The sequence below is a fragment of the Mycolicibacterium neworleansense genome (genome assembly GCF_001245615.1).
Taxonomy (GTDB): Bacteria; Actinomycetota; Actinomycetes; order Mycobacteriales; family Mycobacteriaceae; genus Mycobacterium; species Mycobacterium neworleansense.
The window spans coordinates 1,717,005-1,774,675 of the sequence record NZ_CWKH01000001.1; the positions used below are offsets into that span (position 1 = coordinate 1,717,005).

Here is a 57,671-nt window from a genome sequence, read left to right on the forward strand (position 1 = left end):
GCGGCAAGTCCCCGCAGATCGTCTTCGCCGATGCCGACCTGCCCCGCGCGGCCGACTTCATCACCAAGGCGATCCTGCAGAACGCCGGCCAGACCTGCTCGGCCGGATCACGATTACTCGTCGAGGCGGTCGTCCACGACGAACTGCTGGACCTCGTTCTCGAGCGGTTCCGGCGGGTCAGCATCGGCCCCGGGATCGCCGATCGCGAACTGGGTCCGCTGATCTCCCGCAAGCAGCAGCAGCGCGTGACCGGCCTGGTGTCGGGCAACGCCACCGGTGAGATCCTGTGCGGTGGTGGGCCACCGGAGGACGACGAGCTCGGCGACGGCGCCTACTTCTCGCCCACCGTGATCGACGCCGTCGACCCGGCCTCGGAGATCGCCCAACAGGAGATCTTCGGACCGGTATTGACCGTCAACAGCTTTCACGACGAGCAGGAGGCGGTCGAGCTGGCCAACGGAACGGAATACGCACTGCTGGCAGCACTGTGGACGCGGGACCTGTCCCGGGCGCACCGGCTGGCCGCCGACGTCCTCGCCGGTCAGGTGTACGTCAACACCTACGGCGCCGGAGGCGGGGTCGAGCTGCCGTTCGGCGGATTCAAGAAGTCCGGGTACGGCCGCGAGAAAGGTTATGAGGCATTGGATGCCGTGACGGCCACCAAAACCGTCGTGGTCGCCCTGTGATCGACGAAAAACCGAGAGGACGAGATGGATCAGGACACGTACGACAAGGGATTGGCGATCCGCACCGCGGTACTCGGAGAGGAGTATGTCCGCAAGGCCGCCGGCAACGTCGACGCATTCTCCAAGCCGCTGCAGGATCTGGTCACCGAATACTGCTGGGGCGCAGTGTGGGGTCGTGACGGCCTGGAGCTGAAGACCCGCAGCATGTTGAATCTGGCGATGATCGCGGTGCTCAACCGTCCGACCGAGTTGGGCACACACATCCGCGGCGCGCTGACCAATGGCGTCACCCGCGAGGAGATCTGCGAGATCTTCCTGCAGGTCGGCATCTACGCGGGCATCCCGGCCGCGGTCGACAGCAACCGGGCGGCCCGCGCCGTATTCACCGAAATCGACGAGGAGCGTCAGTGAACCCCGGGATCGGCTTCATCGGGCTGGGCAACATGGGGTGGCCGATGATGGATCGGCTGCTGACGGCGGGATTTCCGGTGGTGGCGTTCGACGTCCGCGATGACGTGCTGGCAAAGGCGACGGCATTGGGAGCTCAACCGGCCGGGTCGGTGCGTGACGTGGCCGACCGCGCCGAGACGATACTGGCCAGTCTGCCCACGCCACAGATCTCCGAGTCCGTCGTCGCCGACGTCGCGGCCGGATCCCGGGTCCGGCGATACGTCGACGTCTCGACGGTGGGCGGGCAGGCCGCACAGCGCAATCACGCGGCTCTCGGCGCCCGTGGCATCGCCGCGCTGGACGCCCCGGTAAGCGGCGGAATGCACGGTGCGCAGGCCGGCACCCTGGCGATCATGGTGTCGGGCCCGCGCGCTGAATTCGATTCGCTGGCCCCGATTTTCGAGGTGCTCGGCCGGGCGATCTTCGTCTCCGAACGGCCCGGCGCCGCACAGACCATGAAGCTGATCAACAACCTGATGGCCGCCACCACACTGGCCGCGACCGCCGAGGTGATGGTGATGGGCGTCAAGGCCGGGTTGAGCGCCGACGTGATGATCGACGTGCTCAACGCCGGGTCCGGTGGCACGCATGCCAGCCGCGACAAGTTCCCGCGGGCGGTACTCCCCCGCACCTTCGACTACGGCTTCGCCACCGGGCTGATGGCCAAAGACGTGCGGCTCTACCTGGAGGAGGCGAGCAGCCTGGGCCTGCCGGTGCAGATAGCCGAGACCGTGCAACGGATCTGGGAGGAGACGCTGCGTGTGGAGGGCCCCGAATCCGACTTCACCTCCGTGGTCAAGCCGATGGAGAAGGCCGCGGGCGTGGTCGTCGATGGAGAACACCGATGAGCATGCGGGGCAAGACCGCTGTGATCACCGGAGCCTCGTCAGGTTTGGGCCGCGAATCGGCCAGGGCGCTGGCGGCGATGGATGCTCACGTGGTGTTGGCGGCCCGCAATGCCGACGCCCTCGGACAGACCCGCGACTGGATACGTGCCGAGGTGCCAGGGGCACAGGTGTCCAGCGTGATCATCGATCTCGCCAGCCTGGCCAGTGTCCGCGCGGCCGCGCCGCAGATCGCCGCCCTGGCTCCGGCGATCGACGTGTTGCTCAACAATGCCGGGGTGATGTTCACCCCGTTCGGCCACACCCAGGACGGCTTCGAAACACAGTTCGGGACAAACCATCTGGGCCACTTCGCGCTGACCGAGCTGCTGGGACCGCAGTTCGGCGAGGGCACCCGCATCGTGAACCTGTCCTCGGACGGGCACCGTCTCGGTGACATCGACCTCGACGACCCCAACTGGCAGCGGCGCGACTATGACAAGTTCGCCGCGTACGGCGCGGCCAAGACCGCCAACATCCTCCACGTCGTCGCGCTCGATCGGCGGTTGCGCGACCGGGGTGTCCGTGCGTTCGCCGTGCATCCCGGCATGGTGGCCACCAACCTCGCCCGGCACATGTCGCGCGAGGACGTGATCGCCGTCAGCGGGCAGGCGCGCGCGCGTTCCGTCGAGGTGCTGACCCCCGAGCAGGGCGCGGCCACCCAGGTATGGGCGGCGGTCAGCACCGAACTCGACGGCAGCGGTGGTCTGTACCTGGCGGACTGCGCGGTGCGCACGGACGTCGCGCCCTATGCCACAGATCCATACAGAGCCGAAAGGCTTTGGGAGATCTCACGATCCCTGTGTTTGGCGTTCATCTCCTGAGTGGCGCGCGCAGGTCGTACACCGTGTCCGGGCCCACCTTGGTCGAGGCGAAGTTCGCTTTCACCCAGTCGGTGATGTCGGTGTGGGAATTCCTGAAGAAGTCGCCGTGGGCGCCTCCTTTGGACTCCGGGAGGATGTAGTAGGTGATCTGGCGGTCGGCGACATAATTCTGGAACTGCTCCAGCGTCGGGGCCGGATCGGTTCCGGTGAAGCCGCCGATCGCCATTACCGCCGTGTCGGTGGACAATTCGAGGCCGGATGCCGCCCCGGACCGATTGATGGCGGCCGACCAGGTGGTGTCGGCCGCCCGCAGCATGGCATCCACTTCGGGGTTGTCGGAGTTCCAGCCGTGCCCGTGGTCGTCGTCGGGATCGGCCGGTCCGACCGTGGGGCCGCCCCCGGTGTGCGGCTGCCCCAACGTGGCCACGGTGTAGGCCGTCGTTCCGGCCAGGCCCCCGATCAGCGCGAGCGCCAGCGCGACCGTCGCCGTTGCGCGGTGTCCGTTCCGCAGCGCCCACAGCAGGGCGACGGCGGCCGCGACGGCCACCACCAGGATCGCCCAACGTAGCGGCGGAAACCACGACGCGTTGCGACCCAGGATCCAGAAGCTCCACCCCGCGGTGCCCACAAGCATGGTGGTCAAACCGATCTGGCCCAGCCGGTCGTCGCGCCGGCGCCACATCTCGGCGACACCGATCGCGAACATCGCCGCCAGCGCCGGCGCCAGCGACAGGCAGTAGTACGGGTGGACCATGCTCTTCATGAAACTGAGCACCAGCCCGTCGATCAGCAGCCAACTGCCGAACAGGATGGCGCCGGCGCGGACGAGGTCGGTCCGCCGCCTGCGGCCGCGCGACACCAACACCAGCACCATGGCGAGCAGACCCGCCGGCAGCAGCCAGCCGATCTCGAAGCCGAACTCACCGGTGAACAACCGCGGCAGGCCGTGGGACTGGTTGCCGAACACGCCGCCGTGCGGCGCGGACCCCGGAAGCCCGGCCACCTCGGCCGCGGTGACCGGACCCCGGTTCATCTGGTTGTGCCCGAGAACCCGGCCGAATCCGTTGTAGCCCAACACCAGATTCATGAAGTTGTTGTCGGTGGACCCGGCGAGATAGGGCCGCGAGGAGGCGGGCCACACCATGGTGAGGACCACGAACCACCCGGCCGAGACGACAAATGCCGCCAGCGAGCCGGCCAGGTGCAGCAGGCGCCGGCCCATCGGGACGGCCGCGGCGATGAGATACACCAGGGCGATGGCCGGCATGGCCATCAGGCCTTCGAGCATCTTGGCCAGGAACGCGAAGCCCAGTGCCACCCCGGTCAGCATCAGCCAGCGGGCACCGGATCCCTGCAGGGCACGGACCGTGCAGTAGGCCGCGGCCGTCATGAGCAGCACCATCGCGGCGTCGGGATTGTTGAACCGGAACATCAACGCCGCCACCGGAGTCAGGGCCAGGACGGCGCCGGAGAGCAGGGCCGCCCGCGGACCGCTGATGCGGCGGACCGCACCGTAGAGCAGCGCGACCGAACCGACGGCCATCAGCGCTTCGGGAATGAGCATGCTGGCGCTGCTGAACCCGAACAGCTGACCGGACAGGCCCATCACCCATTGCGACACCGGCGGCTTGTCCACCGTGATGAAGTTGGCCGGATCCAGCGATCCGAAGAGCAACGCCTTCCAGTTCAGCGACCCGGACTGCACGGACGCCGCGTAGAACTGGTTGCCCATGCCGTTGGTGGTGATGTTCCACAGGTAGGCCACGGCGGTGGCAGCCAGCAGAGTGGGCAGCGCCAGGCGCTCACGAGGGATCCGCGGAGTGCTTCCCGGGCCTTCGATGGCGGGCTCGGCGGAGGCGTCCTCCAACGTCGTCGTCACACGACCATTAAGTCGGCGCCGCCTTTGTCTGAGCTATGTATCCGCCGTGGGTTCGCTGGACTCAGAGCGATTCGACGAACAACTTGTGGATGCGGCGGTCCCCGGTCATCTCCGGATGGAAGGACGTTGCCAGCATCGAGCCCTGGCGCACCGCGACGATGTGATCGGCGGCGCGGGCCAACACCTTGACACCGGCACCGACCCGCTCGACCCACGGTGCCCGGATGAACACGGCATGCACCGGGGTATTGAGGCCCTCGAAGTCGATGTCCCCCTCGAAGGAATCGACCTGGCGACCAAAGGCATTGCGCCGCACGGTCATATCGATGCCTTTCAACGGGACCGCCGCGCGCCCCTCAACGCCGGCATCTACGATCTCGCCGGCCAGCAGGATCATGCCGGCGCACGAGCCGTAACACGGCAACCCCGCGGCGATGCGTGCCCGCAGCGGTTCGAGCAGGTCGAATTCGCGCAGCAGGTGACTCATCGCCGTGGATTCCCCGCCGGGGATCACCAGGGCATCGACCGCGTCGAGTTCGGACAGGCGCCGCACGGTGCCTGCCTCTGCCCCTGCCTCTCGCAGCGCAGCCAGATGCTCGCGGGTGTCGCCCTGCAGTGCGAGCACCCCGACCCGGGGACTCACGAGCCCTCGGGCGGAGTGAAGTTGCGCTGATAGCGCGTCAGGCCCTCCTGCATCACCGCGGCCACCATCTCGCCATAGCGGTTGAAGATCTTGCCCTGGGTCAGCGAACGCCCGCCGCAGGCCGAAGGCGAAGACTGGTCGTAGAGCAGCCATTCGTCGGCGCGGAACGGCCGCATGAACCACATCGCGTGGTCCAGCGACGCCACCATCAGATGCTTGCGCACGTCGAGGTGGTTGACCTGGGCCGAGCCGAGCAGGGTCAGATCGCTCATGTAGGCCAGCGCGCAGATGTGCAGCACGTGATCGTCGGGCAGCGGGTCCCGGTGGCGGAACCACACCTGTTGCTGAGAGGCCTTGCCGGGCAGCCGAGCCACCTTGCTCCGCGGCACGATCCGGACGTCCCACTCGTCGAACTGGGCGAACCCGGCGTCGTCGAACGCTCCCCCGGACCGGAACCCGGGCAGATCGTCGGGCCCGGGGGCGTCGGGCATGGCGTCCTGATGTTCGATGCCGGTCTGGTCGCTCTGGAAGGACGCCGACATCGTGAAGATCGTTTCGCCGTGCTGGATCGCGCTCACCCGGCGGGTGCAGAACGAGCCGCCGTCCCGGATGCGCTCGACGGTGTACACCGACGGCGCCCGGGCATCGCCCGGTCGCAGGAAGTAGCCGTGCAGCGAGTGCACCTGAAACGCCGGCTCCACGGTGCGCACCGCCGACACCAGCGACTGACCGGCCACGTGGCCGCCGAAGGTCCGCTGCAGGAAACCCGACTCCGGGCTGAACACCCCACCGCGATAGATGTTGACCTCGAGCTGTTCCAGATCGAGGATCTCTTCAATCGCCATTCGAGATGTTTACCAGCCGCGCTCGGCGAGCCGGTGCGGCTGGGCGATCTCCTCGACGTTGATGCCGACCATGGCCTCACCCAGACCGCGCGACACCTTGGCCAACACGTCGGGATCGTCGTAGAACGTGGTGGCCTTGACGATGGCCGCGGCACGCTGCGCCGGGTTACCCGACTTGAAGATGCCCGAGCCCACGAACACACCCTCGGCGCCGAGCTGCATCATCATCGCCGCATCGGCCGGGGTGGCGATGCCGCCCGCGGTGAACAGCGTGACCGGCAGCTTGCCGGCCCGGGCCACCTCGACCACCAGGTCATACGGTGCCTGCAGCTCCTTGGCCGCGACGTACAACTCGTCCTCGCTCATCGAGGTGAGCCGGCGGATCTCGCCGCCGATCTTGCGCATGTGGGTGGTGGCGTTGGAGACGTCCCCGGTGCCGGCCTCACCCTTGGAGCGGATCATCGCCGCGCCCTCGGTGATGCGACGCAGGGCCTCGCCCAGGTTGGTGGCACCACAGACGAAGGGCACCGTGAAGCGCCACTTGTCGATGTGGTTGGTGTAGTCGGCCGGGGTGAGCACCTCGGACTCGTCGATGTAGTCCACGCCCAGGGACTGCAGGATCTGCGCCTCGACGAAGTGCCCGATGCGCGCCTTGGCCATGACCGGGATGGTGACCGCTTCGATGATGCCCTCGATCATGTCGGGATCGCTCATCCGCGACACCCCGCCCTGGGCGCGGATGTCGGCCGGGACCCGCTCCAGGGCCATCACAGCAACCGCACCCGCACCTTCGGCGATCTTCGCCTGTTCGGGGGTGACGACGTCCATGATCACGCCGCCCTTGAGCATCTCGGCCATCCCGCGCTTCACGCGCGCGGTACCGGTCTGGTTGCTAGAGCCGTTCTGCGCCGCGGTATCCACTGCTATCTCCTCCAAATTGCTACTGATTCAGTGTAGTGGAGCCGCCAAATCCATTAAATCCGCAGTCAACGGATGGCTTGCAGCTCGCGATTCGCGGATCCCCGCGTATTCGCCAGCGTCGCTGACGGCTGTTCGGCCAGTTCATTGGCCTGAGCCAGCAGCTCACCCAGTTGAAGCGGATACACGGCCTCCCCGCCGGCAACCAACTCGGCGATCATTGTCGCATCGCACCAACGATGCCCGTGAATGTAGTGCCGCTCCAGGGTGGTGCGCCCCGTCGCCGACGGCTCGAACCGGGCGGTGCGGTGGATGAAGAAGAACTCCTCGCTGCGAATCACCGAGGCGTTGAAGTCGATGACGGCGTCGCGCCGCCACACCGGCCCGACCAGCTCCGCCGGCGACGCCTGCAGTCCGGTCTCCTCGGCGAGTTCGCGGGCCGCGGCATCCGCCAGGTTCTCGCCGGGCTGGACCGCGCCTCCGACCGTGAACCACCATCGCGGCGCGGGCCTGTCCGGATCGTCGATCGCCGGGTCACTGCCGCGCAGCAGCAGCACCGCTCCGGTTTCGTCGAGCAGCACCACCCGCGCCGAGGTCCGACGGCTCACCGGGTTGGCCTCGGCCTGTGAGTCCGGGCGTTCGACGATCTCGAAATAGGTGGGCAGTGCGGCGGTCCCGCCGAGCCGCAGCGCCCGCACCGCTCGGCGTTCCCGCAGGGCCAGGGTGTCGCGCACGGCGTCGTTGTGGAAGCGCCGGGCCAGCAGCACGCGGGCCTCGGCGTCGGCCAGCTCGGCGACGAGCGCCACCGGCAACCCGGACGGGTCGACCGCGGCCAGCGCGGCCGACAGATCGTTCTCGGCGGCTTCGCGCGCCGGACGCGGGGCCCGTTCGGCGGCATCGGCCAGCGCCGCGAGCCGCCTGCCCTCCGGAGCGCCGGCATAGGCGTCGACGGCGACGGCACGGGCCACCACGGCCCGGCGGGCCAATGCACCGTCGAGCGCCTGCCACGACAGGTCGTAGCGGACGTGGAGCCGGTCGAGCCGGTTTGCCGTCTGGTAGGCCCATCCTGCGACGAGCAGCAGGACCATCAGCAGGCCCAGCGATGTGATCACCAACCAGGTCGGCATGCCTAGTCACCCACCTGAACTTTGACCCCGGTGCTGGCCACGGTCTCGTACACCCGCATGATCTGGCCGGCCACGACCGACCAGTCGTAGCGGACCACCCGCTCGGTCGCCTTGTCGATGTACCGCGCGCGCAAGTCGTCGTCGTCCAGCACCTCGATCAACGCATCGGCCAGCGCCTCGGCGTCACCGATCGGAACCAACCGCCCGGCCTGTCCCCCGTCGAGCACCCGATTGAAGGCGTCCAGTTCACTGGCCACCACGGGTGTCCCGGCCGCCATCGCCTCGACCAGCACGATGCCGAAGCTCTCGCCGCCGAGGTTGGGTGCGCAGTAGACGTCGGCGCTGCGCATGGCCGCGGCCTTGGCCTCGTCGTCGACCTGCCCCAGGAAACGCAGGTGCCCGGCGAGCTCGCCGGCCTCCTCCCGCAGCGCGTCCTCGTCGCCGCGGCCCACGATCAGGATCTCGATGTCGGCGAACCGCCGCACGAGTTTCGGGAGCGCACCCAGCAGCACCGGCATGCCCTTACGCGGCTCGTCGAACCGTCCGAGGAACAGGACGCTGCGACCGGGCCGCGGATACCCGTCGAGGCGGGGCGCATTCGCGAACGACGGCACGTCGACCCCGTTCGGGATCTCGACCGCATCCGAGCCGAGCGCCTCCATCTGCCAGCGCCGGGCCAGGTCGGAGACCGCGATCCGGCCGACGATCTTCTCGTGGTACGGGCGCAGGATTCCCTGAAAGACGCTCAGCGTCAACGACTTTGTGGTCGAGGTGTGGAACGTCGCCACGATCGGCCCCTCGGCGGCCTGCAGCGCCAGCATGGACAGGCTGGGCGCGTTGGGCTCGTGCAGATGCAGTACGTCGAACTCGCCCTCGGCGATCCACTTCTTGACTTTGCGATGGGTGGCCGGCCCGAACCGAAGGCGCGCCACCGAGCCGTTGTAGGGAATCGGAACCGCCTTGCCACCCGAAACCACGTAATCGGGCAGTTTCACATGCGGCGACGATGGCGCCAGGACGCTGACGTGGTGCCCGCCGGCGCGCATCACCTCGGCCAGTTGCAGCACATGGGATTGCACACCGCCCGGCACATCGAACGAATACGGACAGACCATCCCGATACGCATGGCTAGCTCCGTCGCCTCTTCGCGCAAGCACTCATCAGGTGGTACCCAGTCGGGCGCGACGTTCGTCGGACAGATCGGCCAGCCACTGCGGCTGCAGCATGTGCCAATCAGCCGGATGCGCGGCGATGTTCTCGGCGAACCGGTCGGCCAACTGCTGGATCACCACGGACACATCCCCCGACGAGGTGTCGAGCGCGTCGAAGATCTCGACCACGCAGTCCTCCCCGTCGTAGTGGACATGCGTCGGATGCAACGGGGCGCCGGTCTCGATCGCCAGCTTGGCCGGGCCGGCAGGCATCCGGGTGGCCTCACCGAAGAACTGGACCTCCACGCCGTTGCGGGTGAGGTCCCGGTCGGCCATCAGGCAGACGAACTTGTTGTCGCGCAACCGTTCCGAGAGCACCTCGAAGGGCGGACGCTCCCCACCCGACAGCGGGAACACCTCGAACCCCAGGCTCTCCCGGTAGTCGATGAAGCGCCGGTACAGCGATTCGGGTTTGAGCCGCTCGGCCACGGTGGCGAAGGTTCCGAACTGCTGGGCCAGCCACACCCCGGCCATGTCCCAGTTACCGCTGTGCGGCAGCGCCAGCACCGCGCCACGGCCCGCCTCACGTGCGGCCCGCAGGTGGTCCGCGCCGACGAACACCTCGTCCAGGCGCTTGGCCACAGCGGTCAGATCCATCGACGGCAACCGGAACGCCTCCCGCCAGTACCGGGCGTAGGAGGCCAGTGAAGCACGCATGAGGGCGTCGGGCACCTCGACCGGGGCCACCCCGGTCACCCGGGCCAGGTTCTTACGCAGCTGCTGCGGCCCACCGCCGCGCGACGCGTAGAACGCACCCGCGTCGAAAAGGTTGCGCGCCATGAGCTCCGGCATCGCACGAACCAGCTGCCAGCCTGCCGCATAACCCAGGTCGGTCACCTGCCCGGACAGCGGAATGTTCACGAGGCTCCCGGGGGTTGGATCGGGTCCATGGCTCCCGGCGATGTGCGCACCGCGTGGATCCGCTGCGCCACGGTCACCACGCTGGCCACCGCCAGCAGCCAGGCCGCCAGATGCAGCAGCCACGGGATGTGCAGGAACGGCACACCCGAGAGCCCCGCGCCGACCAGCACGATCACCAGTCGTTCCGGGCGCTCGATGATGCCGCCGTCACCGCGCAGCCCGCTGGCCTCGGCGCGGGCCTTGATGTAGGAGATGACCTGTGAGGTGACCAGACAGATCAGGATCGCGACCACGAGCGTCGGATCATGCAGGCCGAACGCCGCCCACCACAGCAGGCCGGCGAAGATCGCGCCGTCGGCGATCCGGTCGCATGCGGCGTCGAGCACGGCTCCGAAGCGGGTACCGCCGCCGCGTTCCCGGGCCATCGCCCCGTCGAGCATGTCGGCGAGCACGAAGACGAACACCGCGAACGCGCCCCACCACAACTGACCGATCGGGAAGAGGGTCAACGCGGCGGTGACTGTCCCGGCGGTGCCGACGATCGTGACGATGTCGGGAGTCAGGCCCGCGCGCAGCGCCGCCTTGGCCACCGGCCGCGACAACTTGGCGTAGGCCGCCCGGCTCATCAGGAAGAGGTTGCTCACGGCTGGCGGGCCCATTCCGCGGCCAGCAGCTCCCGGGTCTCGCTCAGCAGCTGAGGAATGACCTTGGCGCCACCGATGATGGTGATGAAGTTCGCGTCACCGCCCCAGCGCGGCACCACGTGCATGTGCAGGTGCTCGGCGAGCGACCCCCCGGCCGAGGTGCCCAGATTCAGACCCACGTTGAAGCCGTGGGGACGAGAGACGGCCTTGATGACGCGGATCGCCTTCTGCGTGAACGCCATCAGCTCGGCACTCTCGGCCACGGTCAGGTCCTCCAGCTCGGACACCCGCCGGTAGGGCACGACCATGAGATGGCCCGGGTTGTACGGGTAGAGGTTGAGCACGGCGTACACCAGTTCGCCGCGGGCCACCATGAGCCCGTCCTCGTCGGACATCTCGGGGATGTCGGTGAACGGCTGTGACGAACCGGCCGAGCCGATCTTGTTGTCGCTCTTGACCGCATCGACGATGTAGCTCATGCGGTGCGGTGTCCACAGCCGCTGCAGGTGGTCCGGCTCGCCCACCCCGTGGTCGACGATCGACCGCTCGTCCCCGGTCACGGCGCAGTGCCCACCTTGACCAGATCGGCCGTCGGGACCGCGTTGTTGCGGTCGGCGATCCACTTCACGATCGCCTCCACGGCCTCGTCGAGCGGCACGCCGTTGATCTGGGTGCGGTCACCGAAGCGGAAGGAAATGGCCGATGCCTCAACATCGCGGTCCCCCGCCAGCAGCATGAACGGCACCTTCAGGTTGGTGTGGTTGACGATCTTCTTCGCCATCCGGTCGTCGCTGCCGTCGACCTCGACCCGGACACCGCGCGACTTCAGTTTGGCGGCAACGTCATACAAGTAGTCCAGGTGGGCGTCGGCGACCGGGATACCGACCACCTGCACCGGGGCCAGCCAGGCCGGGAACGCGCCCGCGTAATGCTCGGTGAGCACCCCGAAGAACCGCTCGATCGAGCCGAACAGGGCGCGGTGGATCAACACTGGCCGTTGACGCGATCCGTCGGCGGCGGTGTACTCCAGCTCGAAGCGGTCGGGCATGTTGAAGTCCAGCTGGATCGTCGACATCTGCCAGTTGCGGCCCAGCGCGTCCTTGACCTGGACGGAGATCTTGGGTCCGTAGAACGCCGCGCCGCCCGGATCAGGCACCAGATCCAGACCCGAGGCTTCGGCGACCGACCGCAGGGTCTCGGTGGCCTCATCCCACATCTCGTCGGAGCCCACGTACTTGTCGGGATCCTTGGTGGACAACTCCAGGTAGTAGTCGTCCAGGCCGTAGTCGGAGAGCAGGTCGAGCACGAACTGCAGCAGCGACGTCAGCTCGTCGCGCATCTGCTCCCGCGTGGTGTAGATGTGCGCGTCGTCCTGCGTCATGCCGCGCACCCGGGTCAGCCCGTGCACCACACCGGACTTCTCGTAGCGGTACACCGAGCCGAATTCGAAGAGCCGCAACGGAAGTTCGCGGTACGAGCGGCCCCGGGCCCGGTAGATCAGGTGATGCATCGGGCAGTTCATCGGCTTGAGGTAGTAGTCCTGGCCCGGCTTGCGCACCGTGCCGTCCTCGTTGTACTCGGCGTCGATGTGCATCGGCGGGTACATGCCGTCGGCGTACCACTCCAGGTGGCCCGAGGTGATGTAGAGGTGTTCCTTGGTGATGTGCGGGGTGTTGACGAACTCGTAGCCGGCTTCGGAGTGCTTGCGCCGCGAGTAGTCCTCGAGCTCTTTGCGGATGACACCGCCCTTGGGGTGGAACACCGGCAGGCCGGAGCCGAGCTCGTCGGGGAAGCTGAACAGGTCCAGCTCGACGCCGAGCTTGCGGTGGTCGCGGCGCTGCGCCTCCTCGATCAGCTCGAGGTGGCGGTCCAGGGCCTCCTGCGACTCCCAGGCGGTGCCATAGACGCGCTGCAGGCTGGCGTTGTTCTGGTCGCCGCGCCAGTAGGCCGCACTGCTTCGGGTCAGCTTGAACGCCGGGATGTACTTGGTGGTCGGGATGTGCGGACCGCGGCACAGGTCGCCCCAGACCCGCTCCTTGGTGCGGGCGTTGAGGTTGTCGTACGCGGTCAGTTCGTCGCCGCCAACCTCCATCACGTCGGGGTCACCGGATTTGTCGTCGACGAGCTCCAGCTTGTAGGGCTCGCCGGCCAGTTCCTCGCGGGCCTGGTCCTTGGAGTCGTAGACGCGCCGGGAGAACAGCTGCCCGTCCTTGACGATCTTCTGCATGCGCTTTTCGAGCTTCTCCAGGTCCTCTGGAGTGAACGGCTCGGCGACATCGAAGTCGTAGTAGAAGCCATCGGTGATCGGCGGGCCGATACCCAGCTTGGCCTGCGGGAACAGGTCCTGCACGGCTTGGGCCAGCACGTGGGCACAGGAGTGCCGGATCACGCTACGGCCGTCCTCGGTGTTGGCCGCCACCGGAGTCACCTCGACGTCGGTGTCCGGGGTCCACGACAGGTCGCGCAACCGGCCGTCGGCGTCGCGCACCACCACGATCGCGTCGGGGGTCCCGCGACTGGGTAGATCCGCCTCGCGCACCGCCGCGCCGGCGGTAGTCCCGGCCGCGACCCGGATCGGGGCAGCAGGGGCTGGACTGGGGGCGGCACTCATCGGGGAGTCTCCTACCATGCGAGGGCTAATGCGAACGCGACCATGCTATCGGTGGGCCTGATCAGGACCCCATCCCGATGGGGCTCTTGAGCCAAGACTGCTCCAGCCCGACCAGGCCCGCACTCCAGCCGATCACGCCGAACAGCCACAGCGTGCCGACCACCACCAGTCCGGTGAACACCGCGCTGAGCCCTTTGACCGCGATGTGCTGGCGGTCAAACCAGGCCATCACGGCGTCATAGCGGGCCCGGACGTACCGCAACGCCCGCTTGGCGAAGTCGAACTCGCTGGCCAGGATCGCCAACCCGAGGAACACGATCGCCCAGCCCGGACCCGGATACGGGATGGCCACGATCCCGACCGCCAGCACGATCGTGCCGACGACGCCGATGGCGATCCGGTAGGCGAAGTCCGCCGCCGGGCGCGAGCGCAGCCGCTCCCGAGCGCTCGTCCAGCGCTGTTTCACCTCGGCGAGGTTGGCCGCCAGACTCATGGCTGCCCCGGCTTGAGCCGGACGAACAACGCCTCGGCCTCGGTGAGCACGTCGTCGCCGTCGAGCAGCCGCCCTTCGACGAAGATCTTGCGGCCCTCGATGCGGTCGATGCCGGCCTGGACCTGCAGATCCTTCTCGATCGGGGCGATCTTGCGGTAGTTGACATGCAGATACGCGGTGCGCTGATACATGCTGCCGGTCAGTTTGGCCGCGGTGTAGCCGAGCAGCGAGTCGAACAGCAGGGCCAGCGAGCCGCCGTGCACCGCGCCGTTGCGGCCGAGGTGAAAGCGGCGAAAGCAGGCGGTCCCGGCGATCCGGTTGTCGGCAGTCCGTTCCAGGTGCACCGGCACGTTGTTGACGTTGCCACGGTTGGGCAGGTCCATGCGCCGACCGGACGGTGAATTCCATTCGTCGGCTTCGTACGGCGCCAGCAATGCCGACACCTTCTCGATCAGGTCGGCGGCCTCGGTGATCACCTCGTCCGGGGCGTCGGCGCTGCGGGCATGGTCCTGCAGGGTGCGCACCGCCTCGATGAACCGGCCGTAATCGGGGCCGCCGCGATCGGTGGGATCGGGCGGGTTGAACCCTCCGCCGGGGTGCGTTGTTTCTGGGGCCACGAAGCCACCGTATTAGTGCCATGGTGGTGAGGTGAAACTGCACGACCTGGAGCGGCTCTCGTTGACCTATCCCGAGGTGGGCGCCACGGCCGGCGAGCTGCCCGCCGGGTACCGCCACACCCGGGCCTCCGCGGTGATCGGCACGGGGCGCGACCGATTCGAACAGGCGGCTGCGGATGTGCTGCGCTGGGGTATGCAGCGCGGCGCCGGTCTGCGGGTGCAGGCCGGCACCGAGGCCGCAGCGGTGGGCACCCAACTGGTGGTCCGACTCGGCCCCGTTCCGGCGCCGTGCCGGGTGGTCTACGTGCTCGACGAGGCCGACCGCCGGGGCTTCGCGTACGGCACGCTGGCCGGCCATCCCGAGTCGGGCGAGGAGTTGTTCTCGGTCCGCTACGACCCGGCCACCGACGAGGTGCACGCCGAGGTGGTCGCGTTCTCCCGGCCGGCCACCTGGTGGAGCCGGCTGGGCGGGCCGGTGACACGACTGCTGCAGAAGGTGGTGACACGCCGGTATCTCAGCGGCATCTGAGATTCAATACCGCTATGGCATATCGGGTGATTCAGTGGGGCACCGGCGCGGTCGGTGTCGAGACACTGGCGGCGACGCTGGACGACCGGCCGGACCTTGAGCTCGTCGGGGTGCGGGTGTACTCGGACGCCAAGAATGGCGTCGACGTCGGTGAACTGCTGGGCCGGGCGCCGATCGGCGTGCGGGCCACCACCGATGTGCAGGCCATCCTCGATCTGCAGGCCGACTGCGTCGTCTACACCCCGCGGGTCACGAACCTGGATGACGTGTGTGCACTGCTGGCCGGCGGCAAGAACGTGGTGACGACCGCGTTCCTGTTCCACCCGCAACGGATGCCGGAGCACGACCGAGACCGGCTGCTGGCCGCGTGCGCGGCGGGTGGGACGTCGGTGCACGGCAGCGGCCTGAACCCCGGGAACCTGTCCGGCGCGCTGCCGTTGGCGTTGTCGGGCATGAGCAGGCGGATCGACAAGATCACGCTGCAGGAGCGTGCCGACTGGTCGGACTACGACAGCACCCACATCACCTTCGACAACATGTCGTTCGGCCGGCCCGTGAATGAGATCGGCGTGGGCACAACCGAATTCCTGGCGTTCAACAACGAATTGTTCACCGAGCAGGTGTGGCTGCTGGCCGATGCTCTGGGCGCCGACATCGACGAGGTCACCTCATCGGTGGAAGCGGTCGCCGCCCGGCACGACCACCAGATCTTCGACCATGTCCTGGAAGCCGGCACCACCGCCGGGCAGCGGTGGAACTGGGTCGGGGTGCGCGACGGCGAGCCGCTCGTCGAGATCGAGACCTTATGGACCGTCGGCAACGAGTACCCGGACCACTGGCCGCGGCCCAAGCACGGCTGGACGCTGACCATCGAGGGCGATCCGTCGATGCAGACTCACTTCTTCGCCCTGGCCAGCTTCACCCGCGAGGCCACCATGGCCGAGCATGTCCGGGCAGCGAACGTCGCCACGGCGATGCAGGTCCTCAACGCGGTGCCCGCGGTGTGCGAGGCCGAACCCGGGTTCGCCACGCTCGCGACGCTCCCGCTGATCCGCAGCCACACCGGGTTCCGGCGGCGGTGACTACCTGACGACGGCCGAACTGGGTTCCCGCGGTGCCCCCAGCATGTCCCGATGCGACGGCGGCACCCGTCCGCCTTCGTCGGTGATGCCGTAGCGGGTCGCGAGTTCGGCACCGATGACCGTCTTTCCGGACAGCTGCGCCAAGTCCGGATCGCGATACAGTGCGTCGATGAGATGACCGGTGAATTCCGGAGTTTCGGCATGCTCGGCGGTCTTGGCGAGAGCCTCGGGGTGGCCGGCGAACGCGGCCTTGAACTTCTCGGTGAGCAGGATGCCCATCCAGATCGACACCGTCGACACCCCGGTATCGGCGAAGTCCACCGCCATGTCGGCGGCCAGCTTGTCCACGCCCGCCTTCTGGGCTCCGTAGGCGGGGCCGTGCATGTAGCAGACCGATCCGGGCGACGAGGTGAACGCGATCAGCCCACGGCCGGCGGCCAGCAGCAACGGCGCGGCGTGCCAGGACGCCACGTAGGCCGAGCGCAGCCCGACGTCGAGCACGTCGGCCAACTCGATCGGCTTCTCCCAGAACGGTTTCGGGTTGACCAGATCGTCGTGGATCGCGGCGGCATTGTTGACCAGTAGGTCCAGCCGGCCCTCCTGCTCGCCGATCCGCTTGAACAGCGCAGCCACGGCCGCGTCGTCGGAATGGTCCAGCGGCACGGCGATGCCGCCGTCGGCCGGATCGGTCACCGTCCGCCCGGTGACATACACCCGCCAACCCGAGGCGAGCAGGGCCGCGGCGATCCCGCGGCCCGCACCGCGGCTCGCCCCGGTGACGACAGCAATCGGGGTGTCCACAGGTATCAACCTACGGGGCGGATTTCCCCGTGTGCGTGAAGGTCGTCATGTCGGTGCCGCGCTCGTATTCGGCCATCCAGGTACCGGCCCACGCCGGCAGCGGCTGCTCGGCTGGATCGTGGTTGGGCAGCTGGGACAGCGCCAGCCGCCACACCATCTTGGCCAGGTCGCCCGTGGGCACCGTGTCGAACAGTGTCGCAGGCCCGCCCCGCAGTGCCTTGCGCCGACGACCGCCCGGACCCCGGTACTTGAATTCGTCGACCAGCAGGCGCATCGACATCAGCTGTTCGGCCGATACGCCGCGCTGTTCGAATGGGACCACTTCGTCGACGACACGAGCGATCGCCGCCGCCACCTCACCGATGTGGCCGAACGTGGGGCGCACCTGGCGGACGCGGTACCACGGGTCGTCGCTGAGGTGGCGGTACAGCATGAGCCCGGAGCTGCGGTGCTCGATCTCCTCGACGAAATGCCACGTCATCAACGCGGCCACGCGGCCGTCCGCTCCGTCGAACAGCGAATCACGGTTGTCCAGAATGACTTTGAACAGCGGGGTGAAGGTGGCCTCTAGGTTGGCGATGTAGGCGGCGTGGAACTCGACGGGGTGGGCAGCAATGAGATCGTCGAACGACTGCGTCGCCGCGTCGTAGGCACGCTGCAGTCCCGGGTACTGCTCGATCAGTGCAGCCATGTGCTTGCGATGCGCCGCAGCGTGCTGTCCCTCCTGGCGCAGGAATGCGTCAGCCTCCGTGGCGATCCCGGGCGACTCGTCGAACCTGTCCTGCGCAGTGCGCAGTGCCTTGATCAGGTACCGCTCGAACGGGACCGCGATGAACGTGAAGACATTGCAGAACATGCCGAAACTCGGGCTGGACGGTTGCCACAGGAACGGCACCGTCGCATCGAACTCCCAGCGGAGCTTGCGCACTACCAGGTCGGTCATCGCTAGTCACGGTAGCGTGACAAATCCGAGCCTGGGCGTAAACCGACAATTATGCGAGCCGGGCCCTGACCAGGGTCGGCACACCGCTGGAATGAGCACGGCCGGTGAATCTCTCACGCAACGTCGATTCGGCATACTCGGTGCGGAACAGGCCGCGCTCCTGCAGCAATGGCACCACCTCGTCGACGAAGATCTCCAGGCCGTCGGGGAACACATCGGGCATCAGGTTGAATCCGTCCGCGGCGCCGGCCAGGAACCACCGCTCGATGGTGTCGGCCACATCGACCGGTGATCCGACGATGACTCGGTGTCCGGCGCCACTGAACTCTCGCACGGCCTGTCTGAGCGTGAGTTCACGGCTTTCGATCAACCGCACCACCGACTCCCGGAATCCAAGAGAGGCACCGAATTTCGCCGGATCGGCGACCTCTCCGAGCAGGTGGGCAGGCACCGGATCGTCGAGGGGATGATCGGACAGATCCTCGCCGAGTACCTGCGACAAGCGCTCGAGGTCGTGGCCCGGCGGCAGTAGGGCGTTCTGTTCGGAGAACCGGCGCTCGGCCTCGGCCTTGGTGCTGCCGATCGTGGTGATCAGCCCCGGCAGGATCTTGACGTCGCCCCGCCGGCGGCCGAACGCCACCGCCACGTCCTTCACGTAGCGGTAGTGGTCGATGCCGGCACCCAGGTCGAGTTCGGCGCTGAACACCGCATCGGCAACCCGGCCCGCCAGCTCGCGCCCCTGCGGTGATCCACCGGCCTGCACCAGCAGCGGATAGCCCTGCCGCGAGGGCCCCTGCGGGAGTCCGCCGACCACCGTGAAGAACTCGCCGTGGTGATCGATCCCGCGCCCGCTGAGGTCGGCGGCATCGCGCCACAGCGCACGGACCACGTCGACGAATTCGGCAGCCCGCCGGTACCTGACATGTCGATCCGGATAATCGGCGAGGCCGAAGTTCGCGCCGGCAGGAACCGAGTACGTGGTGACGATGTTCCAGGCCAGACGCCCCCCGGAGAGGCGGTCGAGGGTGAGCAGACGATGAGCCAGCTCGACCGGGTCGTTGAAGGTGGAGGACAACGTTCCGATCAGGCCGAGGTGCTCGGTCTCGGCGGCCACCGATGCCAGGATGACGGTCGGCTCCAGCGCCTGCGACGGGCGCAGCGCGGGGTGCTCACGCAGCGCCGGTCCGTCGGCCAGGAACAACGCGTCCAGCTTTCCCCGCTCGGCGAGCTTCGCCATCCGCACGTAGTAACCGGGATCGGCGAACGCGGTCGGCGGCTCGCTGGTGCGCCGCCATGCACCGGTGTGGATGCCGAGGTTGAGCACGTTCACGTTCAGGATCAGTTGGCCTGCTTGGGTCACAGTCGTCCTCCTGGGTTGGGCACGGTCTCGAACACCGTCGGATTGCGGCTCAGGTCGGGCGCCGCGGGTGCGGGTACGCCGAGTTGGTCACGTAATGTGCCGGTCCCCCAGTCGCCCAGCAGGCCCCGTGCCCGCGCAGCGGGTAGGACCTCGCGCAATACGCGATCCAGCTCGGACGGGTGCATCCTCAGCAGCACCCCGGAAACCCTGGGGTGCCCGGCAATCCGCTCGAGTGCGGCGTCGAAAGAGACGGCGGATCTCAGCCGCACCACCACCTTGCCCGCCAACGGGACCGGATCATCACCGTCCTCCACGATGAGATGGTCGGCGGCACCTGCGGCGCCGCCGCGACCGAATCCGGCCTGCCGCCACACCGGGAGATCACCCTGCACCGATCCGGGCACATTGAGCGGACCGGCGATGTCATATGCGTTGTGCACGTCGGCCCGCCGGATTCTCGACACATCGGAGAACACCCCGGTGTCCAGGTCGCCGACCACGGAATCCAGCGGCCAGGTACGCCACAGCGCCCGCACCGCGTCGACGGCGTCGTCGGTATGCGCCGCGTCGAGGTCGGCACCGGTCCAGGTGTCGGTACTGGCGTTGAGCGCGATGCTGTGGTCGAAGTCCAGCGCCAGCCAACCGACCCGGCCGTGCGCGGCATGATCCACCGAAACCAGCCTTCGGGCCAGGTTGTACGGATGATCGCGGTGCGCGGCAGCCGCGACAACCAGCCCCAGTCGGCTGGTATGTCGCGCGGCGATCGTGGCGAGCAGGGACGGATCGAGGCCCTCCACCGTGACGTCGTTGGTCTCACCACGGTCGGCACCGATCACCCAGTACGACACCCCGGCCGTCTCGAGGCTTCCGGCCAATCCGGCGATACCGGCTACCCCAGCATCGAGCCGACCGAGACCGTCGCCGGTCAGCTCAACTCCAACAGTGAGTGATGCCCCCATGAGCACCACGGTGATGCACCGTTCCGCGCAGGACAACGGTTGCGATCACGGATACTCCAATTGCCCACGGAGGCAACAGTTAAGCTGAACTGAACGGTCGGCTTAATGTTCCTAAAGGTACGAATGATTGCCGCGCCCGCGCCGCCGCCCTAGCGTTCCAACGGTGTTGAACTTCACCCTGCGGCGGATTGGCCAGTCGATCATCGTGATCGTATTGGCCTACACTGCAGTGTTTTTCGTGCTCAACGTCTTGCCGGGCGACCCGATCGAGACGCAGATCTCCAATCCGGAGAACCCGATCTCCGATAAAGATGCGCAGGTCCTGCGCGACTATTACCGGCTCAGCGAACCGGCGATCGTCCAGTTCGGGGTATCGGTGCAGCGGTTGTTCACCGGGGATCTCGGATACTCGCTCAACAGCGGACAATCCGTGGCCCGACTGATGGAGCACGCCCTGCCCTCGACGCTGGCGTTGGCCGGTGTGGCCTTCGTGCTGGCCGCACTGCTGGGCTTCGTCATCGCCTTGGCCGCGGTTTTCGCGCCATGGTCACCGGTGCGCGAGTTCGCGCGGGTTCTGCCGCCGGTGTTCCTTTCCATTCCGGTGTTCGTCACCGGACTCGTGGCGCTGCAATGGTTGTCGTTCAGCCTCGGATGGGTATCGGCTGTCCGTGACGAGGGGCTGCGCTCGACGGTGCTGGCCGCCCTGCCGCTGGCACTGCCGGTCGCCGCGCCGATCGCCCAGGTGCTGATCCAAGGCCTGAGCAACGCGGCCGCCGAGCCCTACGTCGAAGTACTACGGGCCAAAGGGCTCGACGACAGGCGCATCGTCTTCGGCCATCTGATCAAGAACGGCTCGATTCCCACGGTCACCATCGTTGCCATCACGGTCGGTGAGCTGCTGGCCGGATCGGTCATCACCGAAACAATCTTCAACCGCACCGGGATCGGATATCTCACCGAAACGGCGGTCCGCAACCAGGACACGCCCATCATCCAGGCAGTGGTGATCACGGTGTCGGTCACGTTCGTCCTGGTCAATCTCGTGGTGGATGTCGTCTACCCGCTGATCGACCCACGCATCGACAGATCCACCACTCCGAGAGGCGCGCTGGTGCCCGCATGATCCCGACCGATGCACTGTCCGCGGTGCCCCTGCCCAGACTGCCCCGGCGGGTCAGCGTCAACCCGTGGGATGTCCCACCGGTTCTGTTGCTGCTGCTGGTCGCGGCGATGATCGTCGCGCCCACCGCGATCGCTCCCTACGATCCACTTCAGGAGAATCCAGATCTGCCGCTGGCGGGGCCGAGTTACTCGCACCCGTTCGGTACCGACTACATCGGCCGCGACCTGCTCAGCCGGGTGATCGCCGGCACCGGCGCCACCATCGCCGGGTCGTTCATCGCCGTGGTGATCGGACTGCTGGTGGGAACGATCCTCGGGTTGCTGGCGGCCTACTTCGGGCGGATCACTGACAGCATCATCGGCCGGATCATCGACGTGCTGCTGTCGATCCCCACTCTGCTGCTGTCGATCACCATCATCATGGCCCTCGGCTTCGGCACGGTGAATGCGGCCATCGCCGTGGGAATCTCGTCCATCGCCGTATTCGCCCGCCTGGCGCGATCCGAGGTGCTGGCTGTGCGGAACCTGCCCTTCGTGGAAGCCAGTGCGCACCTGGGCGCCGGCCATCTCACCCTGTTGTTCCGGCACATCCTGCCGAATTCCTATTCCTCCGTGCTGGCGCTGGCGGCCCTGCAGTTCGGTGCGGCGATCCTGGCGATCGCGTCGCTGAGCTTCCTGGGCTACGGAGCACAGCCGCCCGAACCGGAGTGGGGGCTGCTCATCTCGGAGGGACGCAACTACATCAACTCCGCGCCCGGCCTGGTGTTCTTCCCGGCATTGGCGATCGTGTTGACCGTGATGAGCCTGTCACGGCTCGCCCATATCATCCGAGAGAAGGTCGGCTGAAATGAATTCCCCTGCACTGCTGTCACTTTCCGGTCTGACCATCGAGTACGCGAGCCGTGGTGAGGTCATCCGCGATGTCTCGTTCGATATCGGGGCAGGCGAGGTGGTTGCCCTGGTCGGTCAGTCCGGATCGGGCAAGTCAACCATCGCACGCGCGGTGCAGGGCCTGCTGCCCGGCAACGGGCGGGTAACCGCGGGAGACATCCTCGTGAACGGTCACGTGGTCACGCAGCTGCCGCAACGCCGGTGGCGCACGCTTCGCGGCAGCACCGTCGGTTTCGTTCCACAGGACCCGCTGGGTTCACTTGATCCCCTCAAACCGGTCGGTGACCAGATCGCCGAAGTGCTACGGGTGCACCGGATCACCGATCGGGCCGGTGCCCGACGCCGGGCCGTCGAGCTGCTCGAGCACGTCGGGATCGCCGACGCGAGCCGCCGGTCCGGTGACTACCCGCACCAGCTTTCCGGCGGGCAGTTACAGCGCGTGCTCATCGCGATCGCCATAGCGGGCGAACCCCGGCTGCTGATCGCCGACGAGCCCACCTCCGCACTCGATGTCACCGTGCAGCGGCGAATCCTCGAGCTGCTCGACGAGTTGCGCGTCGAGCATGGTCTCGGCGTCTTGTTCATCACCCACGACCTCGCGCTGGCCGAGCAGCACAGTGACACCGTGGTGGTGTTGTGCGACGGCGAGGTACGCGAGACCGGCCCCACCGCAAGCGTGCTCAGCACACCAAAGGACGAGTACACCCGGCAGCTGATCGCGGCGGCACCGGCGCTGGCGCCGGACAAGTACGCACACCGGCCGACAGCGGCGGCGACCGCCGAACCGATCCTGCGCGTGGATCGGCTGGTGAAACGCTACGGCGAGACCCGCGCACTGGACACCGTGTCGTTCGATGTCAGGACCGGGTCGATCCATGCCCTGGTGGGTGAATCCGGCTCGGGCAAGACCACCGCGGCCAGGGTGCTGGCGGGGCTCACCGATTTCGATTCGGGCGAGGTCCGGGTGAACGGATCCCTGCGCGCCGCGCAATCACCGCTGGGAGCCGCGCAGCAGCGCGCGCAGGCGCGGATACTGCAGCTGGTACACCAGAATCCGCTGGCCGCCCTCGATCCCCGGTTCACCATCGGCGAGGCGATCGCAGAGCCGTTGCGGATCAACCGCATCGGGTCCCCTGCTCAGCGCCGCCATGAGGTCGGTGAGGTACTCGACCGCGTCGGGTTGCCTGCCGGTTTGGCCGACCGTAAGCCGCGAGAGATCTCCGGGGGTCAACGCCAGCGGGTCGGGTTGGCCCGCGCCTTGGTGCTGCACCCGGCCATCCTCGTGCTCGACGAGCCGACCTCCGCACTGGATGTCCACGTGCAGGCGCAGGTGGTGGATCTGCTGATCGATCTGCAACAGGAACTCGAACTGACGTACCTGTTCATCTCCCACGACCTCAGCCTGGTCCGCCAGATCGCCGACCACGTGAGCGTGCTCGAACATGGACGTCTGGTCGAGACCGGCGCCACGGCAGATATTTTCGCCGCGCCCTCGGCGGCCTACACCCGTCGCCTGCTCGATGCGGTCCCCGGCGTCCCGGCGCGTGCGGCGTGATGCTCCGACGTGTGGTCGCCGCGGTGACCGCCGCACTGATCGCCTCTGGCGGCGTGAGCGCCTGTGGCGACACCGAACATCCGCCGACCGGGTCACCCGGTGCTCGCGGTGGTGACCTGACCTACCTGGACGCCGAGGCACCGGCCTCGCTGCAGATCCAGGTCAGCTACTGGCAGAACAGTCTGCTCAAGGACCAGATGCTGGACCGCCTGGTCTACCAGGACCCCAAGACCTTCGATTTCGTGCCGTGGATCGCACAGAAGTGGACCGTCGACCCGTCCAAACGCATCTATGAATTCACCATCCGCGACGGAGCCAGCTACAGCAACGGCCAACCGGTCGACGCCGAGTCGGTACGCCGCAACCTGGAATGGGAAGCGAACGGAGACAAGGACAAAGGCATCACCCGCAACAGCTATTTCCCGGAGGTCGACTCCATCACGGCCGACCCCGCGCGCCGCACCGTCCGCGTCACCCTCCGAAAGCCGTATGCGCCGTTCATCGCGGTGCTGTCGTTGAACACTTCCGGCCTCGTCGCCGACGCCACGATCGATGCCAGCAAGGAACAGCAGTCCGTGGTCACCAACCTGATCGGGTCCGGGCCGTTCGTCGCCACCTCGGAGGTCCCGGACAAGCAGATCGTGCTGTCCAAACGCCGGGGCTACGACTGGGCACCGGCGACCGCACCGCACCAGGGTGAGGCGTATCTCGACACGGTCACCGTCATCCCGGTGACCGAGGACAGCGTCCGGGTGGGGGCACTGCGGGCCGGCCAAGCCGACGCCATCCGCTATTCCCAGCCACCGGATGAGGGCCTGCTGACCAGGGAAGGCTTCGATGTGCGCGGACTGCGCACTCCAGGTCTGGCCAACACGCTAGACGTCCGCCAGTCGGCTCCATTCATGCGGGACATCAACGTGCGCAAGGCGATCGGCTTCGGAATCGACCGCAACGAGATCCTGCACACCCTCTACACCGACAACTGGAAACCCGCTCAGAACATCGTCACCAGGAACTTCCCCGGTTTCACCGACCGCAGCGACGCCGTCCGCCACGACCCGGACGAGGCGATCCGGCGGTTGGAAGCCTCCGGCTGGACCCACCTCAACGCGGACGGCTACCGGGTCAAGGACGGGCACGAGTTGGCCGTGAAGATCTATGTGGACGTCTACGACCACACAGCCAAGCCGATGTACGAACTGATCCAGCGGCAGTTGCGCCGCATCGGTATCCGGTTGGTCATCCGCCAGACCGACTTCGCCAACTACCCCACCGCCAGCATCGAGGATTCGGTGGGCCTGCGCCGCAATGGCTGGCCCACTGCCGATCCGGTGCGGTTGTGGCAGAACTACGACAGCAAGGGCGGTGACCTGTACGCCCTGGACGGCGCCGATCCCGCTATCGACCGCATGCTGCATGCCCAGATCGAAGCGACCGATCAAGCCCAACGGCTGAAAGTGCTTGAGGGATACAACAACTACGTGATCGACAACGCGTATTCCATCCCGTTGCTCGAAGACACCCAGATTTTCGCCGTCGCCCCACGGGTGCGGGGATTCGCAAACGCGGCCAATTCGGTGCCCTGGTTCTACGACACCTGGATCGACGACAGCTCGGCCGCAACCACCGGAAAGGATTGACACCGATGACCACCGACTCGGTACTGACGGCGCGGGCCGTTCCGCGGGGACAACAGCTCCAGGAGGTGCTGGAAACGATCGCCGCCGACTACCGCCGGCGCCTGGACGAGGGCGGGCACGAACCTCCCGGGCGCGCGCTGAGCCTGGTGCGTGAGCATCGGCTGGGCGCGGCGCGATTGGCCGGTGACCTCGGCGGCGGTGATTTCACCGTGCCCGAGTTCTTCGAACTGGCGATCCGGCTGGCTCAGGCCGACCCGGACCTGACCCATATCCTGCGCGTGCACTACGCGACAGTCGAGGAGCTGCAGCGTGTTCCGGGCAGCCGGGCCAAGGATCGGTGGCTGTCGGTGGTGGCCGAAGGTCACCTGATCGGCGGGGTGAGCTCGGAGCTGACCAGCGCCCGAGTGGGTGGGCAGGCTTATGACACGAAGCTGGTGCGCACGGCGGGCGGGCTGCGGCTGACCGGGCGCAAGTTCTACAGCACGGGCGCTCAGTTCTCCGACTACGTGCGGGCCACCGCCGAGGACGAGGCTGGGGCGCCGGTCGCCGCGGTGGTTCCGGCCGACCGGGCCGGCATCATCCACGCGGACGACTGGGACGGCATCGGCCAGCGTCATACCGGCAGTGGGACAACCATATTCGAGGACGTCGCGGTACACGATGACGAGGTGTTGCCGATCGGCACGAATGTGGGCGTGGACCGGGCTCGCGGCGCGTTGGTGCAGCTGTACCTGCACGCGATCGCCGCCGGAGTCCTGCACACGCTGACCGCCGACGCTGCCGCGCTGGTGCGTGATCGCCACCGCACCTACACCTTCGCCACCACCGACACCCCCTCGTCGGACCCACAGCTGTTGGAGATCGTCGGCGAGATCGACGCGGTGGCCTACACCGCCGAGGCGTTGGTGCTGCGGGCGGCGACCGAGTTGGCGCCGGCGCTGGACACCGCGCGGGTCAGCGGGATCGACGCCCGCTTGGAGGATCAGGGCGCAGTGGCCGCCGCGCGGGTCAAAGTGGCGATCGAACAGCCTGCGCTGCGGGCGGCCTCACGCATATTCGATGCCGGTGGCGCCTCGTCGGTGCGGTCGGCGTCGCATCTGGACCGGCACTGGCGCAATCTGCGTACTCTGTTCTCCCACAACCCCACCGTCTACAAGGCGCGGGTGCTGGGAGACATCGCGGTCAACGGTGCGGCGCTGCCCGACAGCGGATTCTTCTGACGGCGTGTCCCGAGGTTTGTCACGCTGGCGTGGCCGTCGAAGCCGAGAGCCACGCCAGCGTGACAAGAGATCAGCGCGAGGGCAGGCCCAGGCGCTCCAATTGTTCGCGCAACCGGTGTCGCCCGGACAGCGAATGCGGACCGGCGAGCCGGCTCAGCACCCGCTCACTCCAACTGCCCGACAACCCGTAGCGGTTGTTGTAGACCGCCAGCCGTTCGTCGTAGGCGGGCACATGCGCATCCGCCGCCTGCGCGTCGTAACGTTCGCGGTGCAGTACCGCATCCCGGGGCAGGCGCGGCTTGATCCCGGCGTTCTCCGTCGGGTCAGGGGTACCGACAGCGAGGCCGAAGGTCGCCACTGCGTGTGGCGGCAGCCCCAGCTCAGCCGCCACCTCTTCGGGGTGGTTGCGGATGGCACCGACGAAAACCGTTCCCAGCCCCAGTGATTCGGCGGCCACCACGGCATTCTGCGCGGCCAGCGCGGTATCGACGAATCCGATGATCGTGGTTTCCAGGTAATCCGCACCGTCCAGTGCGGCCCCTGCCCGCTGCGCCAGCCGGCGGGCGCGCCCCAGATCGGCCACCCAGACCAAAAACAGCGGTGCCTCGTTTATGAACCGCTGATTGTTGGCCAGCGTTGCCAGCCGCGCCTTGCGTTCAGGATCACGGACGGCGATCACGCTCCAGGGCTGGAGGTTCGAGCTGGTAGCCGCCGACTGGGCGGCGGCGACCAGTGCCGAGAGCTGTTCATCGGACACCGGCTCCCCGGTGAACTTCCGCACCGACCGGTGTGCGATTTGCAGCGCCAGCGTCTCGTTGTGCACCTTCAGCACAGCATCGATGTCGCCGTAGCGGGCGATAACGGTCATGAGGCGGCCGCAACCGGGGCCTCGACCCCGAGGTGCTCGGGACGGATCGAACGATGTCCGCCGACCTGACCGGCGATGGCTTCCAGTTGACCGAGGTGTTCAGCACCAAGGTCCACCGTCAGGGCACCGAGGTTTTCCCGCAGGTGCTCCGGATGGCGCGTTCCCGGGATCGGCACCACATCCTGACCACGAGAGAGCACCCACGCGAGTGCGACCTGGCTGGGTTCTACGCAGATCTGACCCGCAATCTCGACGACGGTGTCGGCCAACGCCCGGTTGTGGTCGAACACGTCGGCACCGAAACGCGGGTGGCGGCTCTGCACCCCCTTCACGTCCTCGGCGCTGCGCACGCGACCGGTCAGCCAACCGCGGCCCAATGGCGAGTAGGGCACGATGCCGATGCCCAGTTCGCGGGCGACCGGTACGGTGTCGGCCTCGATGTCCCGGGTGAACAGCGACCATTCGTTCTGGATGGCGGCGATCGGGTGCACCGCGTGGGCACGGCGCAGAGTTTGGGGCCCCGGCTCGGACAGCCCGATGTAACGGACCTTGCCGGCCTCGACCAGTTCAGCCAAGGCCCCCACGGTGTCCTCGATCGGCACCTCGGGGTCGACGCGGTGCTGGTAGTACAGATCCACGTGGTCCACCCCGAGGCGACGCAGCGAGCCCTCGATCGCGGTGCGCACGTATTCGGGTCTGCCGTCCAGTGCCCGGGCGTCGGGGTTGGTGTCCCGGTCCAGCGCGTTGCCGAATTTGGTGGCGATGGTCAGCGAATCACGTCGGCCCCGGATCGCCTTCCCGAGCAGAATCTCACTGAACTCCGGCCCGTACACGTCGGCGGTGTCGAACAGGGTGATGCCCAGATCGATCGCCTCGGCGACCAGGTTGGTCGCCTGCTTTTCGTCCTCGGCTCCGGCAGAGGTCCGAAAGCCCATGAACCCCAGACCGATTGCCGACACTTCCGGCCCGGTACTGCCGAGTCTGCGATGCTCGATCCGCGGTGATGCGTGTGTCATGGTTGGCTGCTTCCTGTTGCCTAGTTGGGGGATCAGGATCCGTAGAACGGCTCGCCGGAGACCGATTCGGACGTCCGTCCGTCGACCCCGACGGGAACGTCGCCTTCGAGGGTGACGCGGTAGAGCACGCGGTCGTAGTCGAGGTGGCCGGCATCGGCGATGGCCAGGTGCGCGGTGGCCCGGTTGTCCCAGAACGCGATACTGCCCGGAGCCCAGCGGAACCGGACCGTGTACTCGGTGCGCGTCGCCTCGTCCCACAGCAGTTTGAGGATCGCCTCACTCTGTGTCGGTGTGTAACCGCGGATCTCACGGGCACCGCGGGTGAACCCGGGGCTCACGAACAACGCGCGCTCCCCCGTCACCGGATGCACCCGGACGGCGGGGTGATAGGTCACCAGGTTGGCCTCCCGCACCTTGCGGTCCCGCTGGCTGCCTGCCACCGCACGGGCATTGAACTGGTGCTTGATGTCGAGTTTGTCGGCGAACTCGCGCAACTCCTTGGGCAGGTTCTCATACGCCGCAACAAGATTGGTCCACGCGGTGTCACCCCCGTACGGCGGCAGAATGTGTGCCCGCAGGATGGAGGCGGCGGGCGGGTTGACCAGCGCGGTGACATCGGTGTGCCAGCTGTTGTCGTAGGAGGTGCGCTTGCGGCCCAGGTGGCGTTCGTAGCGGCGGCTGTCGATCGGCAGGATCTCGGGGAACCCCTCCGGCGGCTCCTCCTCGTGCGGGTGCGCCGGGGTGACCTTGCCGAACTGCCGGGCGAACGCGATCTGCTCGGCGTGGCCGATCTCCTGGTCGCGGAAGAAGATCACCTTGTAGGTGTGCAGCGCGTCGCGGATCTCGTCGACGACGCCGACGTCAAGCTCGCCGCGCAGGTCGACACCGCGAATCTCGGCGCCGATGTAGCCCGCCACAGGCACGACGTCCAGTCCCGTATCGGTGAGAGAGGTTGATTCCCTGGTTTTTTCGCTGATATCTGTCATTTGTGGACTCCCTTGTCTTAGCTCGGCGATGGGCTGGCGAGACGGGTCTGTCTGTCTCGCACTGGCTAGCGTCAGCGCGCGGGTTGCGACGAACAACAGTCTTTGGCTACCGGAACCTTTCAGTCCGGCTTAATCTCGCAGGCGACGCCGCACTGACGCGAGAATTACAACCGCGGTGATTCCTGCCACCGTCCCGCCGCAAAGTCCTGTTCAGAGCCCTGAGTGGAGACGGGGGCGAAATCCTCGGCCCTTCACCGGTGCTCATAACGATGCGACGATCACTTCGCAGGAGGTGCATGATGCTGGACTTACGCCGGATGATGCTGTTAGCCGATCTGGCCGACCTCGGCTCGGTCACCGCGGTGGCCGAACATCGCAATATCACGAGTTCTGCAGTCTCCCAACAGCTTCGCGTCCTGGAAGAAGAAGCAGGGGCGGTGCTGTTCCGTCGAGACGGACGCACCCTCGGGCTGACTCGCAGCGGCCAGGTCCTTGCTGAGCATGTCCGCCGCGTCCTGATCGCTGTCGACGAGGCCATGAGCGCGGTGGCCGAAACCCGGGACCGGGTGGCCGGGCAGGTCGCCATCGCCACGTTCAACATGGGGATTCCGACGCTGGCCGTTCCGCTGATGCAACGGCTGAGCACCGAGGAGCCGAACCTGCGGGTACAGGTCCAGCAGGATACGAGTGCGGCCGCTCTCCGGCTGCTGCGCCAGGGCGAGGTCGATATCGCGATCACCTGCCAGTATGACTTCCTCGGTCCTGATTCGACAGGCGGCCTGACTACCGTGCCGCTGCTGTTCGAGCCGCTGGTATTGCTGGCCCCCACGCACTCGCATCTGCGAATTCGCAATCAGGGCCTCTCCGCGCTGGCGGACGGATTCTGGGTCACCGGCCCGCAAAACTACGGTTTGGGGATCGCCGCCATTCATGCCTGCGAGAGCGCCGGTTTCACCCCGCAGATCAAACACCGGCTGATCGGGGCGCAGAACATCTGCGAGCTCGCGGCCACTGAGATCGCGTCGGCGATCGTGCCCAGGCTGTCGGTGCCGGCCAATCTGGAAAACCTGATCGTCGAGGGCATCGAACTCGGCGGGCGGGCTATCGGCGCCGTTGTCCGCGCCGGCAGGCAACGCGATCCTAACGTCGCAGTGATCCTGCGAACGTTGCAGGCCATCGCGGGTCAAGCGCTACCCGGAGGCGCCGAAAAACGTTTGGAGGTCGCGTCGTGACGCCGGGCACGCCGGAGCGTCCCGAATTCCTCTGGTACATCCGGACACCCAGGTCGAAACCGACTGGTTCAACGGGGAAATCGTGTTTCAGGCCCGGCTGCACGGATTGGGGGCCCCGGTCAACGAGCTGATCCAACGGGCCACCGCCGAACATGCTCGGGTGGGACGTCCGCTGCGTTCACTGGATGCGGCGGCCGCTCTCAAGAAGCTCAACAAGGGCGCTAGGCTGCCGCACTCCACGCAACCGGCAGATGTTTGACACCATGTACGAACGCCGAACGCAGGATGGCGGGTTCACCGATCGCCACGATGTCGGGCACCTGACGATGCAACTCGTCGAAGGCCACCCGGATCTCCCGCCGGGCAAGGTTGGCGCCCAGGCAGAAGTGCACCCCGCCACCGCCGAACCCGATGTGCGGATTGGGGTTTCGCAATACATCGAAGCGCCACGGATCGGCGAAGGTCTGCTCGTCACGGTTGGCCGAGTTGTACCACATCGAGACCTTGTCCCCCGCCTTCATCTGAACGCCGCTTCGTTCGAGATCCTGGGTCAGGGTGCGCCGCATGAAGATGATCGGTGACGCCCACCGCACGATCTCCTCCACGGCCGTCGGCGACACGGCGTCGAAGTCATTCCACCATTTCTCACGTTCGTCGGGATAGCGGCTCAGCGCCACCATGCCATGGCTGATGGCATTGCGGGTCGTATCGTTGCCGGCGGCCGTCAACAGGATGAAGAACGACGCGATCTCGTTGGACGACAAGCGTTCTCCGTCGACTTCGGCCTCGACGAGACTGGTTGTGAGATCGTCACCGGGATGCTCGCGCCGCTGCTCGGCCAACTCGACACCGTACCCGGCCAGTTCTGTGGCTACCTGCAGATAGTCGCCGAAGTCGTCGGGTGACACCTCGTCGTCGCCCGCCCCCATGATGACCGAAGTCCAGTGGAACAGCTTGGCCTGATCGTCCTCCGGCACGCCCATAATGTCGCAGATGATCTGAAGCGGCAGCGGTGATGCCACTTCTTCGACGAAATCCGCGGTGCCGTCCGGATGTGCGTCCACCATCTCCGATACCAGCCGATGGGCGCGATCCCGCACGCTCTGCTCGATCCGCGCGATCACCTTGGGCGTGAAGGCCCGATTGACGATGCACCGCAACCGGGTATGACGAGGATCGTCCAGGGTGATCATCGACCCGAAGAATTCGGCGATCTCGGCGGGGACGTCGTTGAGTGTGGTGCTGGTCGGGCGGGAGCTGAACAGCTCGGGGTGCCGGCTGACGAAGTGCACGTCCTCATAGCGGGTCATCGCCCAGTGCCCGGCGCCCCCGGGGAACCCGGCGAACTCGGCCACCTCGAAGAAGGAGATCGGGGCGTCGTGTCGGAGAGTGGCGAAGGCGCCGTCGCGCACATCGTCGTCACGTGCCCAGAAATCGAGTGATCCGAGGTCGATGTCGGCGAGTGGCACCGTCGGCGGCGCTGCGCCGTTGTTGCGGTGGGCGATGCCGGTGATTGCTGTCATCGTGGTCCTCCCCGAGCTCCGGGCGAGGCACACCGCCGGTCATCGGCCCCGCCGCCCTACCGCAGTGTGACATCTCTCACAGCACCGGTCCAGGATTGCGGGGCCAATCGTGCTGCAGCTATTGGCCTTCGCAATCAATCCACCTGGATCGCGGCGATCTCATCGCTGGTCGTCAACCACGCATCGGGTTGCGCCGCGAAGTACCCCAGGACCTGATCGAGATACTTGTGCCGGAAGGGTTGCCCGATGACGAACGGGTGCAACGCCAACGCCAACACCCGCCCACTGGCAGCCGAATCCGCGTGCAGCTGCTCGTACTGGTCGATCACCATCTGCACGAACTCTGGACCGGTGAAACCCTTCCCGAAGATCAGCAGGTCGTTGAGTTCCACCGAATACGGCACGCTGAGCATGCCCGGGACGGTGAGCGGGTAGGGCCGGTCATCGTTGGTCCAGTCGAGAACATAGCGAAAACCCAGTTCCGCCAACAGCTCCGGGGTGTGAGCGGTTTCAGTCAGGCCGGGACCCATCCACCCCTGAGGGCGCCGGCCGGTGGCCTCGGTGATGTCGTCGGCGATCCCGGCGAGAATCCGGCGCTCCTCGTCGACGGCCAGTCCGGTGTGCAGAATAGAGTTGGTCTGCCCGTGCGCCAGCCAGGTCCAGTTCCGTTCCACACCGGCGGCCACGATCTGCGGATGGTGCTCGATGACCGCAGAGTTCAGCAGCACGCTGGGCCGGATGCCGTGCCGGTCGAGCGCCTCGATGGTGCGCCAGATGCCCACTCGGGCGCCGTAATCCCGCCACCCGTAGTTGAGCGCATCGGGGGTCAGCTCCGCGGTCCCCGGCCAGATACTCGTCGAGGGCCGGTCGGCGAGGAAGTGCTCGACGTTGAGCCCGATGTACACCGCCACTCGCGCCCCGCCGGGCCAATGGATGGGCGGGCGTTCGGTGATCGGACTGTAGGTGAAAGGTGGCTGCGCTGTGGTCATGCCGAACCGTACGAGCTGACACCAATGTCAGGGTCAAGTCGCGTCGGTATAACTGGCATATGCGTATTGGCGAACTCGCGCGCCGCACCGGGGTCAGCCAACGGTCGCTGCGCTATTACGAGCAGCAGGGCCTGTTGACCTCAGAGCGCACCCCCGGCGGGCAACGTGAGTATCCGGAGAAGGCCGTCGACCGAGTGATCCGCATCCAGGAGCTCTACGCCGCCGGGCTGCACAGCCGCACCATCTCGTCGCTTCTGCCCTGTATGCGAGACACCGACGGCGGACCTGCCCCGCAGGCCACGCCACGCCTGCTCACCGAGCTGTCTGCCGAACGCAACCGGCTCGAGCAGGCGATCCGCGACTTGTCGACCTCACGCCAGATCCTCGACGGCGTCATCGACGCGGCATCGGGGTGAGATGAGCCCTACAGGCTGTCGAGCGCTGCCTGCAGGCGCCGGCCCACCTCCGCTGCGATGTCGACCAGGGCCGGCTCGTCGGTGACCTCGGCCATCAGGTTCGGATTCATCGCCTCTACGACAACCACCGAGTCACCGTCGCGACCGGTGCGCAACACCACGTTGCACGGCAACAACACGCCGATCTGAGGAAGCGCCTTGAGCGCCTGCTGAGCGAACTGTGGGTTGCAGGCACCCATGATGAGGTAGTCCCCCAGCTCTTCACCGGCACCATCACCCAGCTTGGCGTTGAGCGTGGACCTGATATCGATCTCGGTCAACACGCCGAACCCCTGGTCGGCCAGCGCTTCTCGGGTGCGAGCCGCAGCCTCGCCGAACGGACCTCGTGTGGTGGCCACCAATGCGATGTCCATATCTGGCTCCTTTCGCCCTGTCATCGCACGCCGGGCGAGCGCACATCCTCGTGCCACGGTACCCGCGGCGCAATAACCCCGAGCCGAAAAACTGAAAGGGGAATATATACCCCTAGGGGTATGTTGAGGGAATCAGATGCGCCGGACGACGGCCGGTACGCAAACTCGTTCCGCCCGTGAGGAACTCGCGCAAAAAGGAGAACTCAATGTCCACCCGCAACATCGGCTATGCGGATTTCGAATCAACGATCCGCGACAACGACATCGTGCTCATCGATTTCTGGGCTTCCTGGTGTGGTCCGTGCCAGGCTTTCGCCCCGATCTTCGAGCGGTCTGCTGCCCGCCACCCCGAGATCGTGCATGCCAAGGTCGACACCGAGCAGGAGAGTGAGCTTGCCGCTCTGATGAACATCCGATCGATCCCCACTCTCGCGGCCTTCCGCGAGGGAGTCCTGGTGTTCAGCCAACCCGGGGTGCTGCCGCCGGCCGCACTCGACAATGTCATCTCGCAGGTCGCAGCACTCGACATGGACGAGGTCCGAGCCGAGATCGCGGCCCGTAAGGCCAAGAGTTCGACGACCGCGAACTGACCGCGCCAGCCGTGGGGAAGAATCGTGGCCAGCATGACTGACGACGACGCCCCCGCCCCCAACCGGCGACCGCACATCCTGCGGCTGGTCGCCTTCGCGGCGTTTCTGCTCGGCTTGTTCTATCTGGTGGCCGTCGCCCGCGTCATCGATATCGACGCCGTCCGTGGCGTGGTCATGTCCGCCGGTCCGGCAGCGCCGCTGGCGTACATCGTGGTGTCGGCATGTCTGGGCGCGCTGTTCGTGCCCGGCCCGATCCTGGCCGCAGGAAGCGGCGTGTTGTTCGGCCCGGTGCTGGGCACGTTCGTGACCCTGGGCGCGACGGTGGGCACCGCCGTGGTGGCCAGCCTGATCGGCCGCCGCGCCGGACGGGACAGCGCCCGGGCCCTGCTCGGGGCACAACGTGCGGATCGGCTGGACCACCAGATCCAGCGGGGCGGCCTATGGGCCGTGGTCGGGCAGCGTTTCGTCCCCGGATTGTCCGACGCTCTGGCGTCCTATGCCTTCGGCGCGTTCGGCGTGCCGCTATGGCAGATGGCGGCCGGGGCGTTCATCGGCTCGGTGCCACGCGCGTTCGTCTACACCGCACTGGGCGCCTCGATCGGTGACCTCTCGGCACCGTTGGCCTATACCGCGATCGGCGTGTGGTGTGTCACGGCCGTGATCGGGGCTTTCGCCGCCCACCGCGGCTACCGGTCCTGGCGCCGCCACCACTCCGGGGCCGATCCGGCCCCGGAGCAAACCACGTAATCGCTACTTGCCGAACCCGGCGTTGCGCAGCGCCTCGGCCATCGAGCCCATCGGCTGATTCGAGTCCCGACGACCGGAGTTGTTGCCGCGGTTCTGGTTTCGCCGATCCCCGCCGCGGCCCTGATTCGCGCCGCCGCGGCCTTGGTTGCCGCCGCCGTCCCGCCGGTTCTGGCCGCCCTGGCCGCCGCGTTCGGGGCGCTTGCCCTGTTGCGGGGTGTCGTTGAGCCGCAGGGTCAGCCCGATCCGCTGTCGTTCCACATCGACATCGACGACCTTCACCTTGACCACCTGCCCGGACTTCACCACCTCGTGCGGGTCGGAGATGAACCGGTCGGCCATCGCCGAGACATGCACCAGACCGTCCTGGTGCACACCCACGTCGACGAAGGCACCGAAGGCGGCCACGTTGGTCACCACACCCTCGAGCACCATGCCCACCTTGAGGTCGGCGACCTTCTCGACGCCGGCGGCAAAGGTGGCGGTGGAGAACGCCGGACGCGGGTCACGGCCGGGCTTTTCCAGTTCGGCCAGGATGTCGGTGACGGTGGGGACACCGAACCGCTCATCGGCGAAGTCGGTGGGCTTGAGGGACCGCAGCGTGCGCTCGTCACCGATCAGCTCGGCCAGCGTCACGCCGGAGCGGTCCAGGATGCGTCGGACCACCGGGTAGGACTCGGGGTGCACCCCGGACGCGTCCAGCGGGTCCTCCCCGTCACGGATCCGCAGGAAGCCCGCGCACTGTTCGAAGGCCTTAGGGCCCAGCCGCGGAACATCCAGCAGGGCCTTGCGGCTGCGGAAGGCACCGGCGCTCTCGCGGTACGCCACGATGGCCTCGGCCAGGGATTCGGTGACTCCCGACACTCGGGCCAGCAGCGGCACCGAGGCCGTGTTGAGGTCCACGCCCACCGCGTTCACGGCGTCTTCGACGACCGCGTCGAGGCTGCGCGCCAGCGAGCCCGGTGTCACGTCGTGCTGGTACTGCCCCACGCCGATCGACTTGGGATCGATCTTGACCAGCTCGGCCAGCGGGTCCTGCAGCCGGCGGGCGATCGATACCGCGCCACGCAACGTCACGTCGAGGTTCGGCATTTCTCGGGCCGCGTACTCGGAGGCGGAGTACACCGACGCGCCGGCCTCGCTGACCATGGCCTTTGCCGGCGCCTTGGCCCCGGCCGTGCGGATGTCGGCGATCAGCTCCGCGGCCAGCGCATCGGTCTCGCGTGAGGCAGTGCCGTTGCCGACGGCGATCAACTCGACGTTGTGCCGGGCGATCAGCGCCGCCAGGGTGGCCTTGGCCTGGTCCCACTGTTTCTGCGGCTGGTGCGGGAAGATCGCGCACGTGTCGACGACCTTGCCGGTGCCGTCGACGACGGCGACCTTGACCCCGGTGCGGAAACCCGGATCGAGGCCGAGGGTCGCCCGGGTGCCGGCCGGCGCGGCCAGCAGCAGGTCCTTGAGGTTGCGGGCGAACACCGCAACCGCCTCCTCCTCGGCGCGCTGACGCAGGCGGACCCGCGCGTCGACGGCGGCCGAGATCATCAGCTTGGCCCGCCAGGCCAGTCGCACGGTGGTGGCCAGCCACGGGGTGGCCGGCGCCTTGGAAGCCATGTCGATTCCGAGGGACTGGGCGATCATCGCCTGGTACTGCTCGTCCTCACCGCCGTCGAAGTTGAGCGACAACGCCTGTTCCTTCTCGCCGCGCAGCACCGCGAGCACGCGGTGCGACGGCATGTTCTCCAGCGGCTCGGAGAACTCGAAGTAATCCCGGAACTTCTGCGCGGCAGGGCTTTTCGCGGCTTCCTCAGACCACGGCGCGGTGCGCAGGGAGCCGTCGGCCCAGAACTTCTCACGGGTGGCGCCCACCAGCTCGGCATCCTCGGCGGCCCGCTCGATGATGATGTGCCGGGCGCCTTCCAGGGCCGCGGACGCCTCGGCGACGTCGTCGTTGAGGAACTCGGCCGCCACCTCGTCGGGAACCAGCGTCGGATCGGCCAGCAGGCGGTCGGCCAGCGGTTCCAGCCCGGCTTCCTTGGCGATCTGGGCCTTGGTGCGGCGCTTGGGCTTGTACGGCAGGTAGATGTCCTCGACCCGGGCCTTCGTCTCGGCCGCCATCAGGGCGGCCCTCAACTCATCGGTGAGCTTGCCCTGCTCCTCGATCGATGCCAGCACGGCCTCGCGACGCTGATCGAGCTCACGCAGGTAGCCCAGGCGTTCCTCCAGGGTGCGCAGCTGGCCGTCGTCGAGGCCGCCGGTGACCTCCTTGCGGTACCGGGCGATGAACGGGACGGTCGAGCCCTCGTCCAGTAGCGCCACCGTGGCGGCGACCTGCCCCTCGCCCACGGCGAGTTCCTCGGCCAGACGGGCGGTTACGGATTTGATGGTTCCGACGGTCACGCTCTGAGTCACGTCGGAGGACCCTACCGAATCGGGCGGACAACACCGGGGCACGGTGAAGTGTGTGTCCTGCCACGAAAAAACGGCCCCGGATAATCCGAAGCCGTTGGTGGTGATGGTGGTCCCGGCTGGGTTCGAACCAGCGACCTTCCGCGTGTGAGGCGGACGCTCTCCCACTGAGCTACGAGACCGTGGGAACGACGTCGAACACTAGCACGCATACCGGGCCAGACCCGAATCGGTATCCACCCGATCGACTTGTTTGATTTGCCAAATATGCACGCCGATGCGGGCGTATGGTCACCCGTCATGGTTCACCTGCGGGTCCGCTTGCCGGCGGTCGGCGGCGCAGTTTTTGCTGCTTGTGTGCTGTTTTCGGGCTGCCACAGCGCCCCGGCCCCCATGACAGATCGGACTTCCGCCGTAACGCCGAGTGTTCAGGGCGTCTCCAGGTTGGTGAACCGGCAGGTCAAGGAGCTGACCAGGTTCACCTCGCCGTCCGGCAACGTGGGGTGCTATCTCGACACCTCTATGGCGCGCTGCGACATCGCCGAACGTAACTGGGCCCCGCCGCTGCGGCCGGCCAGTTGTGAGTTCGCTTACGGCCAAGGCATGACGCTGCGTCCCGGCCGGCCGGCGGAGTTCGTCTGCGCCGGCGACACGGCGCTGGGCGCGGGTGGCGAACTGGGCTACGGGGATTCGATCACCGCCGGCACCCTGCGCTGCGAAAGTGCCGACACCGGCATCACCTGCCGCGACACCAAGACCCGCCACGGATTCGCTCTCTCACGCGAGGCCTATCACCTGTTCTGAAACACCGTTTTTGGCCAGTCTTTGCCCTCCCGTAATGGGGATTTGTGTCTGCGCGCATCGGTGGACTAATGTTCTGCATCGCGACGGGCGACGATCTCGCTCGTGGCGCGCGGATGTAGCGCAGTTGGTAGCGCATCACCTTGCCAAGGTGAGGGTCGCGGGTTCGAATCCCGTCATCCGCTCGAAGGTGCGATTGTGGCATCAACCCCAGCGGTGGAGTGGCCGAGTGGTGAGGCAACGGCCTGCAAAGCCGTGCACACGGGTTCGATTCCCGTCTCCACCTCCAAGAAAGAGTTTCAACCCGCGCGATTAGCTCAGCGGGAGAGCGCTTCCCTGACACGGAAGAGGTCACTGGTTCAATCCCAGTATCGCGCACCACAATCTTTGCAGGTCAAAGGCAGTTTTTAGTCCCGAATTCGGGCCGCATGACCTCAACATGACCTCGCGGTAGCAATCGGCAAGCTAGCAGCCCACCGTGAGAGGTAGCTAGCCAATGCACCACACCCCCGCCACCGCTGCAGCCGACCCCGCATGGGCCGATCCAGCTTGGCAACTCGACAGCACTACCCGCACATGCTGCGGCGGGATCGGCTCGCACACACGCGATTGCACCGCGCCCGAACACCTGGCAGCAATCCCGGTACCCGCCGACGCGCAGCACGTAGAGGACTGGATCGACTGGAACAACACCGGCGACTACGAGCGCCACATGCACGGCACCCGCCGTGCCGTCGCCGGGGTAGAAATCCGCATCGCCGGTTTCCAGCAGGCCGACGGCATCATCAACCGGCACGCCACAGTTTGGGCGACCGACACCTACCTCGACGCCACGGCATTGCGCCAGCTCGCCGCCGCCGCCCTCACCGCTGCCGACGAACTCGACGAGCTCGGCCCGATCGCCTACACGCTCACTGACCGGCTCGACTCGTAACGACGAGCGCCCCCGCACATTTCGACGTGCGGGGGCGTTTCGTCGTTATCGCAGAGCCCGACGCAACCCAGCCTGCGCGTAGTAGCCCAGTCCCCCGCCTGCACCGAGGGCCGCACCCGTGACGACTGATCACCGACCGGCGTGCGCCACAGCTCAGCCACGCGCCCACCAGCGCGGGGCTACTTGTCGCGGCCGAGAACGAATATGGGGCAAATGGTTTCGGGGTTGTTTGGGGAGGGGTTACACCAACCAGCACCCCGTAGGGGTTACATCGACCCGACCACGACGGGCAGTGAACCACGAAGGTCTGTCAGCATCGTTCCAAGGCATGGCAGGGCTGGGCGGGCCCGCGCAGCTAAGGCGAGCACTGTCATCGCAATTCGCGCAGAACGCTATCCTGCGATTCATCGAATCGCCGAGAACCACTCTGATCGGACATCCCGCCACCGCCGCACTTACGGACAATCCGCCAGAACCAGACCCGTCCTAGCGCGAATGCCCGAATCAGGTCGTCTCGGCTACAACGACATCCGCAACATCCGCGGAGCCTGCGAGCACCCCGACATCCCCGACCCTGAAACGACGGCTTCTTCGCAATCGAACCAGTATGTCGGCCGGGAACTTCCTGGTGGGCGGAGCGCCTACGAACAACCCGGCTAACACTGCAGTCGCACGAAGTTGCGGAGTCACTCTCATACGAGTTGCACACCGTTCCCTGCTACGTCGAAGCGCTGATCTCGCTCCTCCCGGTCAGCTGTGCCCTCTGGGCACCTATTGCGTTCCACCGACAATCCGCGCATAAGGAGGCTGCCGCCGGCGGGTAATTTAACCGTGTAGCTAACACTGCTTGCTGAGGGGGAAGCAATGTCGCAATCGCTGAAATTTGATCCGGCAGACCTGTTCATGTCGGCTGATCACCTCGATAGGCATGAGGCCGATCACACCCAGGGCCACCAGTCGGCAAACGCCGATATTGCGGCAGCAGGTTCGGGATGGGTCGGTTCATCAGGTGCTGCTCTGAAGGGCAAGCTGAGTCACCTTCAAACCGTCGCAGACCACATCAGTACCGAACTGACCCACCACCGCGATGCATTCCGCCACATCGGCAAGCAGTACGACACCATCGACCAAGACTCAGCGGTCGATTTGCTCCGCATCCGCCAGAACCTCTGATGTCACTGACTCTTGCCGATGTCGAGCGGTGGAATTCTGGCGATGTCCGCGAAGTGTCGACAGCGCTGGACGCCACATCCACTTCGATGGATGGGGTCAAGGAAGGCCTCCGAGATCTCCCGATCCTGGGCACCTGGAGCGGCCAAGCCGCCGATGCCGCCAACGACAGCCTCGACAAACTCGGCGCCTACCTGTCGAGCCACGTCGCCGCGCGTCAAGAGGCGTCAAAGATCATCTCCAAGTCCGCCGATGAGATCGACGGCCTCAAATCGTTTCTGCAGAACGTGCAGGAAATGGCGCGCGGCAAGTTCGACATCAACCTCGAAACCGGCACCGTTACGCCGCTGACCGATGACGTCAACCAGGACGATCTCGACTACATCACCACCACACTGAAGCAGCTTCTAGCGTCTGCCGAAATGATCGACCGAGAACTGGCGCACGGCCTCAACCTGCTCGACGGCACGGACGAGCCAGGCAATCCGCCCACCGTCCCGATCAACCAGAACGACGAGCGGTCGCGTAATCAGATCGAAGCGTTCAAGAGGGTCTACGGTCGTGAGCCGGTCACTGCAAACGATTGGCGGATGGCTGCTGGACTGGATCCCCACAGCTACAACCCGAAGAACCATGGAAAACCTGCCAGGATCGTGGCTGGCAGGTTCACTCCGCAGCCAGGCAAAGGCGTGGTCCGCTCCAACTGGTTCATCCCCGCGGCCGAGGTGCAGAATCTGCCAAAGGACTTGCAGGACCTAGCCGACCTACGGCTGCTTCCGAAGAATTTCGGGGATAACCGCGGCCCTAGCGCCACCATCGATCCCGAGCACTCTCGGGTATCACTGTTCGTGGACTACGAGAACGGTATTGTCGCCGTCCGGCAGAACCCCACCACAACTGTCGACGGGGCACGCGGCGGCGCCGACACCGCACCACCCCAGGTCCACGTCGTCGAAGCCCCTGACGGACGAATGACGATCGACTACAACACCTGGGATGCCTATGAGTTTTCGGGAGCCGTCGCGCTAGATATGACGGTCCACGGCCGGATCACGCTGGACCCGCTAGACAATGGCACAGTCAACCTCGGCGGTAACACAATGATCTACCCCAGCATGGAGACGTACCAGTATCGCGAAGGGATACCACCGGAGGTGCTGCAATGGACTCCCGCGAACTCGGGCAGTGACCTCGGCCCGGCAACCAGCCTGATACGCGAGCATTGGATCGGCGACGCCTCACTCCCACCCGTGCGCCCCGGCATCCCGGACTGGCGGTGGCAACTAGAGAACGCTATTCCGTTCGCGCCGGACCCGTTCACGCAGCACACCACGAAGCTCACTGATCCCTCAGAAGGCCTGATTCCCAAAGTAAGTGAGGGACGATGATCACATTCTCCAAGCCGACCAAGCGACGTGTTCTTCGGTCGCTGGCGGCAGTGGTGCTAGCGAGTTGCGTACTGACTGGTATCGCGGTCTGCGTCGGGTTCATCGTCAACCACGAGGGCGAGCCGGTAGGGGGCGGTGAGTATGTGCGCCTGGCACTGCTTAGTCTGACGCTATGGGGACCGATGTACCTAGTCATCGCCTGGCCGCTTAGCGTTCCACTCATCGCCGGCATCACAGCCCTCGTCGCCTATACCCACGTACGCGACGACGACGCCACACGGTCTGGTGACCCGAAAGTCACCTTGCCAGAGGACGATCCCGAGTAGCGGCCACTCCTCGGGAGCCTGAACGTGAAGAAGTTGACTAATCGCCGTCAGGCATGGACGTCAAAATCCTGACGAGTTCGGCGGTCGGCTTCGCCCAATAAGGGCGCGCATCGTAGTTGTCCAGGAGGTTGGCGAGCCTGAGCGCAACTTGGAATAGCCACGGCACGTCTTCGATCACTGGCCCGACGAGTTCGGCTTGCAATGCCGCCTCAACCGGTCCGCAGTCGGGGTCATCAAGTATTGCTCCCCACGCTTCTCAGCCCGCACCCACCTCGCCCAAGGCGTCGTTTGCGGCCACCACGAACGAGGCAGGCGTTCAGGCCGAAGATTCGGTCTCGGGTACGCACCGTCTCGAGACTCGTTCTGGCCAGACAGTAGGCATGTGCGCGCATGGTCGGCGCGTCCATCAGCGTGGGTGCTCACAGTGTGGAGCGACCACGCAGTCTGTCGCGACTACCACGTGTTCTGAATCCGTCGTATTCTGAACAACTTTGCTCGCGACACCAGGGGTTCCCATGACTTGCTCACACACCGTCGGCGTCCCACCCGGACATCAGCCGGGTGCACCGCCGACAGGAGCGTGCCTTGAGCAAGACCGACAAGACCAAGCCGTTCTGGGTCAAGTTGATGCACGGCGACCTCGCAACCGAGGAGCAGCACGACCACATTGACGGGAATTGCGACCTGCCTCCGATCGGAGATGCGACCGCATTCATCTACGGCACAACCCAATGCCGGCGCGCATTCGTCTACACCGGCATCCGCCCATGCTGTTGCAAGCTCTGCCAGGACTACGGATGGGACATCCGCCCCGGAAAGCGTCAACGCATCGAATCAGGCCGCATGTGCCGCGACTGGCAGCGCAACTACTGACGTGGCGAACCGCGAAGAACAACACACGTATCGGTTGCGGTCTTCGCAGGTCTGTGAGGCGGCCACCTATGCCGGCGGCGGGGGCGGTGGCGCCGGTGGCACAGGTCCAACAGGCGGGGCGGGGTTCGGCACGATCGGCCCGACTGACGGCGGCGGGAGTACCGGCGGGGCCGGCGGCAGTGGAGCGGGTGGCAGCGGCGGCGCGGGAACCGGAGGGCCTGCCGGCACCGGCGGGGGCAATTGTGGAGCGGGCGGCAGCAGGTCCGGGACGGCGGCTGGATCGGCGACCGGGCTCCCCGGCGGAACGTCTTCGAGCCGGGTGGCGTGGACGGGCACGGTGATCACCGCGCCCTGCAGCCCGCACTCGTTGGATTGGATCGTGGTGGTTTGGGCTCCGGCCAGCGTGCCGTCGGGCTGCGGTGTCAATGCCAATGCCGTATCCGTGGCCTGTGCTTGCCCGACGATCGGCGCCTCGCACGGCAGCGAGCCCCTCCCCGGATCGCCCTGCCACGAATTGTTGGTGAGCCGGAATACGGCAGTCATGCCGCCGCCTTCGGTGTATGGCACGGCATGGTTGGAACCATCCATGCGCGTCGAGGTCGCCACACACCCCGAGGGTTTGCAGGCCGATCGGAATGCCCACCAGTAGCTTGCGATTTGGTTGCCCGCCCCCGGCCACGGATTGCCGTTGAGGGTGGCGTGGGGGTTGTCGTAGTCGAGGCGATAGAGGCCGTCGAAGACCGGGGTGCTCGGCAGCGGGGTGATCGCCGCGTTCGTGGCGTTCACAGCGGCTGCACTCGGCGCCGGGCTCGGCGGCTCACTGGCCGCGGCGTCCGGGGACGGCCACAGCTGCCACAGGCCGACACCGGCGACGACCGCGACAGCGGCGAGCGCCGCTGCCGGCACCCAACGCGGCTGCTCGGGCAACCGAAGGCCGCCACCGGGTGGCGCCGGTGCGGCCGGTAGCGGGTCCAATGTCAGTGTGGGCATCGGGGTTTCATCGGCCAGCGCGTGCGCGAAAGCGCCACAGCTGGCGAAGCGGTCGGCCGGATTCTTGGCTAGGGCCTTGGCCAGCACCGCGTCGAGGACGGCCAACTCGGGCTGGGTGTCGGCCAGCGCCGGCGGCTTGGAGTTGACGTGGCGGCTGACCATCACGGCGGCATTGGGATGCGCGAACAGTTGTGTCCCGGTCAGAAGGTGATACGCGGTGCAGGCCAGGGCGTACTGGTCTGCACGGCCGTCGACGTCCTCTCCCACCAGTTGTTCGGGTGCCGCGTAGCCGGGGTCGGTGGCTGTCGAGCCGCCGATGTCGCCGGCGGCACCAAGGTCGACCAGAACGGCGCGCGGCTCCACCTCACCGTCGGCCTCGGTCAGGATGATAGTGGCCGGCCTGACGTCGCGGTGCACCACACCGTGCTTGTGTGCGTAATCGAGTGCCCCGGCAACCGCCATGACAATCCGGAAAACCTGTTCGCGCGGCAGGCCGTTGGGGTATCGCTGCTCGAGGAGACCGGCAAGATCGCTGCCGGCGACGAAGTCCGTGGATATCCAGAGCCGGCCGTCGTGTTCTCCGTGACCTCGCACCCTGGCGATGCTGGGATGCCACAGCGCGGCGACCACATCGGCCTCACGGCCGAACCGCTCCCGGTACTCGGCGTCGGCGGACCTGTCTTCTGGCAGCACCGTCAGGGCCTCCTGGCCGGCACGCCTGGGATGCTGCGCGAGGTAGACCTCCCCCGCCCCGCCTGACCCCAGCACTCGAACGATCCGGAACACGGAGAACGTCTCACCGACGTTGAGCGGCATCCACGAATCCTACGAACTGCCCTCTGACGCCTGCCGCCGGCATCCGGATCACCGGCGCTGCTCCGCTGCTCCCCATCGTTTACGTTGCCCCGCAATGCAAGTCAAACCGAGGAATTTGTGTCTGCGCGCATCGGTGGGCTAATGTTCTGCTCCGCGACGGGCGACGATCTCGCTCGTGGCGCGCGGATGTAGCGCAGTTGGTAGCGCATCACCTTGCCAAGGTGAGGGTCGCGGGTTCGAATCCCGTCATCCGCTCTTCAGGGTCACCGTGCGCACACCGAGTTTGCCGTCGTTGTCACGAATCTTGAGCAACCACGTGATCGGTGGGACCGCCGGGGGCGTCGGCGCGTCAGGCGGTACCGGTGGCGGTGGCGCGATCGTGACGGTGACGGTGGTTCCGGCGATGCCGACGCGGGCGCGTGAGGCATCAGGCGGGTCGTCGACGAGCTCGAACGGCCCACTCCCCCCGCTTATCGTCAGTTCGAGCGGCGCCGCAGGGGTCACCTCGGCGGACGCGGCGTCCAAGGTGAAGTTCGGGTTGACCGTGATGGTGAACTTCCGTTCGACACCGGTTCCGAACCGCACCACCACGTCGACGTTCTGTGCGGACTCCACGAATTTGTCCTTTGCGGCGGTGAACCTCCAGCGTTGCCCCCGCGGAGCGACGTCGCCCTCAAGCTTGGCTCGCAACAGGTTTCCGGCCGGGATGATGCTGGCCGGTCCGGCCACCTTGATCGGCAGCTCGAGATCGAAGGAACCGGCCGCTGTCATCGTCGCCGTGCCACCGCCGGGCGGCAGCGCGGGCAGGTCCGTGGCGGTGATCAGGAAGTCGCGCACCGGAATCCAGAACTCGTCGTCGATATAGGTGCGTTTGCCGGCCAGCGTCGGGACGTCAGGGTGGTCGAGGTCGAACAGGTCTGCATCGGTGGGCCGGATGGGCGCCCAGATGCGGACCCGCACATCGGTCGGCAGGGTCGCGCCGGCCGCCGGCGGGTCGACGGTCAGGTCCCACCCGGCCCCGGCAGGGCGTGCGGTGACGGTGACCCCAGCGCCCGCGGCGGCTTGCCAGGCAGTGGTGTTGCGGCCGGCAACCTTGAGAGTCTGCTTCTCGGTGATGAACCGCGCGATCCCTGGCCCGGCCGGCGCGGCGCCGCTGGCCGCGGGGGTGCTCCAGGCCACCGGATCGTCACCGAGGGTGACGGTGGAATCGATGGTGATGATGGCGATGTCGGTGTTTGCCCGGTCGTCGGACGGAGTAGCGGGCAGCGGAAGCCGCGCGGGCGGAACGTTCGCCTGCCAGGCGCCCGGCCCCGCGGGCAGCAGGTAGCACCCGAGCCCGCTGAATACCCGCGGCGGGATGGGCACGATGGCCCGCAGGCGCGGCCGCATGATGGTGCCGGCCGGGACCTCGAGAAGTTCGGTGACGACCGGGGCACCGCCCCCCGCTACCGGCGGTCCGTCCACCCGCAGCGTCGTCGGCGCTGTGCCTCTTACCGTTTCATAGAGGTCGGCTGGCAACAACGCTGTGCCGGCGGCCGGCGTGAATTGCAGGATGCCGTAGAAATCGGAGCTGTCGTAGTAATCGATGCAGGTGACCAGGCCGGAGCCGTCGGCGTCGCAGCGGCCCATCGCGGTGTTCCGGCTCTGCCAACCGTCGTAGAAGGACATCAGCCGAACGGCATCCCCCAACGGGGCTGTGACATTCGCATCGGCAATATCGGTCATGTTGGTCAGGTCGGCGTTGAACTTGTCATCGACGGAAAGGATGTTCGAGTACAGGTTGCCACTCTTGCGGCTCGCCTGCTGTTCGAGGAAGTTTCGCTCGCTGTCGGGAAGAATCAGCTTGATGAACCCCACCAGCGGGGTCCATGCCTTCAGATCCAGCGCCCTGGTCAGCAACCGGCCCAGCACCACCCGCCAATCCTTCGACTCGTCGTCAGAAGCGCGCACCTCGGGGATCGAGTTGATGATCGCCTGGTTGAGCGGATTGAACACCGCCGCCCAGTCGTCGAAGTTGGTGGCGAGGATCGCCTTTCGCGCGTCGTCGTCGGGCAGCGCCGGGCCCAGGATCACGAAGCTCCAGATGATCTGCATCAGACCGCCGATGCTGACCAGCTCGAACCAGTTGGTATCGAGCCCGCTGACGTCGTCGTCCACGTCGGCCGGCCCGTGGTCCATCCAGCTGACGTCTTCATGATCCGCATCGTTGGCGACCAGGACGTCGCGGATACTGCGGAACACTCCTTGCAGCGGCAGCGCGCCGAGTATCGGTCCCCACCATGTGTTCTGCAACGTGTGCACGAGTTCGTGATCGGCCAGGGCGTCGGCCATGGTCCAACGGGCTCGCGGCTCCTCGGGTACCTGCACCTCCCCGGGGAAGGCGAACACCTTCCCGCCGCCGGCATCCGGGCGGGTCACCGCCGACTTGACGAACCCCCGCACCACCAAATGGAACGCACCGGTGGCGTCCGGCGTGATCTGCTGCCGGTACCGCCGGGGGCGATCGTCGAAAGCATCTGGCTCCCAATAGAACCGGCCGTCCTCCTCGACGATTTTCAGCTGTGAGGACAACAGCCAGTAGTGACTCCCGGCGACCGTCACCGGCTGCCAGTAATCGTTGAAGTCGGGGTGCATCGCGGCCGGTCGCGGAGTCGCCTGCAGGAAGAAGCGCCAGCCGCTGGGCTGCCGGGCGAGGCTGTAGTTACCCGAACCGGTCCCGTCCACCGGCACCACACCCATGATCGACGCCGGCCACGCGCCGTAGGCGGAGGGCAGGTCGCCGCCGGTGTGCCGGATGAACCGGGCCGCGGACATCTTGGTGCCGATCGTGGAGCCCTCCGGCGTATACCTGGTCAGGGTGAACGGCCCGGTTCCGATCAGCGGATCGACAGTGTCGACGCTGACTGTACCGATCGCCGAGATCTCCCGAACCCGTCGGTCTGCACCATCTTCGATGAGCACCGGTTGCTTGGCCGACATCAATGCGGTGGAGGTGACCTTGACGGTCAGCACATCACCCGCCTGCGTTGTCCCGGTGCCCTTGTCGATGTCCCGGTTGGTTTCCTTCAACCGAGCCACCCGGACAGCGCCGACGGGCATCCCGGTGAGCGGTTCATCCAGGGTGATCGACGCCAGGACCGCCGCGGCGCCCGGTGTCCCATCCGGCCCCGGCGGGCCGGCCGGGACTGCCGCATCGACCTTGCTCACCCGGCCGTACCCGGAGGCCGTACCCGAGATGACTTGGACCAGATCACCGACAGCGAACGGCTGATCGCCGCTGAACGTCAGCTGCGCCGGGTGATCCGGTGGACCGGGATACTGCCCGTTGGCCGCGGCACCTTCGGGTGCCAGCCGGTAGAGGGTGGCCCCGGCCACGGCGGCGCCGCCAAGGGTCGGTGCCACCGTGACCGCGACCGACACGGCTTCCACCTGGGTGTACGCGTCGGCGCGTTCGGGGGTTGCCGGGTCGGGTGTTGTTGGTGCACAGCGGAATACATCTCCGACGGCCACGGTGTGGCCGGGCGCGGCGAGATCGATCTGCTGGGTGCCCGCCGCGCCCGGCCGAATCCCCCACCCGGCGCTGCTGGCCGTCGATGCGGTCAGAATCTGCACTTTGATGTCACCCCGCAAGTCTGGACTGGCCGTGGTGAACCTGTTGGGCAGATCGTGGTCGAGGATCGCGACCGGATGTGCGCCCGGAACGACGGTCAACACCGCGCCGTACGCCGCGGTGAGGGTGCCGGCGGAGATACCGATCACCGTGCCCGCGGTGACCCCGGAGTTGCTGGCCACGTCGATGGCGAACCACACCCGCGGGATCAGGTCGGCGGTGCTGGTCTGGCCGCCAGCGCCCAGATATTCGTCCACCCGAAGCGTTTCGTCATCGTCGTCCTCGGTCGGCGCGGGCATCACGGGCGGCATCGGCGCCGCCAGCACAACGGTGCCCCGCGCATGCGCCACACCGGGTTTCACGCGGTCCTCGAAGGTCTGCAACGCGCCGCGGGTGCCCACGGAGTTGCCCGGACCGCGGGTCCAGAAACTGGCATGCACCCGTTCGCGGTGGTCGTCGTCGGTGCTGGTGATCACCAGGATGGAGCCGCCGTCCTGATCGGAGAATCGCCGCGCATCCCGGCTCGGCCTGCCGTCCGCGCCGGGGGTACCGCCGATGTCGTCGAGTTCGATCATGCGGGGCCGGTCGAGCATGTGGAAGTAGTGGCGGCTCTCCCACACCACGTGCCCGATGGTGATGCAGCGGTCGCCGCTGAGACCGGTGACGCACCGCGGCCAGAACCCGTTGAGTGCCAGGGCCGCGGTGGCCAGCCGGCTGCTGCCGCTGAGCCCGCGCAGATCGAACATCGAGTGCTGCGGCCAGACCAGGCCGAAGAGGTTGATGATCTCGAAGTAGAAATTCAGCGGGGCGAACAGGAACACCGACAGCGAGGTGAGGGGCGCACCCCAGGTGGGTCCCAGGACGAGGGTCAGGAAGAAGTTCCATCCCGAGAAGTGGCCGTCGCAGTCCGGCCGCCCCAGTGGGTCGTACTGGCTCAGCGCATAGGCGTGCACACCGGCGGCTGGCATCTCGACCGGCAGCGTCGCAGCGGGCCGGCCCGCAAGCCGACGGGGATCGTCAGGGTCGCCGTGCCAGGGGTCGGGTGTCAGGAAGCTGCCGGTCTCGGGATCCAATTCGCGTGCCCCGAAACAGATCAGGCCACTGTGGCCGTCGGCGATGTGCCCGAACAGGGTCGGCCGCCATCCGGCCCCGATCGCCACCGCGCCGAACGGCGGCTGCATCGCATCCTCGAATCGCCAGTCCGCGGCCACGCTCGCCACCCCGAGCAACGTGCCGAGCGGATCGGTGAAATAGACCTCGTCGATCTCATCCTCGGCATCGCAACGGGCGATCACCCGGCCGTTCCACCACAGGAATCGGCACACCGGGTCCCCCAAGGCGGTGGTGACCGACCACAGCCGGCCCGTCGGGTCGCGATGCTCGCGATACTCAACGCTGTCCGCGGTGACCGAGATCCGTCGACCCAGCCCATCCCAGTCGTACTCGACGGTGCGCTCCGGCATGATGACCGCCCGCAGCTGACCCAGCGCATCGTACCGGTAATCGGTGCGGTGTCCGCGGCAGGTCCGGGCGGTGCGCCGGCCGTTCGCGTCGTAGTCGTAGGTCACGGTGTGCTGTGGCCCGATCAGCTTGCGGACCCGGCCGCCGTCGTCGGAGCGGACCACGGTGCGGACACCGTCGGTGACCCAGCCGCACAGTTCCGCACCGCAGTACTGCCTGGTATGGGTTATCCGTTGCACCGCAGTGCTTTCCGTCCAACCTGACAGGGCACCCCGCCCGTCCCGGGAATAGTCGATGGTCCGCCCGCCGTGCCAGGTCCGACGGGTGATGCGGCCACATAGATCGAATTCGACATCGGCAAGCGGTGTTTCGTCCGCACCTGACAAACGCGTGCCACGTTCGGCGGCCCGTTCCGACCATCGCAGCGCTGTCGTCTCAAAGCTCACCGCATCGGGCGATTCCGCGATGGTCAACAAGGTTGGACCGTCGAGCCGCTGCAGCATCCAGTGGCCGTCAGACCACCGGCAGATCAGATCGTCGTAGCCGGGCGCGGTGATCCGGCGGGGCCGGCCCTGGTCGTCGGCGTCGATGCGCAACACCGCCGCACCGCGCTGCACCCGCACAGTGCGTTCAGCGAGTTCGGTGCGGGTGACCCCGCCCGGATCCGTTGCGGTCAACCGGTGGGTCCGGTCGATCTCGGCAGCCTGGGCCGGGGTCAACCCCATGGTGCGCAGCGCGGCGGGCACCATGGCACCGCCGGCCGCCAGTCCGATGAGTGGAACCCCGTCGTCGCCCACGATGCTCAGCGTCCCGTTGGCGTCGTCGCGGTGCACGGTCAGTGACGTACCGTCGGCGAGTTCGACCCGCACGGGGTGCCCGTCCCGGCCGCGCCACAGGCGTCGCTGTCCCCGCGCCGGGTCGTCGAGTACTTCGATGAGATCCTGGCGTGCTCGGTAATCCGTCGTCGTCATCTGGACCTCATCCCACGCTCACACTCACACTTGCCCCCTCGGAGATCCGGGACAGTTCGTCGAGCAGCGCCTTCCACTCACGTTCAACACCGTCGAGCACCGCGGTGAAGGTCTGCCTGAGCTCGTCGACCACTCCGAGGGCGAACTGCAGATCGATGGCGGCGATGGTGTCCAGCGCCGTCCCGAACGACTCGGTCTTGTCGACCAGCGGGGCCAGCACCGCGCTGGGCCGCATGGTTGCCAATTGCGCCTTGATCGGCACGAACGGATCGGCGCCGGCGAACAAGGCTGCCGGCGACAACGACCGCAGTTGCGCGATACAGGTATCGAACACGTGCCCGAGTTCAGCTGCCAACGCCGCCGGTGAGTGCAGACCGAGCAGGGAGATCGCAGCGCGGATGACGCCACGCACCGCGTCCTCGACCGCGGCCGGGTCGAGGACCTCGACACTGGCCAACACCCGGTCCAGCCCGGCCTGCAGCCGGCCGATCACCGACTCCGGCATCAACGGCTCGATCCCGGCGAACAGGCCGTCGACGAGTTTGAACAAACCGTTGGCCAGCTCGTCGCCCAGCGCCACGAACCGGGCCTCGATACGGGCGCCGATGGCGTCGAGTTGATCGGCCAGCGTGCTCGGGTCGATCCGATCGAACACCGCATCCAGGAATGCCGCCGTCGCGGTCGTCGGGTCCAGACTTCCCGACACCAATTCATCCGGAAGCGCCGCGTCGAGTGCGCGGGCCAGCACCCGGATGCTGCGCCCCAACGTGGCCGAGTCCGATGTCTGCCGCAGCCGCGCGGCGTGCTGAGCGACGTCTGTATCGGTCGCCGCGCTGACCCGGGTGTCGAACTGGACATTCCCGGCAGCCGTGTTCAGCTGAACGCCCGCCGCGGCGTCGACATCCAGGACGGCCACCGCCAGCCGGAACGACTCCAGGTCACGGCGCAGCCGCGCCAGCGGGCCGTCACCGGCGTTGGGGTCCAGCCAGGTCAGCCGCGCGTCGAGCGCATCGCCGAGCTGGACCGCGAATCCGGTGGCCGGGTCGGTCAGCGCGCGCAAACCCCTTGTCGCCGTGGCAAGTCCGGCCAGTGCAGGTTCCAGAGCATCCCCGGCAAGGTCTGCCAGCCGGTCCCGCACCTCACCGAGAAACAGCGCCAGCGGGCGCAAGACGTCGCCGAGCTGGAAACCGTCACCGGCCACCGGCGCCGGGGCCGCGCCGGAGACACCGGAGGCCAGCCGCTGCCCCAACCGGCTGGACATCTGGTGAGGCATGTCGGCCAGCCCGCCCAACGCGGCTCGCAGCGTGGCCGCAATATCGATGCGGTCCAACAGGTCTCGCAAAGCCTGGTACGCCGCCCGCATCGGGGCGAACAGCGGCGCCGGGTCCAGTGCGGCGGTCAAGCCGTCGATCAGATCCTGGAACCTGTCCTCCAGCGGCGCGATCAGGGTGCGCGGGTCGGCACGGTCGAGCTGGGCGATCACATCGTCGAACAGCCGCTGCGCGGCATCGATCAAAGGTTGCAGGCTGAGCCGGTCCACCGCAGCGGCCAGTTCCTCGTAGGGCGGATCGAGTTCGGCGATCAGCGCGGACGGCGTGGCCTTGGCAAGTGCGTCACCGGCCACCTGCCAGATTCCCTCGACAGGGGCGATCAGGGCGCCGACATCGATGGCCAGGACGGCCTTGTCGAACGGGGTCGAGATCTCGGCGGCGATGTTCATCTCACGCAACACCGCCGCAGCCGTGGCCACGGCGACCTTGACCGGCTCCGGGACGTCTCCACCACCGACCGCCTCGACGACCTGATTTCGAATGCCGTGCAGCAGGTCCAGGGTCGCGGTCCCCGCTGCGTCGAAATCGATGCCATTCAGTTGATCGACGATGCGGGCGAGCTGCGCGGCGATTTCCTGCACGAACGGCACCAGCCGATCCACGATGTCGCCGAGCGGTTCGATGACGGCATCGACCGCGTCGCGGATCGGTGCGACATCGATGTCGGTGAGCAGTCCGTTCACCTGCGCCACCACAGCAGCGATCCCGCCGGTGACGGTCGACGGATCAAGTGAGGCGATCGTGGCGTTCAGCTCCCGGATCGGCGCGACCGCCTCGTCGAGGAAGCCGAACCCGTCGAACGTCAGCACCTTCTGCTGGGCGGCGACCACCGCGGCCACCGCGTCGTCGCGCAGCCCGCGTACCGGCAATCGGTCCAAAACCTTTGCAGCTTCGTCGAACCCGCGGTCCAACTCGGACAGCAGATCGTCCAGCCGATCCAGCCCGGAAGCCGCCAGCAGTTCGTCCTTCATCGCCGCCATGGCCGCTGTCACAGCGTCCGGGGTGAGTTGTTCGAGCGCGTCGGCCATCCCGTCCAACGACTCGACGAGCTGGCGGGGAATGTCCTCACCGGGCAGTGGCAGCGCAGCCGCCAGCCGGTCCAGCGAGGCGGCCAGATTCAGGTCGGGCAGCGCGTTGGCGGCGGTGCGCAGATCGGTGGCCAGCCCGGCCGCGAAACCGGGCATCGCGACGGCCACGGCATCGACGGCGGCGCCGACCTCATCGATAATCGCCAGCAGGGCAGGAACATCCGGTGCCGGCGCGGCCATCAGTGCGTAGCCGGCGTCCAGCCGCACGCCGACGGCAGTCACGGCCGCCTGCAGCGGTCCCGCATCGCCGGCGCCGGTCACCAGCGTCAAGGCGCGCTCGGCTCCGTTCAGCAGCTGCTGCACCGCGGCCAGATCCAGCCCGGTCAGCACAGTGCCCAGGATGTCGAGGAGTTCCGCCGGATCCGGGTCGCCGGCCAGCGCCGACAACGCCTGTAACGGGCCGGTGAACTCGTCGGGAATGTCGATCTGCAGTGTGTGCGCGGCCTGGTCGGTGATCTCTCGCAGCATTGTCTCGAGGTTCAGCGAACCTCCCAGCGCGGCGAAGATCCGGTCCAGCACCACTGCGCCGTCACCGCCACCGCCGAATGCCTCGGCCAGTACGATCAGCCGCTCGGTGGTCACCTCGAACCCGCCGACAATCTCTGCGATGCCACGCAGATCAGGTAGGTCGATCAACTCGGACAATGCTTGGAGTGCCTGCCCGCCAAGATCATTGACGACGGCCGGGTCCAGCTTCACCGCACCGGCCGCGGTCAGGGCCGACCCCAGGTCACCGAGTAGGACCGTGGGGTCGAGGTCTGCCACCGACAGCTGCTGGGCCTGCTCGAATGCGTTTCTGGCCCGGGTGAGGGCACTGTCGATCGCCGCGAAGTCCAGGGCGTTGATCTCGGCTTCGAAGGTGGCCATCATGTCCCCCGTGGGTAGCTGAGCCGGGCGTCGGTGATCTCGACGGTGCAGAACAGGGCGCTGGCCAACACCGGCGCCCCTGCGAGGTACGCCTCGGCCGGCAGTCCGACGCGCACGGCGGTGATCGTCGGCTGATCGACGGTCAGCAAGGTATGACCGCCCAGCCGGATCGGGCGGGCCGCGGGGTCGGGGTCGAGTACCACGATGCGCACCAATGGATCTGGGTCGGCAACCCAGTACAGCGTGCCGGTGCCGGCGCTGACCTCGATCGCGGCGGCTTCCTCGACGCGCACCGGCTGCGGAAGGTCGATCCAGATCACGCCGACCGCGGTGGACGGATCGACGGTGACGGTGCCGGGCTCGCCGAGGGCATCCGCGGCCGTTCCGGACGGGATGGGGGTCGCCGCCACCAGCCGGACAAGCAGCTCGGTCCGCTGCGGGCAGTAGCCAACCAGGCCGATACGGCTGATCTGCTCACCGCGCAATGCCAGCGGCGGCAGGACCCGCAGCACCCGGTCCTGCCGGACCACCGCGCCATGCTGCGCACCGGGGGCCGGCATCGGATCGGATACGTCTGCCAGCCGACAGCCGTTGTAGGTGACCCGCACATCGGCCAGCACCGAGGCCGGCGCGGCCAGTGGCAACGGGGAATCCACGGGCAACGCGACCGGTTCCCCGGACAGTTCGACAGTGGTGGTGCCGGAGAGCTCACGGATCAGCTCGCCGGCCACCGGGGTCAGCCGGAACCGCACCTGGCACGGATATTTGCTCGTGAGCTTGACGCTGCCGGCTACCGGGCCACCCGCGGCGCGCAATTGCTCGACCGCGGCGGCCAACGCCACCGTGACGTCCTGTCGCTGCTCGGTGCCCTCGGGCAACGGGCCCGGAAAGCTCCACAACGTCGCTCCGTCCGGACCGGTCAGGGTCAGGTCCACCGGGGTCGGGGCCGCCCAACCGTAGACCCGCTGCACGGTCAACGGGCGGATCTCGAACTCGGCAGGAGTGGCGCCCTTGACCACGGCGATGCGCAGCGGGCCGGCCAGGTCAGGCATGCGCAGCACGGCACTGTCGAAGGTGGCCCCGGTCAGCATCGGCGGTATCGGACCGCTCCCGGCAACGGCGGGCACCGCCACCACCGGCGTCCAACCGCCACCCGGGGCGGGCTGACTGACCGCGATCCGATAACCGTTGACTTTCAGGTCACCTACGGAACGGAAGGTGATGCCGTCGGCCTTAAGGCCGGTGAGCTTGAGCGCCCGGATCCGCCGGCCGGCCGGCACGCTCACGGTCAGTTCGTTGCCGGGCCCACTGGCGAGCTCGCCGAGGGAGTAGCCGGCGAAATCGGGCACCCGGGCCGCCTGCACCTCGACGGTCACCGGGTCGAGTTCGGCCCGGTCGGTCCCGGGTAACGCTGCCCCCCAGTCGAATTCGAAGTCCACCCCCTCGGCGGGCACTTCGACCACCGGAGGCAGCACGAGGATCTGCCCGACCCGTGCGCCGACGGCGGCGACGGTGTCCAACCGAACTGCCTTCTGGTCCGGCAAGAGCAGGGTGAGCACGTCGAGCGCGGCGATCATCCGGTCACCGCCAGCGGGAATCGGGCCAGTTCGATCCCGACGGAAGGGGATGCGCCGTCGTGGGCGACGTAGACCACGAGTTGGTCGTCGGCGGGCGCGGCTGGGGGCTCGTAGCGGAATTCCGCGGCGTCGTCGGCGACGGTGATCAACCGGGTACCGTCCGGCCCCACGGCCCCTCCGGACAGGCTCCCTGCGCCGGGCCGGCCACCGGCATCGACCACCCGCACCGCGAGCTCACCGAAGGGGCTGACCGTCGGCGGGTCCTCGGTCAGCCGTGACGTGCCCGCGGCACCGACTCGAATGGTCAACGGAACCACCGGATCCCCGGCGCGGATCAGCAGCGGCCACGGTTGCAGTGCGACGGGCAGCATCGCGGTTCGCACCAGCGCGGCGGTGATCTCCACCCCGGTCACACCGGGCGCGTTCGGCGGCCAGAACCAACCGTCAGCACGCACCTCGACGACAGGCAGAGAATCCGGCTCACCAGGAATGACCGCAACCGACTCGGGCAGTAGGCAATCCAGGACGAACCCGGGATCACCCGGCGCGGTCAGGGCACTGGCGGTGCGCAGCTCCCGGCTGTCGAGCTCGTAGAGCAGTGCGTCCAACGCGGCCGCGGTCTGCGCGCGGGTGCCGTTGTCGGCGGGCCGGACCTCGATGCGCATCGCACAACGCAGCCGTACTACCCGCCGCGGGTCGTCGGCGCCGGGAACCTGCTCGGGTCGCCGCCCCGCGCCGAACTTCTCGGCGAGGACCTCGGCGTGGACGGCACCCACCAGCACGGCGATCTGGTTGGTGTCGGCGGGCCCCGGAGTGACGAACACCCGGCCCGCCAGCGGCGCGGTGAGCCGGCCGCCGAGCACATCGGCGAGGCGCTTCTCCAGGTCGGCGATCATGCGTCGGCCCTACCGCGGCGGCCGGATGATCGGCCCCAGCACAACGCCCTGGCCCGGGTCCACTCGTGTCGTCAGCCTGGTCATCTCCGATCGCAACTGGTCGTTGTTGCGATTGAGCTCGAGCAGCATTTCCTCACGGGTGATTCCGGTTGACCGCGGCGGGATCTGACGTTGCATGTCGGCCAGCTGCCCGTCGACCCGGCGGCGTTCGGTGGCCATCTCGGCCCGCAGGGCGGCGTCGCGGCTGTCGAGTGTGGCGTTGGTGCGCTGCTGAACGGCCGCGAGTTCGGTGTTCGTGGCGTTCAGCCCGACCTGGATCTCGTCGAGACCGACTTGAAATGTGCTGAGCTGCTGGGTGAGCCCGCGAATCCGGTCGTCCACGGTCGCGGTGAAGGCGGCCAACAGCTCGGGGCGGGCCGCGGTGATCGCGGCGCTCACCCGGTCATCCAACGACCCTTGCAGTTCGGTGATCCGCTGATCGACGGCGGAACGCAGGGCCGAGGCCGCGGCGTCGACACGCTCGGTCAGCGTGGCATCACTGGCCGTCTGCCCCTGCCTGATCAGCTCGGTCAGATCGGTGGTGATGGTCGCCT

General features: G+C 67.3%; 50 protein-coding genes and 5 tRNA genes (2 of these 55 cut by a window edge). 25 read left to right on the top strand and 30 right to left on the bottom strand.

The window, feature by feature from the left end:
* The 4 genes in view from BN2156_RS07990 to BN2156_RS08005 are tightly spaced (at most 24 nt apart) and all read left to right on the top strand, a layout consistent with a single transcriptional unit that may run on beyond the window.
* A protein-coding gene (locus tag BN2156_RS07990; RefSeq protein WP_090512145.1) for an aldehyde dehydrogenase family protein crosses the window boundary here: on the top strand, positions 1-686 show its final stretch. 736 nt of this gene lie to the left of the window's left edge; the window shows 686 of its 1,422 coding nt (coding positions 737-1,422); its start codon lies off the left edge, out of view; the stop codon is at positions 684-686.
* A 24-nt stretch (positions 687-710) separates the two neighbouring features.
* A complete protein-coding gene (locus BN2156_RS07995; RefSeq protein WP_090512148.1) occupies positions 711-1,097 on the top strand; it encodes a carboxymuconolactone decarboxylase family protein in 387 nt (128 codons plus the stop codon).
* Positions 1,094-1,984, top strand: a complete 891-nt coding sequence (locus BN2156_RS08000; RefSeq protein WP_210436584.1) for an NAD(P)-dependent oxidoreductase — start codon at positions 1,094-1,096, stop codon at positions 1,982-1,984. The genes BN2156_RS07995 and BN2156_RS08000 overlap by 4 nt, the downstream gene beginning before the upstream one ends.
* Positions 1,981-2,844, top strand: a complete 864-nt coding sequence (locus BN2156_RS08005) for an SDR family NAD(P)-dependent oxidoreductase (RefSeq protein ID WP_090512152.1) — start codon at positions 1,981-1,983, stop codon at positions 2,842-2,844. Before BN2156_RS08000 ends, BN2156_RS08005 begins: the two co-directional genes overlap by 4 nt.
* Here BN2156_RS08005 and BN2156_RS08010 read toward each other — a convergent pair.
* From BN2156_RS08010 to BN2156_RS08065, 12 genes are all read right to left on the bottom strand, one after another.
* Entirely contained in the window at positions 2,834-4,723 is a 1,890-nt protein-coding gene (locus BN2156_RS08010; protein WP_235625241.1) for a glycosyltransferase family 39 protein, read from the bottom strand. The two genes, BN2156_RS08005 and BN2156_RS08010, sit on opposite strands and share 11 nt — an antisense overlap.
* Before the next feature lie 61 nt (positions 4,724-4,784).
* Entirely contained in the window at positions 4,785-5,366 is a 582-nt protein-coding gene (gene pdxT / locus BN2156_RS08015) for a pyridoxal 5'-phosphate synthase glutaminase subunit PdxT (RefSeq protein WP_090512154.1), read from the bottom strand.
* Positions 5,363-6,211, bottom strand: coding sequence for an acyl-CoA thioesterase II (gene tesB, locus BN2156_RS08020; RefSeq protein WP_090512157.1), 849 nt, complete (start codon positions 6,209-6,211; stop codon positions 5,363-5,365). The genes pdxT and tesB overlap by 4 nt, the downstream gene beginning before the upstream one ends.
* Before the next feature lie 9 nt (positions 6,212-6,220).
* Complete coding sequence (pdxS, locus tag BN2156_RS08025) at positions 6,221-7,132, bottom strand: pyridoxal 5'-phosphate synthase lyase subunit PdxS (protein ID WP_090512159.1); 912 nt, start codon at positions 7,130-7,132, stop codon at positions 6,221-6,223.
* A gap of 65 nt (positions 7,133-7,197) precedes the next feature.
* A complete protein-coding gene (locus BN2156_RS08030) occupies positions 7,198-8,256 on the bottom strand; it encodes an NUDIX hydrolase (RefSeq protein ID WP_090512162.1) in 1,059 nt (352 codons plus the stop codon).
* Positions 8,257-8,258: 2 nt separating this feature from the next.
* Positions 8,259-9,383 (bottom strand): glycosyltransferase family 4 protein, encoded by a 1,125-nt coding sequence (locus tag BN2156_RS08035; RefSeq protein WP_090512164.1) that lies wholly within the window; start codon positions 9,381-9,383, stop codon positions 8,259-8,261.
* Between the two features lie 34 nt (positions 9,384-9,417).
* The gene (locus BN2156_RS08040; RefSeq protein WP_090512166.1) at positions 9,418-10,329 is read right to left on the bottom strand and encodes a phosphatidylinositol mannoside acyltransferase; all 912 of its coding nucleotides are present in this window, start codon (positions 10,327-10,329) and stop codon (positions 9,418-9,420) included.
* Positions 10,326-10,973: a phosphatidylinositol phosphate synthase gene (gene pgsA, locus BN2156_RS08045; protein ID WP_090515657.1), complete on the bottom strand. Its 648-nt coding sequence runs from the start codon at positions 10,971-10,973 to the stop codon at positions 10,326-10,328. The genes BN2156_RS08040 and pgsA overlap by 4 nt, the downstream gene beginning before the upstream one ends.
* On the bottom strand, positions 10,970-11,533 hold the full coding sequence (locus BN2156_RS08050) for an ATP adenylyltransferase (RefSeq protein WP_090512167.1): 564 nt from the start codon (positions 11,531-11,533) through the stop codon (positions 10,970-10,972). Before BN2156_RS08050 ends, pgsA begins: the two co-directional genes overlap by 4 nt.
* Entirely contained in the window at positions 11,530-13,584 is a 2,055-nt protein-coding gene (gene thrS / locus BN2156_RS08055) for a threonine--tRNA ligase (RefSeq protein WP_090512169.1), read from the bottom strand. Before thrS ends, BN2156_RS08050 begins: the two co-directional genes overlap by 4 nt.
* 61 nt (positions 13,585-13,645) lie before the next feature.
* The gene (locus BN2156_RS08060; protein ID WP_090512171.1) at positions 13,646-14,077 is read right to left on the bottom strand and encodes a TIGR02611 family protein; all 432 of its coding nucleotides are present in this window, start codon (positions 14,075-14,077) and stop codon (positions 13,646-13,648) included.
* On the bottom strand, positions 14,074-14,694 hold the full coding sequence (locus BN2156_RS08065) for a PaaI family thioesterase (protein ID WP_090512173.1): 621 nt from the start codon (positions 14,692-14,694) through the stop codon (positions 14,074-14,076). The genes BN2156_RS08060 and BN2156_RS08065 overlap by 4 nt, the downstream gene beginning before the upstream one ends.
* A 31-nt stretch (positions 14,695-14,725) precedes the next feature.
* Here BN2156_RS08065 and BN2156_RS08070 point away from each other — a divergent pair, with 31 nt between their 5' ends.
* Together BN2156_RS08070 and BN2156_RS08075 are read left to right on the top strand one after the other, a co-directional pair.
* Entirely contained in the window at positions 14,726-15,223 is a 498-nt protein-coding gene (locus BN2156_RS08070) for a DUF1990 domain-containing protein (protein ID WP_090512176.1), read from the top strand.
* A gap of 14 nt (positions 15,224-15,237) precedes the next feature.
* The gene (locus tag BN2156_RS08075) at positions 15,238-16,305 is read left to right on the top strand and encodes an NAD(P)H-dependent amine dehydrogenase family protein (RefSeq protein WP_090512178.1); all 1,068 of its coding nucleotides are present in this window, start codon (positions 15,238-15,240) and stop codon (positions 16,303-16,305) included.
* On the opposite strand, the gene BN2156_RS08080 is transcribed toward BN2156_RS08075, so the two are convergent.
* Genes BN2156_RS08080 through BN2156_RS08095 form a run of 4 tightly spaced genes read right to left on the bottom strand, consistent with a single transcriptional unit; the run spans position 16,306 to position 20,368 of the window.
* Entirely contained in the window at positions 16,306-17,115 is an 810-nt protein-coding gene (locus BN2156_RS08080) for an SDR family NAD(P)-dependent oxidoreductase (RefSeq protein WP_276021029.1), read from the bottom strand.
* A 1-nt stretch (position 17,116) separates the two neighbouring features.
* On the bottom strand, positions 17,117-18,049 hold the full coding sequence (locus tag BN2156_RS08085; RefSeq protein WP_090512184.1) for a metal-dependent hydrolase: 933 nt from the start codon (positions 18,047-18,049) through the stop codon (positions 17,117-17,119).
* A 49-nt stretch (positions 18,050-18,098) separates the two neighbouring features.
* Complete coding sequence (locus BN2156_RS08090) at positions 18,099-19,373, bottom strand: NtaA/DmoA family FMN-dependent monooxygenase (protein WP_090515660.1); 1,275 nt, start codon at positions 19,371-19,373, stop codon at positions 18,099-18,101.
* A 32-nt stretch (positions 19,374-19,405) separates the two neighbouring features.
* Positions 19,406-20,368 carry an LLM class flavin-dependent oxidoreductase gene (locus BN2156_RS08095; RefSeq protein WP_090515662.1) on the bottom strand — a complete coding sequence of 321 codons (963 nt, stop codon included), beginning with the start codon at positions 20,366-20,368 and terminating at the stop codon, positions 19,406-19,408.
* 163 nt (positions 20,369-20,531) lie between these two features.
* On the opposite strand from BN2156_RS08095, the gene BN2156_RS08100 reads away from it, so the two are divergent.
* Genes BN2156_RS08100 through BN2156_RS08120 form a run of 5 tightly spaced genes read left to right on the top strand, consistent with a single transcriptional unit; the run spans position 20,532 to position 26,796 of the window.
* Positions 20,532-21,491 (top strand): ABC transporter permease, encoded by a 960-nt coding sequence (locus BN2156_RS08100; RefSeq protein WP_235625242.1) that lies wholly within the window; start codon positions 20,532-20,534, stop codon positions 21,489-21,491.
* On the top strand, positions 21,488-22,336 hold the full coding sequence (locus BN2156_RS08105) for an ABC transporter permease (protein ID WP_090512187.1): 849 nt from the start codon (positions 21,488-21,490) through the stop codon (positions 22,334-22,336). The genes BN2156_RS08100 and BN2156_RS08105 overlap by 4 nt, the downstream gene beginning before the upstream one ends.
* A 1-nt stretch (position 22,337) precedes the next feature.
* Complete coding sequence (locus tag BN2156_RS08110; RefSeq protein ID WP_090512189.1) at positions 22,338-23,936, top strand: dipeptide ABC transporter ATP-binding protein; 1,599 nt, start codon at positions 22,338-22,340, stop codon at positions 23,934-23,936.
* Positions 23,936-25,576 (top strand): ABC transporter substrate-binding protein, encoded by a 1,641-nt coding sequence (locus BN2156_RS08115; protein WP_090512192.1) that lies wholly within the window; start codon positions 23,936-23,938, stop codon positions 25,574-25,576. The genes BN2156_RS08110 and BN2156_RS08115 overlap by 1 nt, the downstream gene beginning before the upstream one ends.
* A gap of 5 nt (positions 25,577-25,581) precedes the next feature.
* Positions 25,582-26,796, top strand: coding sequence for an acyl-CoA dehydrogenase family protein (locus BN2156_RS08120; RefSeq protein WP_090512194.1), 1,215 nt, complete (start codon positions 25,582-25,584; stop codon positions 26,794-26,796).
* 70 nt (positions 26,797-26,866) lie between these two features.
* Here BN2156_RS08120 and BN2156_RS08125 read toward each other — a convergent pair whose 3' ends face one another.
* Genes BN2156_RS08125 through BN2156_RS08135 form a run of 3 tightly spaced genes read right to left on the bottom strand, consistent with a single transcriptional unit; the run spans position 26,867 to position 29,666 of the window.
* Positions 26,867-27,664 carry an NADPH-dependent oxidoreductase gene (locus tag BN2156_RS08125; RefSeq protein ID WP_090512197.1) on the bottom strand — a complete coding sequence of 266 codons (798 nt, stop codon included), beginning with the start codon at positions 27,662-27,664 and terminating at the stop codon, positions 26,867-26,869.
* Complete coding sequence (locus BN2156_RS08130) at positions 27,661-28,680, bottom strand: aldo/keto reductase (RefSeq protein ID WP_090512199.1); 1,020 nt, start codon at positions 28,678-28,680, stop codon at positions 27,661-27,663. The genes BN2156_RS08125 and BN2156_RS08130 overlap by 4 nt, the downstream gene beginning before the upstream one ends.
* A gap of 32 nt (positions 28,681-28,712) precedes the next feature.
* A complete protein-coding gene (locus BN2156_RS08135; RefSeq protein ID WP_090512201.1) occupies positions 28,713-29,666 on the bottom strand; it encodes a TauD/TfdA dioxygenase family protein in 954 nt (317 codons plus the stop codon).
* 296 nt (positions 29,667-29,962) lie between these two features.
* Here BN2156_RS08135 and BN2156_RS08140 point away from each other — a divergent pair, with 296 nt between their 5' ends.
* Positions 29,963-30,898 carry a LysR family transcriptional regulator gene (locus BN2156_RS08140; protein WP_235625243.1) on the top strand — a complete coding sequence of 312 codons (936 nt, stop codon included), beginning with the start codon at positions 29,963-29,965 and terminating at the stop codon, positions 30,896-30,898.
* A gap of 221 nt (positions 30,899-31,119) precedes the next feature.
* On the opposite strand, the gene BN2156_RS08150 is transcribed toward BN2156_RS08140, so the two are convergent.
* Positions 31,120-32,421, bottom strand: a complete 1,302-nt coding sequence (locus tag BN2156_RS08150) for a cytochrome P450 (RefSeq protein WP_090512204.1) — start codon at positions 32,419-32,421, stop codon at positions 31,120-31,122.
* 134 nt (positions 32,422-32,555) lie between these two features.
* Complete coding sequence (locus tag BN2156_RS08155; RefSeq protein ID WP_090512206.1) at positions 32,556-33,410, bottom strand: polysaccharide deacetylase family protein; 855 nt, start codon at positions 33,408-33,410, stop codon at positions 32,556-32,558.
* A 59-nt stretch (positions 33,411-33,469) separates the two neighbouring features.
* Between BN2156_RS08155 and BN2156_RS08160 the strand changes: the two genes are divergently transcribed.
* Positions 33,470-33,826 (top strand): MerR family transcriptional regulator, encoded by a 357-nt coding sequence (locus BN2156_RS08160; RefSeq protein WP_090512209.1) that lies wholly within the window; start codon positions 33,470-33,472, stop codon positions 33,824-33,826.
* Between the two features lie 8 nt (positions 33,827-33,834).
* Here the strand turns inward: BN2156_RS08160 and BN2156_RS08165 are convergent, their stop codons facing one another.
* The gene (locus BN2156_RS08165; RefSeq protein ID WP_090512213.1) at positions 33,835-34,239 is read right to left on the bottom strand and encodes a DUF302 domain-containing protein; all 405 of its coding nucleotides are present in this window, start codon (positions 34,237-34,239) and stop codon (positions 33,835-33,837) included.
* Between the two features lie 206 nt (positions 34,240-34,445).
* Between BN2156_RS08165 and trxA the strand changes: the two genes are divergently transcribed.
* Complete coding sequence (gene trxA / locus BN2156_RS08170) at positions 34,446-34,829, top strand: thioredoxin (protein ID WP_090512216.1); 384 nt, start codon at positions 34,446-34,448, stop codon at positions 34,827-34,829.
* A 33-nt stretch (positions 34,830-34,862) separates the two neighbouring features.
* Positions 34,863-35,576: a TVP38/TMEM64 family protein gene (locus tag BN2156_RS08175; protein ID WP_090512218.1), complete on the top strand. Its 714-nt coding sequence runs from the start codon at positions 34,863-34,865 to the stop codon at positions 35,574-35,576.
* A 3-nt stretch (positions 35,577-35,579) separates the two neighbouring features.
* Here BN2156_RS08175 and BN2156_RS08180 read toward each other — a convergent pair whose 3' ends face one another.
* A complete protein-coding gene (locus BN2156_RS08180; protein ID WP_090512221.1) occupies positions 35,580-37,982 on the bottom strand; it encodes a Tex family protein in 2,403 nt (800 codons plus the stop codon).
* A 104-nt stretch (positions 37,983-38,086) separates the two neighbouring features.
* Positions 38,087-38,161: transfer RNA gene (locus BN2156_RS08185), tRNA-Val, on the bottom strand.
* 265 nt (positions 38,162-38,426) lie between these two features.
* On the opposite strand from BN2156_RS08185, the gene BN2156_RS08190 reads away from it, so the two are divergent.
* The 9 genes from BN2156_RS08190 to BN2156_RS08230 all read left to right on the top strand — a co-directional run bounded on the left by BN2156_RS08190 (position 38,427) and on the right by BN2156_RS08230 (position 43,471).
* A complete protein-coding gene (locus BN2156_RS08190) occupies positions 38,427-38,783 on the top strand; it encodes a DUF6636 domain-containing protein (RefSeq protein WP_090512223.1) in 357 nt (118 codons plus the stop codon).
* 109 nt (positions 38,784-38,892) lie between these two features.
* A tRNA-Gly gene (locus BN2156_RS08195) sits at positions 38,893-38,965 on the top strand.
* Between the two features lie 30 nt (positions 38,966-38,995).
* Positions 38,996-39,069, top strand: a tRNA-Cys gene (locus tag BN2156_RS08200).
* A 17-nt stretch (positions 39,070-39,086) separates the two neighbouring features.
* Positions 39,087-39,161: transfer RNA gene (locus BN2156_RS08205), tRNA-Val, on the top strand.
* Positions 39,162-39,276: 115 nt separating this feature from the next.
* Positions 39,277-39,714, top strand: coding sequence for a hypothetical protein (locus BN2156_RS08210; protein WP_090512225.1), 438 nt, complete (start codon positions 39,277-39,279; stop codon positions 39,712-39,714).
* 864 nt (positions 39,715-40,578) lie between these two features.
* A complete protein-coding gene (locus BN2156_RS08215) occupies positions 40,579-40,887 on the top strand; it encodes a WXG100 family type VII secretion target (protein WP_090512227.1) in 309 nt (102 codons plus the stop codon).
* Positions 40,887-42,272 (top strand): WXG100 family type VII secretion target, encoded by a 1,386-nt coding sequence (locus tag BN2156_RS08220; RefSeq protein ID WP_090512230.1) that lies wholly within the window; start codon positions 40,887-40,889, stop codon positions 42,270-42,272. Before BN2156_RS08215 ends, BN2156_RS08220 begins: the two co-directional genes overlap by 1 nt.
* Entirely contained in the window at positions 42,269-42,598 is a 330-nt protein-coding gene (locus BN2156_RS08225; protein WP_131725141.1) for a hypothetical protein, read from the top strand. Before BN2156_RS08220 ends, BN2156_RS08225 begins: the two co-directional genes overlap by 4 nt.
* 585 nt (positions 42,599-43,183) lie before the next feature.
* On the top strand, positions 43,184-43,471 hold the full coding sequence (locus BN2156_RS08230) for a hypothetical protein (protein ID WP_131725142.1): 288 nt from the start codon (positions 43,184-43,186) through the stop codon (positions 43,469-43,471).
* A gap of 66 nt (positions 43,472-43,537) precedes the next feature.
* On the opposite strand, the gene BN2156_RS30970 is transcribed toward BN2156_RS08230, so the two are convergent.
* Positions 43,538-45,277 (bottom strand): serine/threonine-protein kinase, encoded by a 1,740-nt coding sequence (locus BN2156_RS30970; RefSeq protein ID WP_167346313.1) that lies wholly within the window; start codon positions 45,275-45,277, stop codon positions 43,538-43,540.
* A gap of 182 nt (positions 45,278-45,459) precedes the next feature.
* On the opposite strand from BN2156_RS30970, the gene BN2156_RS08240 reads away from it, so the two are divergent.
* Positions 45,460-45,532, top strand: a tRNA-Gly gene (locus BN2156_RS08240).
* Here BN2156_RS08240 and BN2156_RS08245 read toward each other — a convergent pair.
* The 5 genes in view from BN2156_RS08245 to BN2156_RS08265 are tightly spaced (at most 9 nt apart) and all read right to left on the bottom strand, a layout consistent with a single transcriptional unit that may run on beyond the window.
* Positions 45,524-51,319, bottom strand: a complete 5,796-nt coding sequence (locus BN2156_RS08245; protein ID WP_090512237.1) for an RHS repeat protein — start codon at positions 51,317-51,319, stop codon at positions 45,524-45,526. The two genes, BN2156_RS08240 and BN2156_RS08245, sit on opposite strands and share 9 nt — an antisense overlap.
* Before the next feature lie 7 nt (positions 51,320-51,326).
* A complete protein-coding gene (locus BN2156_RS08250) occupies positions 51,327-54,605 on the bottom strand; it encodes a hypothetical protein (protein WP_131725143.1) in 3,279 nt (1,092 codons plus the stop codon).
* Positions 54,605-56,182, bottom strand: coding sequence for a hypothetical protein (locus BN2156_RS08255; protein WP_090512243.1), 1,578 nt, complete (start codon positions 56,180-56,182; stop codon positions 54,605-54,607). Before BN2156_RS08255 ends, BN2156_RS08250 begins: the two co-directional genes overlap by 1 nt.
* A complete protein-coding gene (locus BN2156_RS08260) occupies positions 56,179-57,078 on the bottom strand; it encodes a hypothetical protein (protein ID WP_090512247.1) in 900 nt (299 codons plus the stop codon). Before BN2156_RS08260 ends, BN2156_RS08255 begins: the two co-directional genes overlap by 4 nt.
* Positions 57,079-57,087: 9 nt before the next feature.
* Positions 57,088-57,671: the 3' end of a hypothetical protein gene (locus tag BN2156_RS08265; protein ID WP_090512248.1), read on the bottom strand. The gene runs 901 nt beyond the window's last position; 584 of the gene's 1,485 nt are visible here — the last part of the coding sequence; the start codon falls outside the window, past its right edge; it ends in the stop codon at positions 57,088-57,090.

Excerpts from the sequence above, each read along its gene's own strand:
- BN2156_RS08220 (WP_090512230.1), top strand. The coding sequence starts at position 40,887 with ATGTCACTGACTCTTGCCGATGTCGAGCGGTGGAATTCTGGCGATGTC.
- BN2156_RS08225 (WP_131725141.1), top strand. The coding sequence starts at position 42,269 with ATGATCACATTCTCCAAGCCGACCAAGCGACGTGTTCTTCGGTCGCTG.
- BN2156_RS08110 (WP_090512189.1), top strand. The coding sequence starts at position 22,338 with ATGAATTCCCCTGCACTGCTGTCACTTTCCGGTCTGACCATCGAGTAC.
- BN2156_RS08105 (WP_090512187.1), top strand. The coding sequence starts at position 21,488 with ATGATCCCGACCGATGCACTGTCCGCGGTGCCCCTGCCCAGACTGCCC.
- BN2156_RS08150 (WP_090512204.1), bottom strand. The coding sequence starts at position 32,421 with ATGACAGCAATCACCGGCATCGCCCACCGCAACAACGGCGCAGCGCCG.
- BN2156_RS08030 (WP_090512162.1), bottom strand. The coding sequence starts at position 8,256 with ATGCCGACCTGGTTGGTGATCACATCGCTGGGCCTGCTGATGGTCCTG.
- BN2156_RS08215 (WP_090512227.1), top strand. The coding sequence starts at position 40,579 with ATGTCGCAATCGCTGAAATTTGATCCGGCAGACCTGTTCATGTCGGCT.
- BN2156_RS08155 (WP_090512206.1), bottom strand. The coding sequence starts at position 33,410 with ATGACCACAGCGCAGCCACCTTTCACCTACAGTCCGATCACCGAACGC.
- BN2156_RS08250 (WP_131725143.1), bottom strand. The coding sequence starts at position 54,605 with ATGGCCACCTTCGAAGCCGAGATCAACGCCCTGGACTTCGCGGCGATC.
- BN2156_RS08035 (WP_090512164.1), bottom strand. The coding sequence starts at position 9,383 with ATGCGTATCGGGATGGTCTGTCCGTATTCGTTCGATGTGCCGGGCGGT.
- BN2156_RS08085 (WP_090512184.1), bottom strand. The coding sequence starts at position 18,049 with ATGACCGACCTGGTAGTGCGCAAGCTCCGCTGGGAGTTCGATGCGACG.
- BN2156_RS08075 (WP_090512178.1), top strand. The coding sequence starts at position 15,238 with ATGGCATATCGGGTGATTCAGTGGGGCACCGGCGCGGTCGGTGTCGAG.
- BN2156_RS08005 (WP_090512152.1), top strand. The coding sequence starts at position 1,981 with ATGAGCATGCGGGGCAAGACCGCTGTGATCACCGGAGCCTCGTCAGGT.
- tesB (WP_090512157.1), bottom strand. The coding sequence starts at position 6,211 with ATGGCGATTGAAGAGATCCTCGATCTGGAACAGCTCGAGGTCAACATC.
- BN2156_RS30970 (WP_167346313.1), bottom strand. The coding sequence starts at position 45,277 with ATGCCGCTCAACGTCGGTGAGACGTTCTCCGTGTTCCGGATCGTTCGA.
- BN2156_RS08115 (WP_090512192.1), top strand. The coding sequence starts at position 23,936 with ATGCTCCGACGTGTGGTCGCCGCGGTGACCGCCGCACTGATCGCCTCT.
- BN2156_RS08255 (WP_090512243.1), bottom strand. The coding sequence starts at position 56,182 with ATGATCGCCGCGCTCGACGTGCTCACCCTGCTCTTGCCGGACCAGAAG.
- BN2156_RS08210 (WP_090512225.1), top strand. The coding sequence starts at position 39,277 with ATGCACCACACCCCCGCCACCGCTGCAGCCGACCCCGCATGGGCCGAT.
- trxA (WP_090512216.1), top strand. The coding sequence starts at position 34,446 with ATGTCCACCCGCAACATCGGCTATGCGGATTTCGAATCAACGATCCGC.
- BN2156_RS08175 (WP_090512218.1), top strand. The coding sequence starts at position 34,863 with ATGACTGACGACGACGCCCCCGCCCCCAACCGGCGACCGCACATCCTG.
- BN2156_RS08095 (WP_090515662.1), bottom strand. The coding sequence starts at position 20,368 with ATGGGGGCATCACTCACTGTTGGAGTTGAGCTGACCGGCGACGGTCTC.
- BN2156_RS08160 (WP_090512209.1), top strand. The coding sequence starts at position 33,470 with ATGCGTATTGGCGAACTCGCGCGCCGCACCGGGGTCAGCCAACGGTCG.
- BN2156_RS08125 (WP_090512197.1), bottom strand. The coding sequence starts at position 27,664 with ATGACCGTTATCGCCCGCTACGGCGACATCGATGCTGTGCTGAAGGTG.
- BN2156_RS07995 (WP_090512148.1), top strand. The coding sequence starts at position 711 with ATGGATCAGGACACGTACGACAAGGGATTGGCGATCCGCACCGCGGTA.
- thrS (WP_090512169.1), bottom strand. The coding sequence starts at position 13,584 with ATGAGTGCCGCCCCCAGTCCAGCCCCTGCTGCCCCGATCCGGGTCGCG.
- BN2156_RS08135 (WP_090512201.1), bottom strand. The coding sequence starts at position 29,666 with ATGACAGATATCAGCGAAAAAACCAGGGAATCAACCTCTCTCACCGAT.
- BN2156_RS08130 (WP_090512199.1), bottom strand. The coding sequence starts at position 28,680 with ATGACACACGCATCACCGCGGATCGAGCATCGCAGACTCGGCAGTACC.
- BN2156_RS08245 (WP_090512237.1), bottom strand. The coding sequence starts at position 51,319 with ATGACGACGACGGATTACCGAGCACGCCAGGATCTCATCGAAGTACTC.
- BN2156_RS08260 (WP_090512247.1), bottom strand. The coding sequence starts at position 57,078 with ATGATCGCCGACCTGGAGAAGCGCCTCGCCGATGTGCTCGGCGGCCGG.
- BN2156_RS08120 (WP_090512194.1), top strand. The coding sequence starts at position 25,582 with ATGACCACCGACTCGGTACTGACGGCGCGGGCCGTTCCGCGGGGACAA.
- BN2156_RS08165 (WP_090512213.1), bottom strand. The coding sequence starts at position 34,239 with ATGGACATCGCATTGGTGGCCACCACACGAGGTCCGTTCGGCGAGGCT.
- BN2156_RS08140 (WP_235625243.1), top strand. The coding sequence starts at position 29,963 with ATGATGCTGGACTTACGCCGGATGATGCTGTTAGCCGATCTGGCCGAC.
- BN2156_RS08060 (WP_090512171.1), bottom strand. The coding sequence starts at position 14,077 with ATGAGTCTGGCGGCCAACCTCGCCGAGGTGAAACAGCGCTGGACGAGC.